The sequence below is a fragment of the Paenibacillus sp. EB106-04-04-XG159 genome, from assembly GCF_058791835.1.
Map to the genome: position 1 here is coordinate 57,672 of NZ_JBYTDY010000015.1, position 57,671 is coordinate 115,342.

The following is a 57,671-nucleotide window of genomic DNA, read 5'->3' on the forward strand; positions in this document are numbered from 1 at the left end:
CTCGAAGCAACATTAACAGAGGAAGAAGTAGAGGCAGTTGAGCATGGCGTACATAATTACAGCAGTGAGAAGGAATGGGTAAAGCCAGAAGATCCGATCTTGCTGGAGCGTCTGGAGTGGTTTCAGGATCAGAAGCTGGGCCTCATGATGCATTGGGGACCTTATTCACAGCTTGGTGTAGTGGAGTCCTGGGCACTGAGCGACCAGGATGGTGAATGGTCGCGTAACGGCATCGATTGGGATGTAGATGGCGAAGAATTAAAGCGTCAGTACTTTGACCTGAACAAGACGTTCAATCCTATTCGTTTCCAACCAGACGTATGGGCGGACTTGGCTGCAGAAGGCGGATTCAAGTATTTGGTCTTCACGACCAAGCATCATGACGGATTCTGCATGTGGGATACGCATACGACGGATTATCGTGTTACAGGCAAGGATTGTCCGTACCACACGCACAAGAACGCAGACATCTGCCGTGAGCTGTTTGACGCATTCCGTGCACGTGGCCTAGCGATCGCGGCTTATTTCTCCAAAGCAGACTGGAACACGCCGACTTATTGGGCTCCGGGTATGGAGCGTGGACGTGAAACGTCTCGCGGACCGTCATATGATCCAGAGCAATACCCTTGGCTATGGGATAACTTTGTTTCCTTCACGCACAATCAGATGGAAGAGCTGCTGACTCGTTACGGTCGGATCGATGTGCTGTGGCTGGATGCGGGCTGGGTTGGCTGCGGCAAGCAGGATATTCGCCTTGGTGAGATTGTAACGAAGATCCGCGAGAAGCAACCATGGCTGCTAACAGCAGACCGTACTATTGGCGGACTGTACGAGAACTATGTAACACCAGAGCAATCCGTTCCCAGCCGCCGACTCAGCGTGCCATGGGAAAGCTGCATCACGATGGGAACCTCATTCTCATTCCGTTACGAAGATGAGTACAAGTCAACTCGCGAGATCGTCCATCTGCTGCTTGAGGTTGTGGCGAAGGGTGGAAACTTAGCTCTTAACGTTGGACCTCAGCCTGACGGTCGCTTGCCGGAGGGTGCTATTAAGCGCATGAAAGAGCTTGGCGCTTGGATGAAGGTGTACGGAGAAGGCATCTATGGAACACGCGTATGCGAGCCATACTTTACGCCTGGATGTGCCCTGACACGTAAAGGTGATACCGTATATGCATTCCGCATGTACAGCAGCGAACAAGATATAGTGGAAGAAACGGTCCATATTCCGTATAAAGGCGACGTAAGTCATGTGGATCTGGTTGACGGACCAGAAGGCTTGGAATTCATACAGACATCCTCAGGTATCGAAGTGAAGTTACCGGTAACCTTGATTAACGAAGCTACTCCGATTGCGCATGTATTTCGTATTTACTAAACTTGTGCTGACGGAAATGTAGAAGCCGATAAAGGATATGGTGGGATAAAGAAAAGGTTGTCGAATAATTTCGAGAAAAATGGAATATTTTATCGAATATTTAGGTTATTGGAATACCCGCATTCAGGAAAGGTGTGGTATGATCAACCTCACATATAGGTGCTGCTTGCATCGAGGGGGATAATCCATATGTTCCAAAAATTTCGTAAGAAGACATCGTTCTTCACTACTATACAACCCAATGAGTGTAGAATCGATGTTGCTGATGAAATCATGCGCCAGATTCAGATGATTGGCTTGACAGTGAATGACTTGGCTACCCTGAAGCATCTAAAACCGTACGTAGAGGATTGCATCAATCAAACCGTCGATTCGTTCTATCTCACGGTGAATCAAGAAAGGATGCTCTCTGACATTATTCTCAAGCATAGCCATACGGAACGCTTGAAGGAAACTCTTCGTCCGCACATTATGCAGATGTTCGATGGCTGCATCGACCAAGCGTACATACGACGGCGTCAGATCGTGGCGCATGTTCATGTTCGAATTCACTTGCCAACCAAGTGGTATATTGCTTCATTTCAAACGCTGCGCATTTCTATTCTGGAAGTTGCCTATCAATTAGGATTGACTGTAGAAGAATTCAAGGCGATCGAGCAGGCGCTTAATCGTCTGCTTAATCTGGAGCAGCAGCTAGTTCTTGAAGCCTATGAGCAGGAGAATGACAGAATTCGCGAGGAGACAGAAGCGGAGAAGCGTATGGTGCGCGAGGTGGTATCCGTTGCAAGTGAGCGTCTGAGCCATTGTACAGCAGAAACTCAGCAATCCTTAAATGAAATGGTTGAACGCTCCAAGCGGATGTTCGAGAAGATGAAGAGCAGCACGGATACGTCGAATAAGGTAGCCGATCTGTCCAATGAAGGCGGTCATATGCTGGACAATCAACAAGCGCAGATGGACAACATCGTCTGCTCGATGGGTGAAGTAACGACCCGTATGACTGAACTCATGTCAATCTCGGAAGAAATCTATCAGATCATGGACATCGTACAGGGAATTACGCAGCAGACTCAACTGCTCGCCTTGAATGCTACTATCGAAGCCGCGCATGCGGGAGATCATGGCAGAGGCTTCGGTGTTGTCGCTACAGAGGTCCGTCGTATGGCGGAGCAAACAAGCGAATCTTCGCAGGTCATTCAGCAGCTAATCGGCAAGACGAATGAGAAGATAACGGGCATTAACAAGGTTATGCGGCAGGTAGACGATAAGATTAAAGAAAGTACGAACGGAAATCACAAGGCTTCTCAGTTCTTTAAATTTATTGTCGATCAGATTGAAGCTCATCATGCACAGAGTCAGGCAGTTCTAAACGATGTTGAATTTCTCTCTGAGATGCTGACCGACATTCGTGAGGCATCTGATGAGGTCAACCACCAAGCGGATACGCTGATGGAAATGATTCAACAGGATGCTTAAGCATAACATGATGGAGAAGGACCGTTCTTTCGTCACTTTTGTGATTGAAAGCGCGGTCTTTTTTATCTATTTGCCACAGGATGACAAATTGCAACTACTTTTCGCCCGAAATCGTATATATTGCTAGTATAGGAACATTTTTGTCGCGGATTGATAGATTCGACTCGGATACATATAAGAAAACCATTGTTTGAAAGGGGAGTGGGACATGACGGCTAACGGGTTGAAGGCGTGGCGTAAACTGGGATGGGCAGCAGCAATTGCGGGTGTTCTGTTCCTTTGCGGCCCGGTACCTCAAGCACAAGCAGGAATATGGAACTGGATTACAGGCATTTCTGAGGTTCCCAGCGAAGTGGAGCAGCTAAAGTCCAAGTATGATGAGATCGAGCAGACACTGACCCATACACAGCAGTCGCTGACCAATACGCAGAAGGAATATCAAACGCTGACTACACAGTTAAGTACGGAGAATGCAGCGCTTAAGGAGCAGAATGAACAACTATCGAAGCGCATTCTGCTGCTGGAAGAGCAGGAATTGAAGCAGAAGCTGCGGACAAAGCGTATAACGACGACAGTGTTGACTGGGGCGGGGCTGCTGCTGTTGTATTTTGCGCTGACGCGTGTCATGAGAGTCATCGTATGGCGCCGTCATGGCAGCAGTTGAAGGTGATAAGATGCGGATTGTAAATGAAGTAGAGAGCGTGCTCTCGCAAGTGATATCGGTTGAACTAGAGGAACAAGAGACGCTGAACGTGCTGCATCCGCAGCAAATTCTATCGTTTCAAGGCAAGCCGTCGCAGCGTGAAGATCGATTCACCGATCTAGTGGGCATGTATCGCAAGCGCAAGCTGATTCAATCGCGGATCACGGGCCCGGCGCGGTTCATGCTTGGACTTCCGGCGGGCTACAGCATGCACACGATTCCGATTACAGCAGGCTCCGACCTGCTGTTCGAGTGGAAGCATGTGCTGTTCTATTCGGAAGGGATGAAGGTGGAGCGGCGCGTCCAGACGTTCAAGAACGCCGTTATTACTCGTGAATTGGTGAAGATGAAGTTCAGTGCGGAAGATGGGATGCTAGGCATCGTATCCAGCGGTCCCTTGTATCGGATGGAGCTGGATCTCGTTAATCCTACGTATGTCGATGTGAGCTGTTTAGTCGCTTATCCGGAAAATGCGAAGCTGAAGCCCAGCGTATACGGAAATACACTTGCTAGTCAGCACATGAACTATCATTGGGAGCTGACGGGGAAGGGGTACGTGCTGCTGCAGACGGGTAAAGCTGACAGTCAGCTGCAAAGTCATATGGACGATACGGGAATCATCAAGCGTTTCCTGCGCGAGGTGATACCATTTGGCGGTGTCATTATCAAGTGAGATGATGTCAGGGCTGCGCTTCATGCTCTTCCATGAGCATGAAGGCAGCTGAAGCTTAATTGATCGGAGCGCCAACCTGAATAGTGGAGCCTATTTGCTGCAGGCTCTCACGAATCTGGTTGGCTTCAGCGGGGATATCCGTGATGATGCCGTCCACTCCGAGCGTATAGTAATGCTCTATAGCTTCCGGATTATTTACGGTCCAGACGAATAGAGGCTTGTTGTTGATCTTGGCTGAAGCTATGCGTCTCGCGTTGACGAGCGTCTCTTCAATGACGTAAAAGTCGGCATTGAACTTGTTGATGTCGGTAAAGGTTGCATATATGACATAACCGACAGTCAAGTCTGGCGCCTCCTCCTTGACTGCTCGAACGAGATTGTAGTCAAGACTCTGGACAACGATGTCCTGCTCCATCTGATGGCGCCGTATAGTCTCTATAAATGTAGGAACCAATTTTTGTTCTTGGCCATGTGTCTTAAGCTCGATATTGAGCTTGATTCGCCCTTTGAGCGCTGTTAACACTTCATCCAACGAAGGGATCGTACCCTCAAACTTTCCCTGACTCAATGTTAAGGCTTGCAGCTCAGGCAGTGTCAGATCATACATGTTCACATTCTGTCCTGTCAGACGCTTCAAGTTGGAGTCATGCAGGACGACAAGCTCTCCATCTGCAGCTTGCAGAATATCAAGCTCGATATATTCCGCTCCAGAACGTATCGCTCCTTCGAAGGCTTCCATCGTATTCTCAACCCCCTCGGCCACATATCCTCGATGAGCCATTATTATAAATTCTTCTCTAGCTTCCCCCCAAGGGCTGGATTCAGCAGTTAGGATCCAACCGATGGCCAGCATCAGCAGAATACCTATCGTTGCGCTGAGCTTTCGCCAACTGAAACCGCGGGCTATGAGGGATCGTGGATTCCATTGCGTCAACTGCCAGTCTCTAATCTCTAGATCAATGTCAGCTGGATCGGTGTATCGATCATACAACGATGTGATTGACGTAATGAATAAGGGGGTCACGAAGAGCGAAACGATATATATTCCAAAGCTTAATATGAAGCCAAGAGTCAGGTCTAGTGCTTGTTCTTCTCCAGCGAAATTCATGATCAGCAGTATAGTGCCAACTGCAAGAATAATGAGCACTATGAAACTAAGAACAGCGATGACAAGCCATTCCAGCAAGGCTTTCAGCAGAACCCACTTGCTGCGCCCCAACAGCTGTCTGCTCTTGCGAAACGCAGGCCAGAAGCGGTTCGTCCGTTCGAGCACCATGATCGGGAGTGCGTAGATAGCCAGCGCGTTCAATACAATGATGATAACCGAAGCGCCGATCAAGCTGAATAAGCCGATGCCGGTCTTCATCAGTTCCCCCGTTACAAAGTTCGGCAGGCTGAATCCTGGCAGCAGAGAGGCGCCGAAGCCGGCGTCAAGCAGCGGCAACAGCAGCATCATATAGACCGCGATACCGAAGGAACCGAATCTGAGCAGGCTCGGCAATTGTGAGATCACGCGCTGCAGCACGGCAAAGACTCGGGCGCGTTGGCCGTGCATGCCGTAATACGCGATATAGATGAGCAGGAAGACAATCGGAGCCAGCGTGACCATGCAGAACAGGCCATAGCGGCTGAATACGAAGCGCAGCAGCTCATGATTGGCGGCGGCTGATAATCCGCTCCAATCGAGTATTTTATTGAAGATAATGTTGATAATGGGTAAGAAAACGCCTATTGTCAGCAGCTTGTAACCAATTTCAAATGAGAGAAAGGGTCGCCAAGCATACTTCCACACGCGCAGAACTTCGCGAGTATGACTGAATCTAAGCTTTTTAGGATGATGCGAATTCATGTATGTATCGTTCCTTCAACAATATAATGCAGAGTACCAAGTGCCTGGATTTCATATTATTATATGATAAAGTGTACAGAAAACCTAGAAATCACAAAGGGCTTTCCATTAGCAGGAATGGAGCTGCCCTGGGGCGAATGGTTACATATGCTTTATTCAAAGGATTCAAAGGATTAAAAGGATTCAAAGGAGGAATAAACCATGGCGGAAATGCTGCGGACTGAGCAGATCGAGCGCGCGGTCCAGTATATGAAGACGAAGGCGAGACCGTTGGAACGAGCGCTGTATGAGTGGGAATATGAAGCTGGTTCAGCAGAGAGGGTTGTCGAGGAACTAGCTAAGTTTCAGAACCGTGATGGTGGCTTCGGTCACGGCCTCGAGCCGGATATCCGCATGGCATCTTCCTCCATTATCGCGACTACGGTCGCGCTGCAGATCATGTCTTACATGAAATTGCCCGTTGAACACAAGCTGATCAAGGACGCGATGACCTATGTGCTGGATCAGTATGAAACGGGTCGTCAGGGATGGGAGATCGTTCCTCATGCCGTGAGCAGTGCGCCGCACGCTCCGTGGTGGACTTACCGAGAGCTGGATAATGGCTGGGGCAATCCTAATCTGGAGCTTGTAGGCTATCTATATGAATTTCCATACGGACCGCTGGAGTTTCGGGAGAATATTACCGAGCATGCTGTCAGCTATATGACGGAAGAATCTCCGCTCGATGATTTTCACGAATTGCTCTGTGCGCTGCGGATGGCGGAGCGCATCCCTTCTGAAGTGCTGGAGCAGATGCGTGCACAGATCGATGACATGGTTCACCGCTGCGTGAAGACCGATCCGGCTGAGTGGCTGCAATATTCGTTGACTCCATTGCAAGTTGTTAAGGACACTAACTCTCCGTACTATGAGAAATATAAGGACAGTATCGCAGCGAACATCAAGCATCTGCTTGCTCAGCAGCAGGAAGATGGAGCTTGGCATCCTGTATGGAGCTGGGGTCAGTTCGAAGAGGCTTGGCAGCAGGCGAAGGAAGAGTGGAAGGGTATTATTACGCTTAACACGCTGCGGGATCTGAATACATTTTCCGTATCCTAATCCTATAAATTATGAAGGGACCGTCTCGGTGTGAGCGCGGTCCCTTTCGTCATCTTAGAGCAGTTCCTCAATATCCTTAGCGATCTTGGAAGGCTTGGTTTGCGGCGCATAGCGGTTGACGACCTGTCCTTTGCGATCAATGAGGAACTTCGTGAAGTTCCACTTGATGTCCTCTGAGCCGAACAAGCCCTTCTTCTCACTGGTCAAATGATGAAACAGCGGGGAAGCATGAGCCCCCTTAACATCTACTTTTGCAAACATCGGGAACGTAACCCCATAATTCGTCTGGCAAAAATCTAGCGTTTCCTGCATATCGCTAAATTCCTGATCATTAAATTGACTGCATGGAAATCCGAGCACGACGAGTCCCTGCTCCTTGTATTGTTCATAAAGCGCCTGAAGCTCCTCAAATTGCGGCGTGAAGCCGCATTTGCTGGCTGTGTTGACGATCAGCAGCACGTTACCTTCATAATCGCTCATCGGAAGTACATTTCCAGAAGGCTGCTTAACATGGAGCTCATAGAGAGTAGGCATGGGCAATCCACTCCTTTCGTGTCCTAATACAATATGTAATGCATGTGCATGACTATGCAACCTATTATGTAGCCATACGATAACTGACTGTCAAGCACGCTGATCCTGATCAGGTGAGTGATATGGTTTAACGCCATTGAAACGAAATGAGATAAAGCACCCAGATGTGCAGCGGATAAATGATGTAGAACGCGTATTTGATCCAAGGGGCGCTATGGCCTCGTTTGCCGTTATACATCAGTATGGGCACAATCGCTCCGATCATCATCCATTGATAGCTTTCGAAGAATACGGTGTGCCAGTTAAGCGGCGCGGTGGAAGCCAGTGCATCCATTCCGATCGTGAGCATCAGCATCGAGAGGATATAAGCAGCGGTCATTTTCCGTGGCGAGTGGCTCAACGAATAGAAGATCATGGTCATAACGATACCGAGTACCCCTGCTTCTGACAGCATTCCGCCCATCATGGCAACGAAGAAGAATAAGATCGACGGATAGGGATATTCCCTGCGCGTCATCCATTCCCAGGCTTGCAGCAGCAGCAGGCCGCATCCGAGCGAGATGAAGATATTGTTCGTGATGGGCACTGGACCGCCCGGAAATATACTCATGAGCGCTAAACTGCCGAGATCCATAACGACAGCGGCAATCCACATTCTTGTAATATAACGTTTCCTGTTTCTCGTCTTGCGGAAGCCTTCAACCATGAGGAAGAAAAATATTGGCGCAACGATACGCCCTGCCCAGTTCAATACGATAGGCATATCAGGAATGTACTGGTGAATATGGTCGAGCATCATTAACACGAGCGCGATTGTCTTGAGTTGAAATCCGTTCAGACGAAGTTTAGCCATTGATGATAGAGTCACAGTCTCCTCCTTTAATACCTTATTATCTCTAATCATAGAATGGACGATTCAGGAGAACAAGTAGGTGTCTGCTACGGAACGAGGCTGTATGGTTACGTGAGGAGTAAGGGAGCGATATCAAGGAGCTGGCATGGTATAATAGTTGCAGCTGCTCGATGCCCAATGCTCATTCGTCAGGGATTGATGGTTCGGCATCTTGCTAGAGAAAGCCCTATAGGATTGATGGAAGGATTGAAGCTATGAAATCGCTCGTATTAGCGGAGAAACCGTCCGTCGCGCGTGAGATCGCGCGCGTGCTCGGCTGCACCGAGAAGCATAAACAATATATTGAAGGTCCGAACTACGTGGTTACATGGGCTCTCGGGCATCTGGTCGGATTGGCGGAGCCGGATGATTATGACAAGAAATATCAGCAGTGGAAGCTGGAAGATCTGCCGATGCTGCCGGAGAAGATGAGATTGATGGTGCTGCGGGAATCGTCGCACCAGTTCAAGGCTGTACAGCAGCTTGCGAAGCGGAATGACTTCAAGGAGTTGATCGTAGCGACCGATGCGGCGCGCGAAGGTGAACTGCTCGCTCGCTGGATCATGCAGATGGTGAAGTGGAACAAGCCGTTCAAGCGTCTATGGATCTCGTCCCAGACGGATAAGGCGATCCGCGAAGGGTTCAAGGCGCTGAAGCCGGGAGCCCAGTTTGATCGGCTGTATGAGTCCGCACGCTGCCGCGCGGAGGCGGATTGGCTGATCGGGCTGAATGTGACGCGCGCTCTGACGTGCAAGTTCGAGACGCCGCTGTCGGCAGGACGCGTTCAGACGCCGACGCTTGGCATGCTGATGACGCGTGAACAGGAGATCGCTAACTTCCGATCTCAGGAATATGATCGCCTCATCGCGGACTTCGGCGGCTTTGAAGCGAGCTGGAGAGGCGCGAATGGCGATGCTCGCTTGTTTGATCTGGAAGAAGCGCAGACGAAGCTTGCGCGCTTGTCGGGTAAAGCGGCGGTTGTGAAGGAATTGAAGAAGACGAAGAAGCAGGAGCCGCATCCGCTCGCTTACGATCTGACGGAATTGCAGCGTGACGCGAACCGGAAGTACGGTTTCTCGGCGAAGCAGACTTCCAATGTGCTGCAGCGGTTGTATGAGCAGCATAAGGTCGTGACCTACCCGCGGACAGACAGCCGCTACCTGTCATCGGATATGACAGGCACGTTGAAGGAGCGTCTGGAAGCGATGGCTGTCGGACCTTACGCGCAGCTCGCGAGGACGCTTGCTAAGCGGCCGCTTCCGATCACGAAGCGGATTGTGGACGACAGCAAGGTGACAGACCACCACGCGATTATCCCTACGGATGAAGCGCTGCGTCTGGCACAGCTCTCGCCGGAGGAGCGCAAGCTGTACGATCTGATCGCGCGCCGCTTCTTGGCGCTGTTTATGCCTGCGGCTGAATATGAGCAGGTAGCGCTAACGCTCGTGATCGAAGGCGAATCGTTCAGCGCGAAGGGCCGCACGATGCTGGAGAGCGGCTGGCGTCAGGCGTACGACAACGATTGGCGGGACGAGGAAGACGAGCAGGATCATCCGTCCTCCGAGCGTGAACGCGAGCGGATTCCTCGCCTGGCTGTGAACGACAAGCTTCCGGTGAAGCGCCTCTACGTGCAGCGGGATCGCACGAAGCCGCCTGCACGCCATACGGAAGCGACGCTGCTCACGCAGATGGAGAAGCACGGTTTAGGTACACCGGCGACGCGCGCGGACATTATCGAGAAGCTCGTCTCGTCCGATACGATTGAGCGAGAGGGTGCTCACATGAAGCCGACTGGCAAGGGCAAGCAGCTGATCGAGCTTGTCGCGCCAGAGCTGCGCACGCCGGAGCTGACTGCGAAGTGGGAACGCGAGCTGGAGCGCATCGCTCGCGGAGATGGACGGTCAGCAGAGTTTATGTCCGGCATTCGCACCATGACGCAGGAGCTGGTCAGCAGCGTGAAGCGCAGTGAGGCGGAGTATAAGCCGCACAATCTCACGCACAGCCATTGCCCAACATGCGGATCGCGCATGTTGGAGCGCAAGACGAAGCGAGGCAAGATGCTGCTCTGCTCGAATAAGGAATGTGATTATAAGCGTTCAGCTGAGAAGCAGCTATCGAATAAGCGCTGTCCGCGCTGCCACAAGAAGATGGAGCTGAAGGACGGGAAGGCGGGCAAGTACTTCCAATGCCTGCCGTGCAACATTGTTGAGAAGCTGGAAGCGTCAGGCGGAAAGGTTAAGAAGCACGAGGAGCGCAAGCTCGTGCAGCAATTCAGCCGACAGGAGTCGATCGGCTCGAATCTGGGCGATCTCTTGAAGGCGGCGCTGGAGAAGCAGCAAAAAGATCAATAACGAGATCACTTTCGGTGTAACTCGCCGTTCATTAAGGTAGTCTTGCTTGTGTGTCCGCTCCCGATCTAGCAGGGAGACTTCTCTGACTCGGTGAACCGGACACAGGAGCCGTTATTTAGTGATTTTATGGCCTATATTGAGTTTAGCGGACACAGATGCCGCTATTACTTAACATTTAGCCGTTTTCGGCTAAGTCTTGGCCAAATAGCGTCTCTACGGTCCGCTAGCCTATCGAATAGGCGCTTTCAACTGCAAATAACGGCCTGTGTGTCCGCTCACGGTATAGCTGTGAGACTTAATGGACACAGGAGCCGCTATTTTGTGATTTTTTGGCCTATTTTGAGTTTAGCGGACACAGATGACGTTATTTCTTAACATTTAGCCATTATCGGCTATGTTTTGGCCAAATAGCGTCTCTACGGTCCGCCAGCCTATCGAATTAGCGGTTTCGGCTGCAAATAACGGCTTGTGTGTCCGCTCCCGATCTAGCAGGGAGACTTAGTGGACACAGGAGCCGCTATTTAGTGATAATATGGCCTATATTGAGTTTCGCGGACACAGGTGACGTTATTTCTTAACTTTTAGCGATTATCGGCTAAGTTTTGGCCAAATAGCGGCTCTACGTTCCGCCAGCATACTGAATAGGCGGTTTTGACTGCAAATAACGGCTTGTGTGTCCGCTCCCAATCTATTTCAAAGCCTAAACAAAAGGATCGTTCTGAGTCCAACCAACCTGACTCGGAACGATCCTTTTTATGTGAGCTATAGCATAATGGACAAGTACTGCGCAATACAATGGAATGCCGCTTAATATCGGCAGCACAAGTACAGCAGGTCCTATTGTTCAGACTGAGGACGAAGCTGTTGCAGCGCTCGCTCGATTCGCGTCAGCGCTTCACGAAGCGCTTCGCGCGGGCAGGCGACATTCATGCGCAAGAAGCCTTCTCCGCCTTGGCCATAGGTGTGACCGTTGCCGAGTCGGACCTTTGCTTCATGAAGGAAGTAGTGACATAGCTCCTCTGATGTCATACCCAGTTCGCGGCAATCCATCCAGAGCAGATGAGTCGCTTCCGGTTGCATACATCGGATTTCGGGCATATGCTGCTTCAGGTAGTCCAATGCGAATGACATATTATCCTCGATGTATGTGAGAGCTTCGTCGAGCCATTCTCGACCATGACGATATGCCGCTTTCGTAGCCTCAATGCCAAATGCGTTAGGGCGCATAAGTCCGATGCGGTTCAACGTGTCTTTATATGCTGCTCGCAGACTCGCGTTAGGGATAAATACGATTGAGGTCTGAAGACCAGCAATATTGAAGGTTTTGCTTGGAGCCGACAAGACGACGGAATGCTCTGCAATCTGATCGCTTAACGAAGCAAATGGGATAAGACGATGTCCAAACAACGTCAGATCACCGTGAATTTCATCCGAGAGAATCGTTACCCCGTGCTTCATGCAAATATCTGCAACTCGTGTCAGTTCTTCACGCGTCCATACGCGTCCGACAGGATTATGTGGACTGCATAGAATGATTGCTTTCGTTAACGGATGAGCCGCTTGACGCTCAAGATCATCGAAGTCCATCTCGTATCCGTTAACACCTTGACGCAATGGATTGACTGCTATTTCACAGCGGTTGTGAGTGATGACATCGAAGAAGGGCGGGTATACAGGCGTCTGCACAATTACGCGATCTCCCGGCTCAGTCAGCACTTGAAGCAGCATATGCAATCCTGGTACAACACCAGGGCTAAAGCACAGCCATTCCTTATTTACCTTCCATCTGTACTGATGATTCCACCATTCGCATATAGCGTCTTCATATTCCTCGCATGCAATGGAGTAACCGTAAATTCCGTGGGCTGCTTTAGTTGAAACAGCTTGAATGATCGGCTCTGCAATCCGAAAGTCCATATCCGCTATGCACATAGGAATAATATCTTCTTCCCCGATCTGCCATTTTACCGCATGAGTGCCTCTACGTTCCGTGTGTACATTTAACATGTTCATCTCTCACTTTTTGATGGATTCCATGACCAGTGTTTATGCTCTTGATTGTAGCAAAGGAAATTCATTAACTCAATAATAGGAAGTCTTCTCCTCAATAACCTAGTATTAGCACCATTTCTGACATTGTGAATATCTTAGAATGAACCGATTCGACAGATTCACTCTTCTATTCTAAGAAGTAACAACAATGTCTTGTTTTTCGCCTTATTCTTACAAGTATTGTAATGAATCTGTCATTTTATCGTGCTAAAATAGGTTTATAGTTAGGTAGTATTAATTATTAAAGGAAGTGAAGAGTAGAATGATAGAACGAAGTGCTGGGTCGCTGAACCAGCGGCGCCGGAGGAAGAAATGGATTGGCCGCACCGTTCTGTTTGTATTGTTACTGATGGTGGGGGCAGGAATTTATAGCCTTGGTCAAGGCTTGTTCGATAATACCGCTTCGGCTGCTTCAACGGAGAATGAATCAATAGTCGTTACGGAGGTTGCAACAATGGCATCTGCAGCGGTAGAGAAGCAAGCTCCGACACTATACAATGGTGTTAAACGCAAGATCGCATACTTAACGTTTGATGATGGTCCCAACAAACATACTACTGAACTATTAGCATTATTAGATAAGAATGATATTAAAGCAACGTTCTTCATGCTTGGCGACAATATGCGTCAATATCCAGACATGGTGAAGCAAATTTACGACAATGGCCATTATCCTGGACTGCATAGCATGAACCATGAATATAAGGATTTGTACAAGAGCGGAGGCTCTGCAAATTTTGTGAATCAATTCCTTGAGGCTCAGTCCATTGTAGAGGAATTAACAGGCTTCAAACCAACGCTCATTCGAGCGCCTTACGGCAGCGCCCCTCAAATTGGTGATGATTTCCGCAAGGATATTGCGGATGCAGGCTTTAAGATGTGGGACTGGACATTGGATACAAATGACTGGAAGTATGCCAATAATCCAAGCGGTATATTAGATGAGGTCAAATCGACTCTAACAGAAGACGTTGAAGTTATACTTATGCATGACCGCAAGCAGACAGTAGATATGCTGCAGCCTGTCATCGACTATGTTCGTTCGCAAGGCTATGAATTCGAAGTGTATGACCCGAATGCTCATTTCGTGTGCAATTTCCACCACGATGAGCGTTTGTAAGAGGAGTGAAGATAAGTGCTAACTATAAAGAAGGCGGTGGCAGCAGCAGTTGCCGTACTTTCATTGTCAGTAGTGTTGACAGGCTGCGGAACGCCTGTTGAAGAGCAATTATTCCTATCATTTGAGAAGGCTTCAGCAGTAGAGACTCAGGTGCCGGCTGCCTTTGAACATTTGAAGCAGCTGGAAGAGAAGGATCAGAAACAGTACGAAACGATTATTAATAAAGGTGAAAGCGACAGTGCTAATGTACAGACGCTTATCACGAATTCTATAGCTTCCTTGCAGGAGCGCCAGCAGACGCTGGACGCTGTTAAGCAGCAAATGGATGAAGGAAAGACTCAGCTTGGCGAGTTGACAGGACAGATCGATAAGCTGAAGGATGATCAATTGAAGCAAAAAGCGGAGCAAGTCGTTACGGCTTATACGAAACGCTATGATACTTTCTTAACCTTGCATCAGCGCTATTCCGAGTGGTTAAAGGCGGAGCAAGCCGTTTATGAAGCGCTGCAGACGCAGGAGACTAATCTGAAATCGATTCAAAGCGCTGTAGCATCGCGCAATCAAGCGTTCCTGCAGGTGGAAGAATTGAAGCAGCAGTTCAATGATTACACGACTCAATTCAATGAAGAGAAGCAAGCTTTCTATCTGGCTGCTGGAATCCAGGTTGATAAAGTCGTCACATCCGATGAACAGTCAGACGATTCGAATCAAGGATAATTAGAATATTATATAGATGCACTTGAAGTTGCAGAGAACTTCGAGTGCATCTTTTTTTTCGAAAACTAGCCCCACGTCTTTGCAACCAGGTCGGCAACAATTAAGAATATGATGTAGGAAACGACAGCTGATGCAATGTACGAAATACCGCTTTTTACTTTCTGCTGGAATAGGCGAACGATGCCTAGACTGACGAGCGGACAAACAATCATCAGAAAGAATAAAACGGTTACAAACAGCTGCGGACTAATTTCGCTAATATCAACATAGGTCATGATATCCACCTCTTAGATCAAGTTCAGAATAAGTGAAGAAATAGACAATAGATTGCAAATGTGACAAGAATCATAGTAATTATTATATCCTCTCAACAGGTTGAAGTCTTGGCAAAAATTTCATGTTTATTTGTCAATTTTATGGCGGAAGTTAGGTCTCGTCTCAGATTGCTCATTAAACTAGGTTTTAGATCAATTTTTGGCTTCGGAATGCTATAATAAGCTGTATTGTTAAATTACATAAAGTATTCAGGAGGAGAAGCCATGCGTTATATGATTGGGATGGACTTGGGAGGAACGAATCTTGTATGCGGCTTAGTAACTGAGGATTATAGATTAATTGATAAATTGAAAGCGCCTACTGAAGCTCATCTTGGCAGTGATTATGTCTTAAGCAAAATGGCAAAAATGATCGATGAGATTCTGGAGAAAGCAGATATCTCTCGTGAAGATGTAATTGGAGTTGGTGCAGGCTGCCCGGGCTTCGTTGATCCGGAACGGGGAGTGACGATATTCGCTTCAAATTTAAAGTGGAATAATGTGGAAGTATCGCGTATACTCGGTGAAAAGACCGGGCTTCCTGTATTTATAGATAATGATGTTAAAATGTACGTTTTTGGTGAAGCTATGAGCGGCGCGGGAGTCGGAGCGGGTGTCGTGCACGGCGTGACGGTCGGTACGGGGTTAGCGGCTGCAACAGTTGTGAATGGCGAGCTGTATTATGGCAGCGGATTCATGGCGGGTGAGCTTGGCCATGTCACAATTGATGGCGAGAGCACACCTTGCGGCTGCGGTCTTACAGGCTGCTTGGAGACGGTTGTTTCCGCAACGGGTATTACTAGACAAGCGCGTGAAGCATTGGAAGCAGGCAGAGAGAGCATGCTCCGTGAAGCATATGATAAAGGAGAGCTTAGCTCTGCCCATGTCTCCGCAGCGTATGATCAAGGAGATGCCTTAGCGATTGAGATTATGCATTACACCGGCAAAGTATTGGGCAAGGGCTTAGCCTATTCGATTTCCTTGTTGAGCCCTGACGTCATCGTGATCGGAGGCGGCGGTTCTCTTGCTGGCGAGCGATTGTTCGGCAGTGTGCGGGAAACGTTGAAGAATTCCGTGTATCACGGTTACTTAAAGCGGTTGACCATTAAGCAAGGTGAACTGGTAGATGACGGCGGCGTCATTGGAAGCGCGGCCTTTGCTAAGAGTCGTGTGGAGAAGCTGGCGGCCGTTAAGTAGATCAAGGTATTAACGGGGGGGCTAGGATAGCATGGATAGATCCGTTCCAATTCAGGATATGACGGCTTTGCTGCTGCAGGAGCGCATTGTTGCGATCTTCCGCGGGTATTCAGGTCAGCAGGCGGATGAAGCGGCGAGCGCGCTCGTTCGCGGCGGTATCCGGCTAGTGGAAGTGACGATGAATACGGAAGGCGCGCCTGCTATTATTGCGCGTTGGCGCGAGTTGTTCGGCTCTGAAGCCTATATAGGCGCAGGTACTGTGCTGGATGTGAGCATGGCGCAAGAGGCGATAGCGGCAGGGGCTCAATATTTGATAACTCCTAATTTAGATGAAGAAGTTATTCATTATGCTGCTGCGCAGGGGATCGACGTATGGCCGGGCGTATTCACACCGACAGAGATGGTGAAGGCCTGGAAGGCAGGAGCTAAGGCGCTGAAGCTGTTTCCGCTAGGTGCACTAGGACCGGATTATATTCGTGAAGTGCGCGGACCGCTGAATCATATTCCGATCATGGCAACTGGCGGTGTAGACTTGGCTAATGCAGAGGTGTATTGGCAAGCGGGAGCTTCGGCTTTTGGGCTTGGTTCTAAGCTGGTGCGAGCGGATCTAATTAAGGCCGGTGCATATGATAAGCTGGAGCAGCATGCGCGGCATTGGGTAAGGATTGCTCATGAACTGTCAAGACATGTGGAATAAGGAGGAAGTTCGAGCATGAATCTGCTGGCTGTTGGTATAGATGTCCTGACCATTCTCGTCGTTCTGATTATGCTGACGATTTGGATGCTTGGGGTGAAGAGCCAGTCTCCCTCAAGGAAGCCGATCGTGGGTGAGCCTAAGCATAAGTATGAAGCGATAACGTTTAAAACGTTTAAAGGCAAGGTGAATCTGCAAGGCTGGTTGATCTGGCCTGCAACGATGGACGACAAGCCAAGTCCAGCCATTGTGGTCTCACATGGCTGGAGTTCGAATCGCTCCCGAGTGCTGCGCTATGCGGATCGCCTGAATGAAGCGGGCTATGCCGTGCTCGTCTATGATGTAACGAGTCATGGAGAGAGCGAGGCGATCAAAGCGGCATCTGCGCTGATGTTTCGCGATGATCTGCAGGCCGCTGTCGCCTATCTGCGATCACGAGCAGACATCGACGCAGAGAAGATTGGTGTGCTGGGCCACTCGCTTGGCGGCTTCGGGGCACTGCTTGCGCTTGATGAGGGCATTCCGGTGCGCGCAATCGTGACGGATTCGATGCCATCGAAGCCGTTCACGATGATCTCCGCCGAATTGAAGCGGCGCAAGCTGCCGGTATTTCCGCTGGCCTGGCTCATTCCGCGAATATGGCTGCTGCGCGCTCACATTCCGAAGTCAGCATATGATGAGCTGGACTTGGCCGTTACGCTTATGCGCAACGAGCAGCGCGGCGATGCCAGGATTCCTGTGCTCATGTCACATTCACGCGGAGATACGTTTATTCCGTCCAGCGAGCTAACGAGCACGCTGGATAAGCTGAACTATTCTCAGCCGCATGTTCTTGTAGATACACCGGGTCACAGCAGCTCCGAGCAAGATGAACGCTTCTGGGAAGCGGTGCTGCCGTTCTACCAAGAGCATGTCTACAATGTGCAGTTAGATTAAGCTGACGATCATTTTTATATAGGAGCCTGCCCCCTGAGCCGTGAACAACCGCTTCGGGGGCAGGCTCCTTTTTAGTGGCTCGGACACGATAAACGGGTTAAACCCCGTTACAGATCAAAAACGTGCTGCAAAGGAATAGATAACAGGGAAAAACCATCTTAGGGAATCGCAGATAGCATAAAACATAGCTCAACGCGTGAGTTAACGGGGAAATATCCAGTTACAGTATGCGGAACGAGCAGGCGTCAGAGAGATAACAGGGAAAAACCGTCTTAGGGTAGGAGAGCCGCTAGTGTAGCTAGATCGTGACCAGGAGTTATAACATGCCGCACCAAGTGTGCAATTAAATAGGTTGCTAGATGATGCCGGTATGGTTAATATATACATGTATTATGTTGGGAAATGGGAGGCCGCTAGAATAGGAGGATTCATTTGTTTTCATATCGAATATCAGACCACAAGGCTAGGCGGATGCTGACAATACTAATAGCTTGTGTGTTCGTCGTCTCAGTTTCAATCGTTCTGTACTATGGTAATTACTTTTTGCTAGGGGATCTTCATAACCCTAATAACGATGATGTGAAATATATTCGGTCCGCTCAGGTGCTGTTAAACGAAGGAACCTTAGTATACAACAGCGGAAATGAACCATCGGCATTCATAATGCCAGGATTCCCTATTATTCTGGCGGGCTTTATGGCCATATTTGGTCAGGATGGCGGGGGAGTCATCGCATTTCGAATATTTCAATGCATGCTTCAAGCCGGTTCTCTATATCTTGTGTACATTATTGCTAGATATGCATTCAACTCTCGAATAGCGATGATTGCTTGCTTTTTGAGCGCATTGTATATTCCCGATTATTTCTCATCAGGTGTTATCCTATCAGAAACGATATTTCGAACCTTGATCCTGCTGCTCGTGTGCGTGATGATTAGTGCAGTACAAACGAAGCGATGGACATGGTATGTCTGGATTGGTGTGCTGACGGCGGCTGCAGCTTATTTTAAACCTCATGCTTCACTATATCCTGCGATATTGCTCATCCTGTGGTGGAAAGAAAGATATTCATGGAAGGACATTCTGCGATATACATGCTTGATTGGAGTCGTATATCTGATTCTGCTATCACCTTGGTGGATTCGGAATATGGTAACGTTCGACCGCTTTATCTTATTTACGAATTCGGGCGGCAGTCCGTTCTTGTTAGGAACGCGCATTAACTATGAGCTGCCCCCTGCAGGGTTCTTCGATGCTTATCCTCAGTATGATCCAGTTACTATTTTTAAAGGCTTTGATTCTAGTGCGGTGCAGAAGGGGTTTGATATATTAAAATACGGGTTTACTCACGAGCCGCTTACCTATCTATATTGGTATACGGTAGGTAAATTAGAGGGGCTCTACCTTGATGCATACTATTGGAAACCAATATGGCCTATCACGAAAGAACTAATGTATGTGATTCAAGCTATCTTAATGGGACTTGCCGTATTAGGCTTGATTCTATTCAAACGAGCCGGTAAGCTAGGCAACCAACTGCCGATCTTGCTGACCGTTGCGTATTTTACAGCGATATATATTCCTTTCGTCGCTTTCTCACGATATGGATACCCTAATGTCGTATTTCTATTGATGTATGCCGCGGTGGCGCTAGATTGGGCTGTTAGCTTATTGAAGAGAATTACCCGACATAAGACATCCAGCGCGAAAAGTCCAGTGACAGCGAAGGGTGAGACTTTTTAAGAAACTTGAAGTGCCGTTTGCATATGATAGGATGGAAGCAATTACAGAGCATAGCATTCGGAATGGCATGAAGTATAGCGTGAAGCATAGCATGCGGTACAGCATGCGGCATAGAATGAGCACTGCTTCCAGCACACAGGCCTAGGCCGAGTATAGTGAAGGGGCGTACACAGACGGATGAGTAAAATGCTTAGCTATGGTATCTTGTTCAGCAATATCATTTTGCTGGTAATAGGCCAGATTATGTTCAAGATAGGCTTACAGCAGAGCGGCGGCCTGAATTGGATGAAGCTGATTGTTTCACCTTCTATATGGGTAGGCTTTGCACTATATGGGATCGGAACGGTCCTGTGGTTCATCGTCTTATCGAGGCTGCCGCTTGGTGTGGCTTATCCGATGCAGAGTCTCGCCTATGTATTAGCGATGTTTGCTGCCGTATGGCTCTTTGGCGAAACTTTAACACCTACTAAGATCGTTGGAGTGTTGGTGATCTTGTTCGGAGTTTATCTCATCGCGAAATAATAATTTTCAGTCATGATGCGGCTCTATTCGCCAATTATCGGTTGCCGGCAACGCCTGTTCCTTCGGGAATAGGCGTTTTATATTGGAACAGAAAGAGACAGCGTGGCAGTAAGTGTCGATGCGCTTCGAACAACATAGAATGGGCTGATCTCCAGTTCTTCCATAACTAGACAGTCTTCTCTATCTCCGTATGGTACGATACGAATCACCCTACAAGAGCAGGTGCGGATCAGTACCGGAGGTGAGGCATATTGGACGAGTTGTGCAAGAGAAGGAATAGTGCAGGAAGCTGCGAAGGCGAAGAAAGATTGGAAGCTGTGAAGCAGAAGCTGGAGCAGAAAATGGAACACGCTAAGATGTGTACTTGGGTAGACGCAGATGATAGGAGTCAATACAGTCAAAGTCGGATAGAGCGAAAGAACGGAAGGTCGAACTTATTACGCTGGGTATTCAGTGCGGTGCTGTTATCTTCGATTTTGCTCCAAGGGGGAACTTGGTCGATCGTCGAAGCGGAGCCCCTGCACTCGGATACGATTATGTATGATGAAGATGGGATAAGAGAGTGGTTAACCGATAGATTGGGTATGCGTGAAGATATGTTTACATTTAGATATGATGGTGAGACGGAAACGTTAACGAAGCAATTATCACAGGCGTTGGAGCAAGCCGTTTATTCAGATCCGTTCATTCGATATAACGTGAGTCGTTATTCCTTGCACTGGAAAGGTACTGATGATTACGCGCTGGTAACGGTATATGTGAGCTATCGTGAAACGTACGAACAGTATCAATATGTCCGTCAAGAAGCGAAGCGTATTGTTAACGATCTGATGCCTGCGAAAATGAATGAGGTGGATACGGTAAAGTGGCTTCATGACTATGTGATAAAGCACGTGGCATACGATGAAAGCATGAACTCCTTCACGACCTATGAAGCGTTGGTGAAAGGGACGACGGTATGTCAAGGATATGCGCTTCTGCTGCAAATGCTGTTGGAGGAAGCAGGCATTCCCAGCATAGTTGTTGAAGGGCAGGCAGGGGGAGTGCTGCACGCATGGAATATGGTGCTGGTCGAAAACCAATGGTATCACGTGGATGCAACTTGGGATGATCCTGTGCCTAACAAGCCTAATGAGGTTCGTCATTCGTACTTTATGCTGTCTGATCTCGAGATGAAGATCGATCATGAATGGGATATGTTAAAGACGCCGCCAGCTGATCAGATCTATATCCCATAAGCTTGCAATAAGATAAAGGCTGGATTCACCGTTAGGAACTGCGGTGGATCCAGCCTTCTTCTCATTCTTGTTCAATATATTGCTTATCCTTCAGGAACAAGCGCCAGAATAAGATAAACACCGGTATGAGCAGAACCGTGCTAACGATATAGCCGATGAACAGCGAACGAAACATCGCTGAATTCGTAAAGCCCTGCTCTAACGTGAGGAACGGGTATACAATATACGGCAGATGCGCGTGGCCATAAGCGAAGATCGCGATGGCATACTGCACTGTAACACCAAAGACCGTAATCCGCGTGTAGCCTGTCCAGCCATCGGGCCGCTTCACGAACAAGAAGGAATACGCGATGACGAATACGACAGCGGAGATGAGAAACCATAATCCTTCTTGCTTCATGTTATTAACGAACCAGCTGGCTTCCGCTGGGAGAGTGAACACCACAATCACCGCTGTCAGCATGCTGAGCGGGCCAAAGATAACGGCGAGCCGACGATATACTTGGTAGGTGGATGCATCTCGAGCTTCGCGTGCGTAATCCGCCAGAAATAGAGCGGAGAAGAACAGTTCTGTCGCATAGCCGAAGGCTAGATGAGCATACAATGTCGGGCTCACCAGCAGCTTGCTGTATGCGATGGCTAATGAGCCGTCAGGGCGTGTCGTCGTGAAGCCGCCCAGCGTTACAGCAAGCACGCCTACAAGCAAGCCCGGAATTAGCAATCCGGTGATTCCGGAAATAATCCGCAGCGTCCGTCCGTATTTGGATACGGAGTAGCTGTACACCATAAAGGCGCTGCGTATGATGAGCAGCGCCAGCACGAGACAGACCGGTACCAGCAGCATGGAAGCTATAGAATAAGTAGCGCGTGGGAAGAATCCAACGAACGCTACGACGAACAACACGAGGAACGTGTTGGTTACTTTCCAGGCAGGCGACAAGAAGCGATTGGCGAGTACAGAAGCTCGGGAATCGTTATTATCTGGTTCACTGCCGTAGAACATGGCCCAGAACCCCGCGCCGAAGTCGACTGATCCGACCAGGCAATAGATAAACAGGAATACCCAGATCAAGGTTGCCGCAATCGTAGATTCGTTCATGATATCGCCTCCCTCGCTTCTGGAAGCTCCTTGGAAACAGGATGGCGCTTAAAGTAATAGCTCATGACAAGCACCGTTAGTACGAGCAGGACGACATAGATCGAAACGAACATCAGGAACATAGCCCCCATGCTGTCACTCTTCAGCGCAGCTTCAGTTGTGCGCTGAACCTTATAGATCGTCCAAGGCTGACGCGCCGAGCAGCTGAATATCCATCCGGTCTCGATGCCAATCAGAGATATCGGTCCTGTCCAAGCGAAGATATGCGTGATCCAGCGCGGGAAAGGACGCTTGGTCTTGCGATACATCATATACCATATGACAGCGAACCCGCTTAAGCCGAGCAAGCCCATGCCGATGGCCACCATCAGGTCGAATAAGGTGTGAACGAACAGCGGCGGCCATTCATCTCGCGGCACATCATTTAATCCCATCACTTCTGTCTTGAACGAGTTGCCAGCGAGAAAGCTAAGAGCCCCTGGAATTTCGATACCGTAGCGAATCGTCTGCGTTTCTGGATCGGGAATGCCGCCGAATGTGAGCGGTGCATTGGTTTGAGTTACGAACAGCCCTTCTGCGGCAGCGAGCTTCTCAGGATTGTTGTGATGCAGCTCTTGCGCTGTTGCATGACCATCGATCGCAGTCAATAATGACATCACCAATCCCATGACGAGACCAATCATAAGGCTCTTCCTATGATAAGCGAGAACCCGCTCATCATTGCGCTTGCGGAGCAGATTGTATGCTGCAGCAGTCACGATAAAGAATGCGCCTGTCATGTAAGCAGTGGACAACACATGCACTGCAGAAGTAAAGAAAGCAGGGTTAAATACGGCTGCCCACGGATCAACATCCGTGATCTGACCATTGACGATGTTGAAGCCTGCAGGCGTGTTCATCCATGCCTGTGCATCGGTTATGAGCACAGCGGATGCGCTCGCTCCTACCATAACGAAGAATACGCTAAGAATCCGCATGCCCGAAGTCAGGCGGTCGGCGCCGTACAGATAGATCGCCATGAAGAGCGCTTCGAAGAAGAAGGCCCAGAGCTCGATCTGAAATGGCAGAGCGATAACCTGTCCGACAATTTCCATGAACCCAGGCCATAGAAGGGCGAGCATAACTCCGACAATCGTGCCGGAAGGAATGGCGACACCGAGCAGAATACCGAGCGCTTTCGTCCAGCGCCGAGCCAGTATTGCATAGTCGCGGTCTTTGCGCCGCCAATACATAATCTCTGCAACGAGGATCATTAAGGGGAGACCTACGCCAAGTGTAGCAAATATAATATGGAAAGCCATTGAAGTGCCAAACAAGGCGCGAGCCATAGTTACGGAATCCATGCCAACATCAACCAACCTTTCAACATTTACCAATATCAGGTTTATTGTGTGAAAGATGGTTATTATTTATGCAATGGTTTCCAATTTTTATTGGGGAGTGGTTATTTGTGCTTCCACCACTTTACGATGGTAAGAGCGGACCATAGAACACCAAGTGCTAGAATCGCATAGTCCAATACTCCTAAATCCTTGAAATCAACCATGAAGATGATGGTTGCAAGCAGGATGATAAACGTCACAATGTCGGTTCGTTTATTGTTCATAGTTATGAAGTCCTCACAGTGTCAAAGTGTCAATCGTACTCAACTAAGTATGCCAAGTCGATGAGTTGAAGTCAATTAAAACGGAGTGCTGCTGAAACTTGTCAGAAGAATAGTGCTTGTAACGAATTCCCAAGCATGCTAAACAATTCATCCATGCTATACTTGGTTTACAATACCTAATAGAAAAAGGGAATGGAGCAGGAAATGAAAGTATTAAGGACTCTTGTGTGGTTTATTTATTTTTGGCTATATCTGATCGTTAAACTTCCTGGATTAATGAAAGTCAATAAGCTGCAGCGTGAAGGACGAATCGAAGAGTTAGATGCTTATACTAGAAATGTAGTCGGTCGGTGGGCGCGCTCTCTGCTGAAAATAGCAGGTGCAAAGGTTACTGTACGCGGTCAGGAGAATCTGCTGGATAGCGCGGCGGTATATGTATCGAATCATCAAGGCAATTTTGACGTGCCTATTATGCTCGGCCATATCGGTACTCCGAAACCGCTGCTTGCTAAGATTGAGATTGAGAAGCTGCCGCTTATTCGCGATTGGATGAAGCATCTGCGCTGCATATTTATCGATCGGAACAACGTGCGCCAGTCGATGAACAGCTTGAAGCAAGCGACCGAGCTAGTTGATAGCGGTTATTCGATTGTGGTGTTTCCGGAGGGAACGCGCAGCAAGGGAGACCAGCTTGGCGAGTTCAAGAGCGGCGCCTTTCGGATTGCAGTGAAGACGGGGGCGCCGATTGTGCCGATTCGGATCAGTGGATCCTATAAGCTGATGGAAGCGAACGGCAATTGGATAGGACCTGCCGAGGTTGAGGTCACTATTCTTCCGCCAGTTCCAACAGAAGGCTTGTCCAAGGAAGATATCGCTGCGCTGCCTGAGCGAATTCAAGCCATGATTGAACAGGCTGGATGTTAGAACAAGCCAATAAGAAGGGATAGAGATTTCAGAGCATATCTGAATCTCTATCCCTATTTTTGTGTGCAATGTTGCTGTGCTTCTAGAACGGGAGATTAAGCTGCCATGAAACGCCAAACTTGTCGGCAATCCAACCGAACTTCTTGCTGAAGGAATAATCGCCTAACGGCATTAGAATTCCCCCGCCCTCGGATAGCTTTTCATAGAGTCGATCTAGTTCTTCTTCCGTATCACAGTTGATAAATATGGAGAATGAAGGTGTAAATGTGAAGTCATGCTTGATGTTGCTATCGATGCACATAAATTCCTGTCCCTTTAATGAAAAGGTAGCTTGAATTACACTTCCTTCTGCTCCGCCCTGATTGGGGCCATAACGAGCGATGCTGGATATTTTGGAATCTTCAATCAAGGAAGTGTAATAATTCATGGCTTCCTCCGCATTGCCTTGAAACATTAAGAAGGGTGTAACTTTTGACATCGCCATAAACTCCTTTTATTCGCTTGATGATGCTGCTATTCCAAAAGTGCTGTCAGCTTATTGTCCAGCTGTTCAAGTACATACGGCCAAGCTTGCTCGTGCCGATCCTTCGATTCCTGATCTGGAAATCCGGCATGTGTGAGTCGCAATCGTGTTCCCGTGTCAGTAAACTCCATTTCGATCGTCACGACCGTTTCGGTTCCCTTGGTTCCCTCGGCCCCATTTACCCATGTAAGTTCGATAAGGCGATTCTGCTCTAATCTCAAGAACCGTCCGTAATGAGGATGACGCATGCCCTCAAAAGAAGTCTCGAAGAAGAAGGCTGTGTTGACTTCACCTTGCATGATGACGCTCCCGGGCGCCGCAAACCAGTGATCCAGTCGCATCGTCCACGCTTGGAAGATCAAGTCAGGTGACGCAGCCATCATACGTTCAACTGTTAGATTGAAAGGTCTTGCTGAAAGGTCAGGTACAGTAACAGGCTCCATGATCAGATCCTCCATTATGAAATAGGTTATAACAATTAGCTCTAGCTTAGCTATGCTCCAATTATCGTCCGTTATACGCTGCTCATGCCGATAGACTCATGCAATTGCGCTGCTGCTGATAGTTCGGCAGAGTTACCAGCGAAGTGCTGCTGGGTCGATCTTTGGAACGAGTCCTTCCTGCGCTGCTCGATCAAGCAGGGCCGTGATGGCGGCGTAGCCATCCTCACCGAGTTCACCGGTAAACTCGTTCACATAGAGGTCAATATGCGCTTTCGTGACCTGCTCGTCCATTTCTTGCGCATGGCACATGATGTAGTCACGAGACTCTTCAGGATGCGCCCACGCGTAACGAACCGAAGCGCGTGTCCAATTCGCGAGCCTTTCTAGATCGAGCTTACGCTTGGCAATGATAGCGCCGAGCGGAATAGGCAGCCCCGTATCCGCTTCCCACCAGCTTCCCATGTCGGCCAGCAAGGTGAGTCCATAGGTTGGATAGGTGAAACGCGCTTCATGGATCACGAGCCCCGCATCAACAAGACCGTCCCGTACGGCAGGCATAATCTCATGGAACGGCATGACGACAATCTCGCCTATGCCTCCAGGCACGTGCTGCGCCGCCCACAGTCGGAACAGCAGGTACGCGGTTGATCGTTCACTAGGCACGGCTACTTTGCGACCCGATAGCGCAGCAGGGTCGTTGCTGCCGTTGTTAGTCAAGACGAGCGGGCCGCAGCCTCTGCCGAGCGCTCCTCCGCATGGCAGCAGGGCGTATTCTGACAGTACCCATGGCAGCGCGGCGAACGAGATCTTCATGACATCCAGCCCCTGACCGCTTGCGGCAAGGCCATTCGTAATATCGATATCGGCATATGTAACTTCCAATTGCGGAGCATCTGGAAGTAAACCGTGTACCCATGCATGAAATACGAAAGTATCGTTCGGGCATGGAGAAAAGGCAATGTTCAGCTTATTCAATTAAAGCACCTCCCGTAATGCAGAGCATGCGGCTTCCAACGCATCAAGCGCGTCCTTTATGCGCCATGCTCCGCGATCGCGCGGTCCTACCGCATTCGAGATCGCGCGAATCTCGAGCGCGGGCACAGCTCTGTCCTGTGCGGCGAGTCCTACGCCGTAGCCTTCCATCGCTTCGGCGGCAGCGCATGGTATGCGCGTAACCAAGGCTTGAGCGGTGGCGGCGGTGCCGGTCGTCGTAGACAGCGTAAGCACGGGGCCGGCTTGCACGGGCTGGCCGGCTGCCTGCAACGCGGCGACAAGCTTCGCCGCAAGCTCCGCGTCTACGGCGACACGCGCCGAGCCGAAGCCAAGCTCGTCCACGCTGAGAAAGCCATCCGGCGTCTCAGCGCCCAGATCGGCGGCGATCATCTCGCTCGCCACCACAACAGAGCCGACGGCGGCACGTTCCGTGAAGCCGCCGGCGATGCCCGCGCACACGACCAAGCCGTACTCCGTATCGGCTTGAGTTAGCGCCTTCGCAGTGCTGATCGCCGCCGCGGCAGAGCCGACGCCGCCGATCAGCACGTCGAAGCGGGCATCGCCCCGCAGCCCGCGGAGCACGGCATCCCGCTCGGCTGCAACTGATGTCACGACGAGCACGCGGCCATTGCGCACGTGACTCGCGTGATCAGCGTCATTTCTAACTCGATTCATATTCGTTCTCTCCCATACGCAAATCGTGATTTCATTTTATCACATTCCCTATACGGCGTGAATTTGGGCTTGGGGTACCTCAAGGAGCCGCTGCCGGGAGATTTCTTCGATACGGATCGGAGTTATAACCATTTTTTCCATAGGGTGCGCGCTCCTTTGTATAACCGTTTGGATCGAACTATGATATGATTTGAATATGATGTTAGCGGTTATGACATCATGAGTTCGGAATCGTAAGGAGTGAGCAGGTATGATAGGACGTAGAGTAATCGTGACTCGCTGCCGATGCTACCGCTACTATCGCTAATGAACCGACCTCCATCTGAACCGTTAAATTAAAGGAGGTCCATATCATATGGAACAACAGCAAAGAGCGATATTAGTAGGCGTGAATCTCGGGCAGCAGCACGACTTTGAATATTCGATGGAAGAGCTCGGCAACTTGGCCGAAGCTTGTGACATTGAGGTCGTCGGCATGATGACCCAGAATTTGCAGAAAGTCATTTCGTCTCATTATATTGGAACAGGCAAGATTCAAGAATTGAGTATATTGGTCAACCAGTTGGATGCGCACATGGTCATCTTCAACGATGAGCTGTCTCCGTCCCAGATTCGTAATCTGGAAGCGGACCTGGAATGCAAGGTCATCGACCGTACGATTCTGATCTTGGACATCTTCGGCGAACGCGCCAAGACGCGTGAAGCGCAGCTTCAAGTCGAGGTGGCGGAGCTGCAGTATATGCTGCCGCGGTTGATCGGCCTTCGCGCATCTCTTGGCCGTCAGACCGGCGGTGTCGGCACCAAGAACAAAGGTGTCGGCGAGAAGAAGTTGGAGCTCGATCGCAGGAAGATCGAGGAGAAGATCTCCGCGCTTAACAAAGAGCTGGAGCAGCTCGTATTCCAGCGTCAGACGCAGCGCAAGAAGCGCAAGAAGAACGAGATTCCAGTCGTTTCACTCGTCGGTTATACGAACGCTGGCAAGTCCACGATCATGAATGCGCTGATGGAGCTTACGAATCCAACTGCAGTCAAGCAAGTATTGGAGAAGGACATGTTGTTTGCGACGCTGGAAACCTCGGTGCGCAATATTCAGCTGCAAGATAATAAGTCGTTTCTCTTGACAGACACGGTCGGCTTTGTCAGCAAGCTTCCTCATCATCTGATTAAGGCGTTTCGCTCCACATTGGAAGAGGTCGCGGAAGCGGATCTGCTTATTCATGTAGTGGATTATTCGAACCCGAATTATGAGCAGCTGATTCAGATCACCAACGATACGTTGAAGGAGATTGGAATTGAGAATATTCCGGTTATATTTGCTTATAACAAGTCGGACCTGACAGAGACCGAGCTTCCTAGAACGGAAGATCAAGCCGTATACCTGTCTGCTAAACAGCGGATAGGGCTGGAAGAGCTGATCGAGCTTACGCGAGCGCATATTTTCAAAGATTATGTTCGGTGTGAGATGTTAATCCCTTATGATAAGGGTCAGCTTATCTCGTATCTGAATGAGCATGCCACCGTATTGTCGACTGACTATGAGAATGAGGGCACGAAGCTCACCTTGGACTGCAAACGAAGCGATATGGAGAAATATCGTGAATATGTAGTTTCGAGCTAAGCGCAAATCAAGCTATCGAAGCAGTAGGAATTAGGAAACGCTATGACACACCATGGTTGCAGGAGGATAACGAAAGATGAAGGATTGTTGGAGCGAGCAGCATGTTATCCAATCTGATAATTGCGATTACAAGAAAATGTGCAGATTGTCCACATTGTTGGAATGGATGCAGCGTGCTGGAGACAGTCATTTAGCTGAAAATGGCATTCTCCTTGACGATATGATTCGACAAGGACTAGCTTGGATGCTGGTCACCGTAGACCTGGAGATGATTCGCCAACCGCGATATGGGGACGCGTTAGTCATTGAGACTTGGCACAAGGGCTGCAAAGGGGTGCAATGGTTCCGCGATTATCGGATCTATGGCGCGGAGCAGGAATTGTTGGCACAAGCTAGAACCGTTTGGGTCTTGGTTGATATTCATAAGCGGAGGATTCTGCGTTCTTCCGCATTTCCATATGAATTGCCTGAGATCGGTCATAACTCTGTCGGAGATGCGCCTAACAGGGTAGAGCTTCCAACTGATGCTATATTAGAGCACGTTTATGATATGACCGTGCGTCAAAGCAGTCTGGATATGAACGGGCATATGAACAATGCGCGCTTTGCGGACGTGTGTCTGGATGCGTTGACTCCAGAGCAGCTCGAGGGGAGCGTAGCGCGCTTTCATATCACGTATCATCAAGAAGCGATGCTGGGAGAGAAGTATAGCGTACTCCGCTCTAGCACGGGTATAGGCGATTGCTTCATCAGCGGTACGTCAGAGGAAGGCACAAGATTCTTCGAGGCCTGCGTTAGCTTGCGCTGACACATGCCTCATCCATATCATGCATACGGATTCAACAGCCGGACGCGACCTTGCGTTCGGCTTCTTGACGTTGGAACACAGTGAGCTTCAATCACCTGACTTCCTGTGTTATCATAATAGGAAATATGAGGAAGTTGTGGAGGGTGTGAACCTTGAAGCAGGCTGGCGTATATTTGGCTTTAATTGTGGTGTTTATAATCGTCACCAATCCATCTTCATCGGGTGGAATGATACTGCTGTTCGGAGCAATTGCCGGGCTCTGGTACTTCGTAAATCAAGTGGTCAAACGAGATGCACAGAGTGAAGGAGGTGGAGGATATACTCGGTATAATGCTCATACAGGCAGGACTTCCTTTGACTCGAATGCGGATAGGTATGATGCTTCAATCAAAACGGCGATCGCTGTAGTCAGCAAGGCGACATATGCTTCACCACTGCTCCTACAAGAGAAGATGTTCATCGAATATACGAGAGCGTGTACGATACTAGAGCAGCTAGAGGAGCTGGGGGTAGTTGGCCCTGAAGATTCGATTCGCCATCGGGATGTGCTGCTGACACCTGAAGAGGTGACGAGCTTGCTTAGTGAGTGGGTCATGGATGACGAGCATGAGGAAGATCACGAGGAACATGTCTCAGATGAGGAGCTGGAGCGAGAACTGAAGGATATTGTTCAAGAGCTTCAACAGGTCCCGGGCTCAGCAGTTGCCAAGAGACATATTCAACAGATGGCAGATATGATTATGCTTCAGGAGCAGCGCGAGAATGATGGGCAATCTACACATACTTTCGGAAAGCATATGGTGTTTACGGGTGAGTATACGGAGGATATGCGGAACGTTATTGAACTGACTGCCCAGATGCTCACTAATCTTCAAGTGCTCTCGGAAGGCATCGTAACGGAGGCAGTGAGTGAGGATTTCATTGATCCTTTAGGATGGAAGACAGAGGAGAAGACAGAAGCGCTGTTGGATGAGGCTTGTGGAGGAGTGCTCGTGATTCACGATCCATACCGACTGTTGGAAGGGGAGCACGCCGATCAGGGCCAAGAAGCGATATTTGTCTTGCTGAGCCTGCTGGATGATTACAGCGATGACCTTGTTGTTATCATGACAGGTAATGCAGATAAGATGAGAGTTTTCATCGATCAGAATATTCACGTTCGAGCTTATTTTCCGCATGTGATTCCGTTTGCCTCGCAGCCTGAGCGACCGTTACAACCTGTAGGACCTGTACGACAGGAAATGAACACTGTAGTTGAAGCTGTTCCAGCTGCAAGTCAGCTGTCGCGGTTTGATGCGCAACTGCTGGATCCGACACCGATGGTGAAAGAAGATATTATGCACTCATCTGATTCTATAATGCACAGTGATGCGGGTTCGGAATCGCATCCGATCGAATCGTTTGATTTAGAAGCGAAGCTGCTGCAGATTCCGATGCCGGAACAGCAGAAGGAGCAGATTCGTGAATTGTCCAAACAGTTGGAAGTCTATAAGAAGCGGAAATCTCAAGGCATGTATGCGGAGTCCGTTCCGATGTGCTTTATTGTGAAAGAAGGAGACAGCCGTACAAGATTGTCCGTTTCTATCTTATTGGGCGAGCTGTATCAGAAGTATGGGGTCTTAAGCAAAGGCGACGTTATCCAGACTGTGCCTCAGGACTATGAGTTAACTTCATCCTCGAGTCTTGGGGGTGCCACTCCTTTGCAAGCTAAGCTTGCTCAAGCGCAGGGCGAAGTGTTGCTATTCGATCTGCATGAATTAGCTGCAGGTAATGACGGGGGCATATCCGAACGTGAAGCAGCACAGCTGATCGTGCAGGCTACCGATCGTTCGGACAATGGAGTACTCATTGTTGCGGCAGGCACAGAGGCGAACATCCATGCGTTCCTTCAATATAGCTCCGTACTGCGTATGCGATTTGCCAAGCATATTACTTTGAATTGAGCATTCAAGGTCGGCACAAGGTGAGCTGCCATGCTCGAATGCGGGACGGCTCAAGCAAACGGGGTTGTTCCATAAGTCATTTTTCTTATGACTTATGAGGCAACCCCTTCTTTGCATCTCAGTCGTCCCGGCCTTATCGGCAAGCCTGAGACGTCAAAAAAATGCATCTCAGCTCCAAAATAAGCTCCCGAGAGGGCTGAGATGCAAAAAAATGACGTCTCAGCCGTCCGAACGGCCTCGACGGCCGAAAAATAAGGCTAAGACGTCAAAAAATTGCATCTCAGGTCCAAAATCAGCTTTCGCGAGGGCTGAGATGCAGAAAAATGACGTCTCAGCCATCCCGACGGCCTCGGCAGCAGAAAAAAAGGGGCTTGTCCTCGTACATGACGGACAGGCCCCTCTAATCCTCTTATCCTCTAAGCAAAGACTCCGCACCATCCACGTATATCTTCGTGCCCGTAACGTGTGATGCATCATCGGATGCGAGGAACAGCATCACATTCGCTACGTGCTCCGGTTCACCCGCGCGTCCTTCCAATGGGTGGCTTCCTTCTGGGAATTTAAGTGGAACCTCTATTTCTTTCAGGTCTGCTGTCGGATGGCTGCTCTCGCCGATATTGGTCTTGATGGCTCCAGGACAGATCGCGTTGACGCGAATCTTGTACTGCGCTAACTCGAGCGCTGCCATCTTCATGAGCGCGACTTCTCCAGCCTTCGTCGTAGAGTAAACTGAATAGCCAGCACTGGAGAATACGCGGTTGCCGTTGATGGAGCTCGTAATAATAATACTGCCGCCTTTATCTTTGAGATGGGGAATCGCATATTTGATCGTCGCAAATGTGCCTCGTAAATTCACATTCATCGTCTCATCCCAATCCGCTATCTCCATCGTTTCAATGGGCGCCAGCGTACCATTGATGCCGGCATTGGCGAATACGATATCCAATCTCCCCCATTGCTTGACGGTCTGCGCATAGCTGTTTTCAACTTGCTCCGGCTTCGCAATATCGCAGTCGAATACGAGAGCTTCTCCACCAGCTTGTTCAATCCAGCGCTTCGTTTCCTCCGTGTGCTCACGGTCCCTATCTAACAGAGCCACCCGCGCTCCATGCTTGGCGCATAGCAGAGCGGAAGCCCGCCCGATTCCAGAACCGCCGCCAGTTATGACCGCAACCTTACCCAGTAGTCGTTGATCTGACATGTGAACATCTCCTTTCTAGTACAAACCTTATCCACGATGACTAAAAAATATACAGAAGAAATGGAGATTGTGGAGGTTTAACGGATTTATTGTCGAAATTTGTATTGTTAACTCGATAATTAATATGATAGTATCTTCATATCTTCATATATTACCTATTACCTAATTAATCAGACTGTGGGGATTGCGAGATGAAGTTAAGAAGAGCGGCGGCGGTTCTTGGATGCGCCTTGATGATGTCAGGATTGCTTCAGTGTTCACCTGTTGAAGCAGCTGCAACGAAGAGCTATGGGTATATGGATACGAAGGCCAATCGGACCTTTGTACCGATCCGCTATCTAAGTGAACAGCTTAAGTATGAGGTGAAATGGGATCAGCCTAATCAACGGGTTACGGTCAGCAGCGGGGAACAAACGGCCGCGCTCACGGTCGGCAAGAACACGGCGACTGTTAACGATCGTACTATTGCGTTGGATGCGGCGCCATTTGTTCAAGGGGGAACGACGTATGTTCCCATTCGTTTCATAAGCGATGTGATGAAGCTGGACATCAAGTGGGATAATGCCGCATCGGTCATGGAGTTCCAATCTAATGGGAACACCAATAGGCTTCCGATCGTTCCGCTGAACCGTGCCGTTCAATCCAATCCGATCGAGCAGAAGCAGCAAACGTTTATGGTCGGTAAGAGACGTATACCCGCAACCATGCTGCAGGTGGATCTGCTTCACCCTAACATTAAACTAGGTGTTGCAGTCGCTAACAATCAGCCAGGAACAGTAGACTCACTTAAGGACATGGCTGTTAGCAGCAAAGCGACCGCAGCGATAAACGGTACATTCTTCAATGCTTATTCCGAGACAAGCTATAAGGCGCCATACGGATACATTGTGCAGAATGGCAAAGTCGTGCATAAAAGCTCAGGGGATCCAAGATCCGTATTATATTTTGATCAAGCGAACATAGTGGAGATTGTCCCAGGTGCTGATTTTCCACAGCTTCTTCGTGATGGGAAGGTGCAAGGGGCGCTTCAAGCTGGTCCGCGGTTAGTGACTAATGGAAAAGTAACGGTTGACCCTGTAAATGAAGGCTTTAAAGACCCGAAGATATTGACAAATAGCGGAGCGCGCAGTGCAGTCGGGATCACGAAGGATCACAAGCTAATTCTTCTTACCACATCTAGCGCAACGATTCCTGAATTAGCTCAGGTTATGAAGCAAGCGGGGGCTTATCAAGCGATGAATCTGGATGGCGGGGCATCAAGCTGCCTTTACTATAACGGAAAATATTTGACGGAACCAGGCCGTGAGATCAGCAATGCGCTTCTAATCCACAGTCAGTAATTGCGGATCATGCCGGACATAACAAAACAGCGCTGTCGTCATGCCCTTTTCTGCGGCACATCGATCGGCGCTGTTCTGCTTTCTTATTCATAACCACTTGGGTCTGAGGCTTACGGATCCATTCCTGTCTGCTGATTTCGGGATTCAGCTTATGCTCGCGTTCACGTTTGCGGCGGTCGCGCTGTGCTTTACTGCTCATCTATATGCACCTCCATGGGATTTGATCTTATCATATGCGATCATTCCGCTAGTTGCAAGCTGAATGATATATTCAATTGACCACGGAGTCGTACCGTTCCTTTTGTTAGTCCAATTATATGTAAGTCTTTTTTTAGACTAATTATAGATATGATCTTGAAACAAGTTATAATGAGGATAGGCTCGAATGTCATTTTATATCGATTATTAGGGGTTTTTCAGTATAATGTCGAAAAATGGAGTATTTTATTCTGAAAGTGGATGTGAGGTTGTGTACTTTATTAGGTACAACGATGCATGTTAATCCATCTCTTTAGGGCGAGGAATGGCTTGATTCTACAATAAGAACGCTTATTTCGATAGTATAATAATTCACATTCTAATTATGTGGTTTTTGTTTAAATTCTAGCAGGATAAGACCATATTTTGTCGAATCTAAACGAATGGAATCATTTACCTAATTTATAGATAAATAGGGGTGCTGTATGAGAACGGTTCGTACCTTTTTTTCAATAGGGGTAATTCTGCTCATGTTAGGGCTCATGCTGCCTTCGGTTAGTTATGCGGCTGATAGCGATGAGATTAAGATATCCGAGTGGCAGATGTACTGGGAAACGGAGCACCATTCCTTGTCGGATATTATGGCCACTGAAGATGAGTGGTGGAAGACCGTATCCTCAAATGATGGTATTCCCGTGAAGCCGGACGGTGTGGCGGGAGCATGGTATCGGATATCAATCCCACCTACGCAATGGGAACAAGCAGGGCTTCTGCTTCCTGTTGTGTATGCTTTAGATGTTCAGGTGTACGGAGATGATGGTCGAACACTTTTTAATTTCTCTAGAGGCTATACGAATGATGTTAATCAAATCTTCATACCTTTACAGTCTAAGCCAGATGGAGAAACCGTATTTATTCATTTGGAGTCGCCAAGTGATCGATTAGGAATTAAAGATGCGGGAATCGTTAAAGAATATCAGTCTCTGTTACCGGTCTATGTAGAGAGAGGGCTAGTAGATGTATTCATGGGCAGCGCTTTCGTGTTTATGGCGTTAGTTATGCTGGTTTGCGGATTGTTATTGCGCAGCATTTATATTCCTAGCTGGTTGTCGCTAGGTGCAGTGATATTGTCAATCGGAGTTCTGATGCTAACGTACTCGTCTTTTACATATACCTTTTTCTCCGAAGTTGGGGAAGTAGCAACCGTAGGTTTTGACGTGGCCCTATTAACTTTATTCCCTGCATTATGCCTCTACTTCGAAAAAATAATGGGGCTTAAAAAAAGATCCTTTGTCAGCATATTTAGGAACTGCTTAATCTGGTATTCTCTATTCAGCCTCGCGCTGTTGTTTATCTATTTAGCGGTAGGGACTAGCTTCTATAATATATATTACTTCTTTGGCGTAACGATCTACGGATTTATCATCATTGCGGAGCTTGTTATACTTATGTACTATTCCATTAGGTACGCGCTCAACGGCAATACGGACGCCTTGTTATTCACGTGCGGCTTTGCGATGTTCGCATTCGTATCCATTGGGGAATTGATATGGTTTTATATCCAATCTAGCGAATACGAGCTTTGGTTGTGGAAATGGGGAGTGTTAGGCTTTGTACTCTCGTTAATTGTTATTTTAGGCAGAACGATTGCGCTAAATCATGAACGGGTGATCAGATATTCAAGGGATCTAGAGATGTATAATAATGAGTTGCAGCATGCGGAGAAGATGGAGATGATTAGCGAGCTGGCAGCATCAGTTGCCCATGAAGTACGCAATCCCCTGCAGGTAACGCGAGGATTCTTGCAGATCATTGCCAGCAAGGCAGACTCTAAAGAGCGGGATTACCTAGATCTTGCGCTTAACGAGCTGGATCGTGCATCGTCCATCATTACAGACTTCCTGACGTTTGCGAAGCCGGAATTGCAGGATCATAAGGTATTAAAGATTGCTGAAGAAATGAAGCATATTGAAGGAATTCTGATGCCGCTTGCCAATATGTCAGGAGCCACTATTTCCGTCGATGTACCGAGCAGCTTAGCTATAAGAGGGAACTCGTCTAAGTTCAAGCAGGCGTTTATTAATCTGATTAAGAATAGCATTGAAGCTTTGGATGATGCCGGAGAAATACGGATCTGGGGATATGAGCAAGAGAATCAAGTATATATTCATATTCAGGACAATGGTATTGGCATGACTGAACAGGAATTGAAACGTCTCGGAGAACCTTATTATACGAATAAGATAAAGGGGACAGGACTAGGGCTGATCGTAACTTATCGAATTGTAGAAGTTATGTGCGGCAGACTTCATTTTAATAGTGAAAAAGGTGTCGGTACTGAGGCGGTCTTAGATTTTCCCAAAGCTACAGAATAGTATGTTTACTCATAAAGAAGGAGAAGCGACGTGTTCGCTCCTCCTTCTTCTTGTTCACCATTACCATCTGCCTAGCTGCTCGCCACTTTCATTCAAGCTCATCACTTGTGCAGGGTTCTGTGGAATAACAAGCCCGAAAGTCGATGAAGTCTCTTCTATGACTACGAGATTGATATCTTCAGGTACGATGATGTTGAATTCATCTTGAAGCGCTGCCTTGGGATCTGTCAGAAGCTTCTGCTTGAACGCAGGATCTTCCCAAGCTTTCTGAATAATTTGCTCTTTTAGTTGTAGTTTATTAGTCATGGTTACACCTTCCGCATTAGGTATAGATACACCTCAAGTCTACCACGATATTCCAATATGTTCTAGTTAATTTTACCTAAAATGTTACATGATCAGTCTTACCTATATTGGTTTGCGTGATAGAATAAGCCTCCATGCATCAACAATTCCTTGGCCTTTTGCAAACGATCGGCTTCAGTGCAGATGTTGTCGATCATCGACTGCTGAAACTGGATTAGCTCGGGGACCTCAATGCCAGATTCTCGTATCCTATGCTCATATATTTTCGCCTGTTCGGCATAACCGTTGAACACATCACGCACGGTAATAGCGTGCCACACCTCATCTTCAGTCATGATGTGCTCAGCTGGAAGCCCTAGCCCTGACCTCGTCCAAGCGATCAGGCAGTTATAGCTTCCTTCCGCAAGATCGTCCTTCCAGTCCGACCAATCATCCGACATCTGCAGGATCAGAAGCGCGCAATCCACTGCAGCAGACATTTTCTCGATCAGATCCGTTTTGCCGCCTAGACAGAGAGCTCCTGTACTTGCAAATTTCACAGGGCCAGCCTTATTAGCGATAGCTTGTCGGTTATGGTGGAAGTAATCCGAGCAGGGTTCATTTGAGACTGAATCTGCCCAGTCCGCGATATATTGTTGATAGCTGCTCCAGAACGGAGAATCTAGTGGAAACAGCTGCTGATAGGTGTTCAAAAATTGCAAGTAGCACATATTTGCGAGCGCAAGCTCTTCATGAGATGCGGTTGATCCTTCATCCATCAGATCATCTTGAATGAAAAAGTATAGCATTACGAATATGTTCGCTACTGCAAGCTGTCGACAATGCTGCTGAGAAATTCCGCTAATATCCTTAATCCAATAAGGGAGTAGATAGCATATATAATTGTTCGTGCTGTCTTTATGTATAGGGTTGAATTTGTGCAAATAAGCAGTTCCCCGTCGATTCAAGGGTGCCGGAAACGTATGAATGCAAGCTTCTGCTTCAGTAAAGATTGCACGTATTTCATCCATATGAGATTGATACCACTGCATATTAGTTTTCTCCTCATGCTTAAAACAGTTTGAAGTGACTAAAGGACTACAAAGTCATGCTATATAAAATATATAGGATTCCAATAAGCGAGTAAATATATGGAATTGTGATAATTTAATGTTGGACTAATCTCCTTTTCAGGTTAAGAAGATACAATCATCCTTTGTAATCTTATGACGAGAGGGGGATTGTTATGGGAACACAAGAGGGGAGGCGGCGAATCAGCAAGCCGCGCATCGATGAGATTACGATTCTGCGGGCGCTCGCCTTCTTCGCCATTGTGCTCCAGCACAGCATAGGAGAGTATATCTACCGAGAAGATATATTGGTACAGGATTCTGTTATGCTCGGCATGCTGTATCACTTTACGAGATATGGAACGTTGACCTTTGTATTCCTATCCACTGTTATCTTGTTCTACAATTATGATTCAACTGTAGCCTACAAGCCGTTCCTGAAGCGAAGAGCGAAGGCAGTACTCGTTCCTTATGTCATCTGGACGCTTATCTATGGGCTATTCTCATTGAATACTGAACTCTTGACTGCTGCAGGTTGGGCCAAACTTTTTCGTCAGTTTATTGATCCGACATATGGGTATCACATGTGGTTTATCTTAATGATATTTCAGCTGTATCTGGTGTTTCCGCTGCTGGCTCGCTGGGTGGAGAAATGCCAAGCATGGGCGAAGCGGCGTTATGGAGAAGATCTTCGCAAGCCGTTGATCGTGCTGATGCTCGGCTTAGGCGGCTTATACGCGCTGCTGATGGATTGGTCCTATCGAGTTGCGCCGCAGCTGTCTGAGCGCCTGAATCCTTTGGGAACGGAGCTCCTTTCACACCGCACGATGTTTGTCGGCATGTATTTCTTCTATATCGCGATGGGCATTATATGTTCCCTCTATCTGAAGGAGTGGCGGCAAGGTGTGAAGAAGTTCGCGGGCTGGAGCTTGGCTGTGTTCGTTGTCGGGTATATCTACATCGGATATCGTCTCCTAGAAGGCGGAGTTGAGCCGATCAACTTGAATATATCGACCTATTTTAAGCCTTCGCTCTTCGTAGTGATTACCGCGCAGATGCTCTTCATGTATGCCGCTGCCTTATATATATTGGAGCAGGGCGGCTGGCTGGCAAGAGCGCTGCAGAAGATCGGGACCTACTCATTCGGAGGATATCTGGTTCACGCGCTGGTATTGTCCTTCGTCGCGTTCTGGACTCGAGGCATGCCGCTCGAAGGATATCATCTTCTAGCGACGGTGCTGACTTGGATAGTCGTAGCGTCATTATCGATATGTATCGCTTGGGCGCTTGATAAGCTGCCGTTCGGCATATGGTTGACCGGTCCTATGGGGCGCAAGAAGACTAGGAAGTCTGATGCCGCTGTGAACGCTTCTGGGGCTGCTTCTTGAATAGGAATATCGTGATAAAGGGGCTGTCCCAAAAGTCATTTTTTTCATCTCTTTTGGGACAACCCTTCTTTGTTTCTACACCAATAAAAAACCGCTTACCTAGTCGATGAGACTGGATCAGCGGTTTTTTGTCCGATAGCACATATGGTGACAGACCTGCGCTTGAACGGACACAGGGGCCACTATTTCATGATTTCGGGGTATTTTTTGAGGGCTTGCGGACACAGACGACGCTATTTGCTTCAAAACTAGCAATAAACTACTTATTCGGGTCAAATAACGGCTCTACAGTCCGCTAGGATGGCGAATTAGTGGTGTTTGCGGCAAATAGCGGCTCGTGTGTCCGCTCCCGGCCCCTGTAGATAGCTATCGATGATATCGAATAGTCTATCTCAGCCCCATTTTATAATCAGCCTATATTAGCTGCGAATTCCCCTAATGTAGGCTGACATGATGGCGGAGAGGGATTCACTTCGGTCGATCGACATATTGAATTGCTGCTTGATCTCAAGTGCAGCAAAGCCATGTACGATGCTGCGCAAGCCTCGGACCGCGTGAATTCTGTTGTCGCCCTCGAGCTGATAGGGCTCCATCACCCTTAATATAAGATCAACAATCTTATCTCCAATGATATGGATATCCGGATCAAGCGGATCCGGAGCGCTTAATGACGCTTCATATAGACCGGGATGCTGGCGGGCGAAGTTGAAGTAAGCCAGTGCTACAGCATGAACAGCTTCATCGCCTGCACGGCCAAGCGCGGCATCCACCATCTCTGCCAACAGCTTGCCTAACGCGTATATGGCAAGCTGTTTGCGCAGCTCAGGCAAGCCATTAACATGGTTATATAGAGAAGGCGTACGGATCTGGAGCTGCTTCGCTACTGCGGCGAGCGAGACTTGCTCATAGCCTTCTTCATCTGCTAGCTGTGCCGCAATTGCAACTATGACACTTTGATCAATTTTTTGTCGCATGCTTCAACCTCTTCTCTAGATCGTGTTCGGCCTGAATAATAGCATTCTCCATTAATCTTTTCGGTTCTTCCAGCATAATACCATGTCCGACACCCAAGAGTGAAGGCTGATAGCTGATCAAGCGCTTGGCGCTGGCGATCGCTGTTTCGTAATGCCAAGTGGCGAGGGCAGGGAAGGGAAATGACCAGATCTTATAGCCTGACACTGCAATTCCTCCTCGTATCTGGAATGCATCACCTGCGATAAGCGCGCGATTGCGGGTGTCAAGGAAAGCGAATGAGCCTGGTGTATGCCCTGGAGCCTGAATAGCTTCCAATGACCCGATTCGCTCGCCATGGGTGATAAGACGGTCGGCATTCGTCTTATTATCCTTCGGAACCCCTCCTCGAATCGGAGTCTCAGGCTCTCCAGGCAGCAGCGTCATATCACCGCGAAGCAAGCGTGCATCTCGCTCGGAGATGATGACTTCCACATGCGGAAGCTCTTGCTTGAGCTTTGACAGCGCTCCAATATGATCGCTGTGCGCATGTGTAAGTACGATACGTCCGATTGGCTTGCCTATCCAGGAAGCCGCTTGGATAATGCCCTTCCAGCTATAAGGAAGGGCTGCATCTATCAAGGTTAGATCCGATTCCTCTTCGACGAGATAACAATTTACAGGGAATAGGTTAGGCATAAACGATATTTGTGTTACATATCCGGCTTTAGTCATTCGCATTGAACTGTCCCTCCGTTTAACTAATGATATTAGTATAATAACTAACACCATTAGTTTTGTAAAGGGATTATTTGCGGAATTCCGCAGACCGCAAAAAGTTTGTGGGAATTACGGTACAACATATCGGTGAAAGCTGAAGCAGACTAAGGTATGATGCAATTAAGACAAGGTTGCAGTTTACGTCAGTGAAACTTCCCTCAATAATCCGAAGCGAATAGCCTCCCCCCTTACTAGCTTCATTATTGAGTCAATATCCTCTGATTAGATCACGATGTTGTGTGCAGCCTCCTTCCCCCATGCGCGCAGCATCGTCTTTGTTATATAGAGGCGAATGTTGGTTGTGCAGGGGAATATAGCTGCTTGAAAACAAGTTGGTTATTTAGCTGGTTAGCGATAACAGTTGATGTGAGATAGATTGTTCAAATAAACACTAGAAGTAAAGAGGGGTGAGTATGATGTGGAAAGCGATCCATATCGCTTATTATGATGATGAGCATGACAGGCTGTTGCTGGACGGTATTAAACCGGTCATCAGCCAACTGCAGCATGATGGTTCCATTCTTCGAGCGTATTCCTTTCGGATATGGAATCCAGCCCCGACTATGGTCGTTCATATCGAAACAGAGCACGAGGCTTCCTTTCAAAAGGCTTTCGAATTTTTCAAACAGAAGGTTGGGAACTATCTTCGAGCGTTTCCCTCAAAGCGTCTACTTTCCAAGCAGGAACAGCAGGTGTTATCCAATCGTTGGGGAACAGCAACAGAAGATTGCTCAGAGACCATTCATCAGAATAATAGCATAACCCTCAGCAAACTCACGCTGCCTCATGGGCTGCATGAAGATCATGTACTGTTTGAATTGCTTCATAGCTTTTATGCCTATACGTACGAAATCATTATACATGAAGTCGATCGCTGTCGAGAGAATAGTCTGACTCGCTGCTATCGATTAGTACGCATGATGGCCTTGTACGGAGGATATGATCTGCAAAACTCGTTGTTATCAGGTTACACAACTCCTCGAAGAAGGATCGAAAGCTACCTGCAGAGCTTAAGAGAGCGTGAGTTTGTAAGAAAGCAATTTGAAGATGCCAATGACCAGTATGGATTGACGATAGACAGTGCAATGTACGATCTTCATGCGCATATGAATGCAGATGGACAGTATGAAGGCGATGATAAGCTGCTGCGATTGTGGAGCTCCGCGCGGTATGAATTGTTTAGAGCCATAAGCACTTTGGTCGAAAAAGGATTAATACCGAAGAAGGACTCGCAATTAGGATTATTCTGCGCCCAATCTACGGCCTATCAGATCATGAATACGAGTATGCAGGCGCTTATGCCATTGTTCCAACTAGATCTGAGACAGCAGCATATGATGGAATATTTATTGATCCGCAGCTTGGAACGAATGGACAGTGTGTTGGAACAACGCAATTATTTTCATGTTCCGCGCTTCAACATCGTTTCGGCGTTAGTGTGAGCCGCCCGGCGGTCTCATCAATATAGCTCTCTCCCTAGGCTTTCGTCGCAGCGTTCTTAGTAGGAATGCAGCTGGCGGTTGCCTTTTTTTTCTGTGATCATATACTATTAGGTTAAGACAGGATGAGGAGGATGTTATGAAGCTGACCGCGAATACGTTGGAACTGCACATGAGAGAAGCTATCGATCGATACTTTACGGTTGATGCGATGCGGCAGTATGCACATACATATGTTGACGACAAGTTGAAGGAAGCTTTTCACTTCGGCAATTTGTGTTTATTCCATTATGAGATGTTTGACGGTGAACCGAATGAAGACATCCACAGAGTGGCTGCCGCGCTGGAGCTTCTTATTCTAAGCTCAGACATATTGGACGATATTCAGGATCAAGATGCTCCTTCCAAGCCGTGGATGCAGACGCCTGCTCCGTTAGCTTTAAATGTCGCCTTTAGTCTGCTGATGCTTGGTCAGCAGCTTCTGCAGGAGGCTCAATTCGAGTCGCGCCGTCTTAATCTGGCTGTTGAGACGGTGAATCGACATGTATTGTGTTCACTCAATGGGCAGATGAGCGACTTGATGAATGATGCTTCCAGTACCGATGATTATATGGACATGGTAAATCATAAGTCAGCATCGCTAATCGTGATGTCATGCATGGTTGGCGTTATTCTAGCTGACGGCAAGTGGAATGAGAATGTGGAGAACTATGCTCGCGACATGGGCATGATGGCGCAGTTAACGAATGATTTGCGTGACTGCTTGAGAACGGACGAGAAGTCGGATGTTATGGCGGACAAGCACACATTGCCTATGCTCTATAACAAGGACGAGCAGTCAAGCTTGTCGGATCTGGACCCGGCTGAACGGCTGCAGCTATTTCAAGAGAATGGAACTATACTTTATATGCAAGTGTTGATTAAGACCCACTATTACGGATGTATGGAACATTTTAACAATCTTCTGCAAGCTCGTGAATGGAAAGCTCGATTTGAGACATTTTTTGAGAGTATAAGCATATAAAATGTGTGACTAGAATAGGCATTTCGACCGTTTTCTCCATAGACCGCAAAATAATTGTGGAATTCCGCAATGGTCATTGCGTTTGATGTAATATACTATCTTGATAGAGTTATAGGTACAACATGTACTATACTCTAGGTTGAACAATAATACGCAGAAGCGGAGGAGATTTCAATGTTGAAAGAAGCAATTCAATCATTGTTGAAAGACCGTAATATGATGGAGTCTTTTATGCAAGGTCGTTTGCAGCTTGAGGGAGTACCGCAAATGCAACAACTCGCTTTGAAGAACACACTGGTGAATAAGGAAGCGAAGGACAACTATTCTTTCGTACCTTGGTTCTAAGGAAAAGCTAGTAATGAAGAGGGAGGATTAACATACAAAATGGGATATAGGTCACGGATTAAGTCCTCCCTCTTAATTGCTATCATGTGCTGCCTAATCATTTATTTTTTTTACATAACAGTAGCGATTCCGCATCTAGGCATTATTGTAGCTCCGGACGAAGACGGCAACTATGTTGTTCAGGTTGCTGATCCGGCAGGTCGAGCGGATAACGCAGGAATAACGAAGGGCGATATCGTTCTCTTAATTGACGGCAAGCCTGTGAAGGATAATTATTCTGTACGTAATTTTGGAGCGGTAGAACAAGCGAAGGAGATCACCATTAGGCAAGAAGATGGTACTATCAGTACAGTCACCTTTGATTGGAATTGGACGAGGAATATTTCGAGTGATGAGTTAGTATTTCAGTTTATTGTTCCGGCGATGTTCCTGCTCGTGTTTGTGTCGATGTCTATCTTCTTGTATCGCAAGGGGAAGAGAGACCGTGAAACGTTAACACTCATCCTGTTTTTTCTAACAGTAGGACTTACCTACTATAGCTCTACTGCTTCTTATCGAAGCGATCCGTTGGGGAAGGTTACGTTATTCGTATTGCTTCCGATGATTCCTTACATATTCATGCATTTTATGAACATCTATTTGAAACGATTCAATGTTCAATTTATTAACATTAAATTTTTCTATACAATGATGGGTTTGAATTTACTGATAGGGGCCATTTACCCTATCCTTATTTTAATAGATTATACTATTCCAGACTCTTTTTATAAGTACAGGGTCCTATTGTCGTCCTTAATCTTCGTAGGATATTCAATGTGCCTAATAAGTCTGATTAAGGTGTATATGAATTACCGTAAGACACGGCTTAAAGCTTTATTTAAGATTATGCTGGCAGCGCATATTGCAGCGTTCACACCGTTTGTAACGATGAATCTGCTGCCGCTCATGATACTGAAGGTTGAATTGCTCCCTTCAACCTTCACGACATTATTTATATTTGCGCTGCCTTTTAGCTATATGTACTTATTTACATCGAACACATTGTTCGATATTGATTTTATATTTACGAGATTCAAGTACTATACCTTGCTTGCCCTAGTGCCTGCTGTTGGGGTTATGTTCTTTATTACGATTATTGAAACTGTAAACTATGAGAAAACCTGGGTAAAGTGGTTTCAGGTGTTTTTTGTAATTTACGTTGGGATGGCTGTGTTTCTATACTTCAAGGAGACGATCGATCATCGCTTTAGACCGAGGTTGCTGAAGCAGATGTACAGCTTTCAGGACAGCATTGATCGTTTATCTTCTCGGATGACGCGAGTGATGAAGCGAAGCGATCTTGAAGAAGTGCTTAAGCAAGAGGTTGGCACGATGATACCGCTTAGCACATTGGGCTTCCTGCGCGTAGACATAGGAACAGGAACGATAGATTCTAATGACGGCTTCTCCTTGCGTCCGGAGACTGCCCAAGCTTTGCTGCAAATCGCGGACACTTTCCAGGTGTCGTGTATGTATTCGCTGGAAGATGGGCTGGTATCGGTAGTCGGCAAGCACAAAGAGGGCTTCCATGTGATGTGGATAAGCGCGAAGAGTAACCAAACGCATTTTAACGTGGATGAGCTTCGATGGTTAAAGACGATTACCCATTACACAAGCATCGTTCAAGAGAATCTATACTTGATTGAGAACCTGCTGGTTGATCTGGAATCTGAGATGAGCAAGGAAAAGACGACTACGCCGTGGGTATTGCGTCTATTGTTCTGTCTATCTGAGAATGAACGCCGCAGACTGGCGTCAGATCTGCATGATTCTGCGCTGCAGGATCAGTTGCTTTGGTTCCGCAGACTTGAATCTGCAATGTTAGACTATAAGATGTCGAGTGAGCTGCACGATGAGCTGGGACATGTAAGAGAAGGACTGCTGGATGTCATATACCAGATTCGTGAAACGTGCAATGAACTCAGGCCGCCTCTGCTTAAAGAGCTAGGCTTAATCGAAGCGCTTGAATCGCTTATAGAGCATATCCAATTGCAGGTCAACTTTGCAGTTCGCTTTCAGTCAGAACCGTTGAAAGCTGTGCTGAATGAGGAACAGCTTACTTCCATCTATCGGATCATTCAGGAGCTGCTGCGCAATACGGCCAAACACGCTCGAGCTAATCTGGTATACATTGACTTGCAGCAGGAAGGCAACCACATCTATGTGAGCTACAAGGATAATGGAATCGGGATGGATCTCGTGAAGCTGACATCATCGTTCAGCCATATGGGCTTGTCTGGTGTCAAGGAACGAGTCTCCAGCTTGGAAGGCGAGATCGAATTCTACTCGGAAGTCGGGAGCGGCTTCGAAGTGAAGATGGTCATCCCAGTAGTATGGACGCAGGGCCGAGGAGAAAGGGACGATAACGTTGATTCGTATCTTATTAGTTGATGATCACCCATCTGTTGGTGAAGGTACTAAGACCATGATCGAGCAAGATCCTAACATGAACGTCAAGGTTGTGCTTTCAGCTGTAGATGCGCTGGAAATCGTAAATGAAGAGAGCTTCGATATTATTATGTGCGACTTGAATATGCCGGGTATTAGCGGGTTGGAGTTGACGAAACGGCTCATTCAAGAGAATCCGGAGCGGCGTGTCATTATTTATACAGGTTATGAGATAAGCTCACACTTCAACCTGCTCATGGAATCTGGAGCCTCGGGCTTTATATCCAAGACGGTATCGCGGGAGCAGCTGCACAATGCTATTCATTGCGCGATGAGGGGTGAAGCGACGATTCCAATCTCTTTATTGAAGCAGCTTCGTCGAAGTGAAGTGAAGATAAAGCGTGGTCCTAACGCAATCGAAGAAGCATCGATTAATGAACGAGAGCAGGAGATTCTGCAGGAAGTGGCGGACGGCAAGAGCAATCGAGATATCGCGACTAAGATGCATATGAGCCAACGAACTGTCGAATACAACCTGACTCGAATCTTTGAGAAATTAGGTGTGCGATCTCGTTCGGAAGCCATTGTGGAAGCGAAGCAGCTTGGACTAGTACGAATGGAATCATTTTAGGAGTTAGATCATGGGACATAAAACCGTCAAGCAACCAGCTTGACGGTTTTATTCGTATAGTCGACCAATGTCGCAATAGATAATTATTCCTGGATTTGCTGTAAAATATTGTTGTAAAAAGGAAATATTAAACTTATAATAGGGTTTAAGAACTAGTTAATAATATCCAGCTAGTTTATTGATGAAAGGAGAGCGTCTATGGCAAGATTGAATGAAATGAGCCTGACTAGACAACTGAGCCTTGTATTTGAGAAATTGGAGCCTGAATTGGTAGGTTTAACAGGAGGAACACTGGTTGTCTGTATCCGCAACGATGAGATTGGCAAGTTTGGTGTCAAGCATGACGCGATGGAGAGCCGCGATGGTGTATTAGTTCCACTACGCTGCGGTTTGCAGAAACGACATGTGACCTCTTTTCGGTTAATGGCAATGGAAGCACTTAAGCGGAAGAAGCACTGGACTCACGGCGAGATTGTATTTGACTTTACGCTGAAGCAGGACACGCTGCTCGTCAGCACATGGTTTGAAACTAACTACAACATGGCCAACCTTTTAGGTAAACCTTCGATGCACGACGTGCACACATCTTCACGAATATTACCTTCGTACTAACCTCATTTTACACTCCGCACATATATCAATATTACAGCTAAGCGTAGTACTTCATGTACCTGTCCCAATAGTCCCTTCGATCCCTTATTCCAGATCATATTGAATTGATAAGAAATTGTGAGCATCTTCCAATCCATTCCCAACAAGCATATACTGCATATTAACTTTGGTTAATTATATCTGGGTTCGGAGATCGCAAATAGGGATTGGACACTTGTATATGGCGGTTCGAGGATCGGTCTCTTATACATATGATTCGGCAAGCTGCAGATGCGGGATGTGCGCAAGAGCATCACCAACAGTCCTATCTTCGAGAACAGATGGAATGACCTCCACCCATAATGAACGTGCGAGAAGACCATGTGTCGGTTAGCAATGCCGATCATGGTTTTCTTTTTGTATTCTCATGTTATAGAAATACAAGTTTTAGGTCTATAACTGTAACATGAGTTTCATCATGATGTGCCATAATTCAGACGAAAGAGGAGTTAGAGATGCTTCATCGCGATCATTCAGACAGCACTAGATCTCATGTCTCACGTGATATTCAGCCGATTCTGTATATTACGGTTCCTTGCTATAACGAACAAGAAGTCATTACGCTTACCGTTAGAACGTTAGGTGAAATGCTGCAATCTATGATTGAGGAAGGACTGATATCAGGACGAAGCAAGCTGCTCTTTGTAGATGACGGAAGCCGTGACTCGACATGGCTCCTTATCGCTCTTGAGAGCGCTCGAAATCCATTGGTTTCAGGCATTAAGCTGACACGCAATGCAGGACATCAAAAAGCGCTGCTAGCGGGGCTGATGTATGCCCGCAGCTTCTGCGATTGTGTCATTTCAATGGATGCCGACCTCCAGGACGATGTAGATGCAGTACGACAATTTGTACTGCGTTACCTCGAGGGAGATGACATCGTTTATGGTGTGCGACAAGATCGCTCACGAGACACCTGGTTTAAACGCAAGAGCGCGGAGCAGTTCTATAAGCTGATGCAGAGGATGGGAGTGCCGCTTGTATATAATCATGCGGATTATCGCTTGATGAGCAAGCGTGCGCTGGATCAGCTGGCTGAGTATCGTGAAGTGAATATGTTTCTGCGGGGAGTCGTGCCTCTTCTGGGCTTGAGAACGAGTGAAGTCAACTATGACCGCAAAGAGCGAGCGGCGGGTCACACCAAGTACCCGCTGCGGAAGATGCTGTCATTTGCATGGGAAGGTGTTACTTCGTTCAGTATCAAGCCGATGAGGATCGTGACCGTATGCGGAGTATTCGGGCTTGGGGCAAGCTTGATAGCCACTTTGTACGCGATTCTATCCAAGTGGTCGGGTCACACGGTATCCGGGTGGACATCGATCATGATGTCCCTATGGTTTATTAGCAGTGTGCAATTACTGGCTGTGGGTGTCATCGGTGAGTATGTCGGCAAGGTGTATAACGAAGTCAAGCGGAGACCGTTGTACCAGATCGATGAGATCCTTCACGAACAAACATCGTTGGAGTGGTATGGGAAGGAAGCCGGAGGAGAAAGATGATGTGGCTGCGTTATGGGCTGGTTGGGGTATGCAATTCCCTTGTCGGCCTGGGACTTGTGGTTGTATTGATGCATTGGCTTCATTGGACTCACGGTGTTGCTGCCTTCAGCGGCAATGCCGTGGGCATCCTGTTCAGCTATGCTATGAATCGATCCTTTACCTTTAAAGCACAGGGGAAGCTGGGTACTGGCCTTCTGCGGTTCATAGGAGTGAGCCTGCTCTGTTATGCGCTCGCCTATGTCGTCTTGCACCAGCCCATCAGCAGCGTAATCTATACATGGCTTCCTGCTGAGAAGCGAGTATGGCTGGAGGATGTCATCGTGCTGGCTGAGGCTATGATCTATACGATTACTTCATTTCTGCTGCATCGTATGTATACCTTCAATAAGCGAGACGAGCCATCAAGCGAACCAACGGCTGTAGAAGGACATTCTGAGTTAAAATAAAGGAGGGGCGGCATATGCTTCGAGAACGTATCGTGCCTGCTGTGTCGATACTGACAGGTGTGATGATCCTGTCCATCATATTGCTGCTGCCGCCATACATCGGCATGGCTGACAATGGAGACTTCGCGCGAATTCTTTCAAGCGGCGGCATCTCGGTCTTGAATGATTCATTTACATATGAGGAGAAGTACTTTGGGTATGCATACAGCCAGTATGAATATGCTCCATTTGGAGTGGACTATGCTTCCTCGCAAGCGATCGTGGTATTTGCCGCAGGATTATTGGCTCGGCTCTGGAACCGCAATATGTTCGATATGCATGTGTTGGGTACGATCTACGGCTTCCTTCTGCTGCTTGTGCTCTACCTATTCGTTGGAGCAATTGGACGCAAGCGGTTGTGGCTGCAAATCACACTTGCGGCTTCCATTCTATTTGTATTCTTCGATATTGGTTATACGGCATACTTTCAATCCTTTTATGGAGAGCCTGTGTCGCTGCTTTCTCTGCTGATGGCAGCAGCTTGCGCCATTCTGTTGGCGATTCGGAAGAAGCCGTCTCTATGGCTGCTAGGCGCGTTCCTGATCAGCTCATGGATGCTCACCACCTCTAAGCTGCAAAATGCGGTAATAGGTCTAGCATTTGCAGTTTACCTAGTGCGATTGTATACCAAGTACAATCATGATATACGATGGAAACGAATGATTATCGGCGGCGTGACAGGCTTGCTGTTATCCTCCGCGCTCATGTATGGCTTCGCGCCGAAAGAACTTAAGAGTATCAATCTGTATCAGACGATATTTTATGGCATATTGAAAGATTCTCCTCATCCCGAGCATGACCTGCAGGAGCTAGGCATCCCCACTAAATACAAGGTGCTGGCGGGTACACATTACTTTATGAAGGATGTGCCGATCAAGCAGGATTCACCGGAGCTGACTCGAGATCTATATTCCCAGCTGGGTCACGGCGATGTCGTGAAATATTATGCGACTCATCCTGCTCGCATCGTGGACAAGCTGCAGGCTGCGGCCAGGAATGCCGCGATGATACGACCCTACTACTTAGGAAACTATGAGAAAAGTGAAGGTAAGCCTAGGGGGGCGATGTCGTTTACTTACAGCACTTGGAGTGAGGCCAAGAAGAAGTGGCTGCCAGATACGCTTCTATTCTATGTGATGGCTTACGCGGTATTTGGATTGCTGATCGGGTATGAATGGCGAAGAGGGCGCGTTAATCGTCATATTCTTGAGATCGTCCTTCTTCTACTTATCATTAGCTTATTGGCAATCGCTATTCCGCTAGTCGGCGATGGTGAAGCGGATCTGGGAAAGCATCTGTTTCTGTTTAATGCGACGTTTGATATGCTGCTGATCTCATTTGCAGTATGGATCGTGTTCGCAATGAGGACTAAGCTTTTCTCGAAGGTGTGAACAGGCTCCTAGTAGCTGCAAATTAATTAGTTGTAAGATAAGAGTATTAAATTGCAGTTTTTTTCAAAGGAGTTGTACCAAGATGAGTTCTTGTCAGACAGCTGTGCTAAACGCACCAACCGGAATTATGTGGAAGACCGTATCGGAGGATTGCAACCTCGCTTGTGATTATTGCTATTACAGCACATGCCAAGGCAAGCCTGATTCCGCAATCAGGCGAATTGATGACGAACTGCTGCAGAAGGTTATTGGAGAAATGATGAGCACCTCTCAAGGCTCGGTATCCTTCGCGTGGCAGGGAGGAGAGCCCCTGTTGGCCGGACTTCCATTCTTTGAACGGGTAGTGCAGCTGCAAGCACAGCTGGCTCCGCGCAACACCGTGATCAGCAATGCACTGCAAACGAACGGTACGTTAATGAATGAGCAGTGGGCTGCGTTCTTCCGACAGTACTCCTTCTTGGTCGGAGTCAGTGTTGACGGCCCGCAGCATATTCACGATAAACGCCGTAAGACAGGCTCTGGAGCGGGGTCATACACTCGCGTCATGAAAGGAATTGATCTGCTGCGGCAGGCAGGTGTTGACTTTAATATCCTAACCGTTATACACGAGGATAATGTCGGCGAAGCCGCAGCGCTGCTGGAGTGGCTGGAGCAGCATCGCTTTGATCACGTACAGTTTATCCCATGCATGGATTTCCGCTCGCAGGATATTGCAGCAGAGGGCCGATATCTCATTACGCCAGAGCAATATGGCCGCTTCTTATGTGAGCTGTTTGATGGCTGGTATCGGAATGGCAAGCCCCGCATCTCCGTACGGATCTTTGATAATTGGCTGCAGAAGCTGATTGGCCAAGAACCGGAGCTATGTATTTATCGAGAAGCTTGTCCAGCTACACTCATTCTAGAACAGAACGGCGATGCCTACCCGTGTGATTTCTATATACATGAACAATATCGATTAGGAAATGTGCGGGAACGTAACCTGAACGAGCTTATGAACGATGCCAAGTGGGAAATGTTCCGCAAGCAGAAGGGCAATCTATCGGAGCACTGCCTGTCCTGTGAATATCTTCATTACTGCCATGGAGGCTGTCCGCGCAATCGAGGCACTCAAGGGATGGATGGTCAGCCAGCGTTAGATTATTTCTGTGCAAGTTACCGAAGATTATATGCCTATGGTGAGGAACGAATGCGCGATTTAGCGCGAGAGATCATTCATCGCCAAGGCGGGAAGATGCCTGGCCGCAACGAACGCTGCATATGCGGGAGCGGAAGAAAAGCGAAGCAGTGCTGTTTGGTCTAATCTATCAATTAAGAAGGAGGCCTACTTATGACGTCAGATTGGCGGGTATTTATCGCTTTACCACTCCCAGATGAAGTTAAGGAGTGGATTAGGCGCCAGGTCGAGGAGCATTTTCCATATGCAGACCGCGCTTTTAAACGCTTGTCTGATCATCGGGACTATCATATCACGGTTCAGTTTCTAGGTGATGTGAAGCAGGAACAAATCCCGGCTATTATGGAACAATTGAATGCGGCGATGACGCATCAGACGACATTCTCTCTCCGGCTCGGGACATGGGACATATTCGGACGCGGTTCTGCACCGCGTGTGCTGTGGATGGGAGTAGAGGGAGAGCTTGCTCGACTCCATGAAATGCAACAGCATGTGCTGAAGCAGATGAGTACGATCGGGTTCACTCCGGAAGACAGGCCCTATCATCCGCACATTACAACTGCCCGTCAGTATATAGGCAGCGCCGCCTTTGATCTGCAGGCTGTCCGGCGAGCATTGATAGAGGCACCTCCGAGCTGGTCAGCGGATCATGTTGTTCTGTATCGCACCCGCTTAGGGGAGAAGCCAATATATGAAGCTGTTGGAAAGGTGATCTTCCAATAAATCAAAATTTAGCTGATATTTGGTTGTGTGAGGAAAAAGGTATAATTTTCAATCTTGTTCAACCTGCTGTGCAGTTATACAATAGAACAGGTTTAAAATGCATACCACACCACAATAGATGCAATTCCCAAGTAAATTACCTTAAATGATATGTAATCAGCCAGCATCATGATGAATACTTACATAAGCAAGGCTGAATCGGACATGTAAAGGAGGAAACTGCATGGACCGAAAAAAGCGTCATAGATTGACCCTTTCTGTTTTCGTTATCGTTGTACTCGTGCTCATGTTGGCGGTTGGACTTTATGTGTATGTACGGCCGAGTGAGCCAATTGGATTTGCAGAGCCTGTTCAAGTGCCGCTTCATGAGCGGATCGAAGAAATAATTGAGCATCATGCTGTCGAATTCACCATCTCTGAAGCAGAGATGAATGGATATGCTGCTGAAAAGGTTCGATCGCTGCTTGTTACGAGTCCGAAAGTAAGTCGCTGGAATATAACCGGCATGCACATAGAATTAGAACCCAATCAGGTTAAGACACGTTTGCAGGTAGAGCCAGGATTGGGGATACGCGCTGAGGTAAACATGGATGCGAGCCTGACATGGGATGCGGCCGCCCAGCAGATTCAAGTTGTGCCGACAGCCTTTCGCCTTAAGGATATACCGCTGCCTATCAGTTGGCTGCCTATTCCCGAAGGCGTTCTGACGATACCCTTGAGACCGGTGCTGCCCGATTGGGTGTACGTGAAGGATTTACAGATGCAGGACGAGAGATGGATTGTGAGGCTGGGATTAAGAGTACTTCAATAAATAAAGAGGAGAGAACGTATTGCCTAACAAACAAGAACTTCACCAATTACAAATGATATTTCGCACCATCATGCGACGCATGCGCAAGGTATGGGGCGAGCAAACTGAGCTCGGTCTGAATCCGACTCAGTTCAGCGTGCTGGAGAAGCTCCACATCGAAGGATCGCTGAAGGTTACTGAAGTTGCGAAGCTGCTCTGCTTAACAGCAGGAGCGGTGACAGGTATAACGGACAAGCTGATCGAATTAGGATATGTCGAGCGCCGCAGAGACGAGGTTGACCGTAGAACGGTATATTTGGAAATGACGGAGCTTGGCAAGCAAGCTTACAATGAAACGATAGAGCAGCGTGCAGAACTATTTGAGCGCTTCTTCGACCATGTTGAAGATGAGCAGGTTCGACAGTTTCTGCTTGTATGTAATCAAGTAAATGATAATTTAGATGGCATGGTATCGGATTGCGCGGATGCGTAATTGGTCGATGCAGATCACAAGCGCGCCCAGTTTAGGGTGCGCTTATTTTATTTGTTTAGAAGGCTGGCAAGCGCGGCTGAGTAAATTCAATGACTTTTATGTGAAAAAAGATACGATGTGTCATATTATTGCAAGATCATCTTTTGCTATAGTGAACATATACGAAAGTAAACACCTGACAAAGGGAGGTATTACCGTTGAACATTCTTGTGGTCGATGATAACCCGACTAATGTCATGCTCATCCGCGAAATATTGCAAAAAGCGGAATATCCTAACGTCTTGACTGCTTCGACAGCAAAAGAGATGTTTAGGATGCTGGGAATAACCAACACGAGAGAGTGCGCTGTTAAGGCGAATGAGCTTGATGTTGATTTAATCTTGCTTGATATGATGATGCCTGGGATTGACGGTCTAGACGCGTGCCGTGATCTGCAGCGTTACTCTCAATTGCGGGATATTCCGATTATTATAGTAACGGCAATCAGCGATTCGAATACTTTAGCGAAAGCATTGGATGCAGGTGCGGTCGATTATGTGACGAAGCCGATCAATCGTATTGAATTGTTGGCCCGCATACGGCTGGCGCTTCGCTTCAAGCAGGAGAGAGACTGGCACAAAGCGCGTGATCGCCATATAAGTGAGGAATTGCGGTTAGCGGCGAGTGTACAGGCATCCGTACTGACGGAGCCTTATGAAGATGAACATATTAAGATTCGTGCCGTGTATCAGCCCTCTGAAGAACTAGCCGGAGATTTATACGCTTGGTTTCCCTTAGAAGATCATAAGTATGGCATTTTTATAATGGACATGATGGGCCATGGTGTTTCATCAGCGTTGTTAAGTATGTTTATTGCTTCGGCTCTGCGCGATTCGGTGTTCAATGAGAGAAGTCCAGATCGTGTATTGCAGGATCTTAACAGTAAGTTTCAGTATATTCATCTGAATGATACGTTCATGACGTATTATATGACGGCCATATATGCGGTTGTGGATACGGAGAATAACACGATATGCTACGCCAATGCAGGTCATCCTCCTGGGATTGTGATGATGGATGACGGAGAAGTTGTCCGTTTAGATTCTACGGGATATCCTGTAGGGATGTTTTCGCAATTAGTGATTGAAGCACGCACCATCACCTGTTCAACGAATTATCGATTAGGGTTGTATACAGACGGGTTATTAGAAGCTGCTGCAGGAGAGCTGGAGCAAGCGGTAGCGCTGCTGTCAGAATACATTAAGCGAGAAACCTCGGTTGATTCTCAAGCTTGGCAGGAGCTGTTCCGCAGACCGAGCGCGCGTGAAGACGACATCTGCTTAGTATGGGCGCAAGTTAAATGTTATAAATACTAAAATTACGGTTAATAGGGGAGAGGGACTCTATGGATACGAATAAATTCTCGGTTGTAACAGTAAAGGAAGGAACTCAGGTTAATGTACACCTGCAAGGTGAATTGGACTTGGCTGCGGCAAGCGATTTTCGTGAGTTAATAGAGCCGATTGCTAGAGATGTAAGTATCCATTTAACCTTGAATCTAGAGAAGCTATCTTACATCGATAGTACGGGGATAGGAATTCTAATCTCGATATTGAAAGTAAGAAATTCGGCAAATGCGCAGCTTCATGTTGAGAATGTCCCCGCACATATTCAGAGACTGCTGGATATGACCGGAATATCCAAATTTTTTCGAAGCTGAATGAAGTAAATATGAACATTGAAAGGAATTGACCCATGAAAGGACTACATTCTGACCGAGTGGTAACGTTGACGATACCTGCTCAAGCTGAATATGTTGATCTTGTCAGACTTACTCTATATGGAATTGCAGTTAAGATCGGATTCAACTATGAAGATATTGAAGATATGAAGGTGGCGATATCTGAGGCTTGCAATAATGCAGTGCTATATGCGTACGGCAACGATGGCGGAACAGTAGAGATCGTATTTGAAATAGGAGAACGGGAGCTGGGAATGGTTATTCGTGATCATGGAGTGAGCTTTAATGCTGAGATGAAGGCGAGGGAGCCGGAAGCATGGCATGATAAGGCGCTGGAAGATGTACAGGCAGGAGGACTTGGATTCTATCTGATGCAGGCTCTAATGGATGAGGTGGAGGTTGTCAGCCCTGAAGGCCGTGGCACAGAGGTTCGCATGAGAAAAAGTGTCTCCTTATGCGAGGAAACGCGATGAGTCAACTGCCACATCAAGCATCTGGTAATGTGAACGATACCATTCGACAATATCAAATGACGAATGATAATGAAATAGCTGCCGAGCTAATCGTAAAGTATGAGCCTATGGTGAGGGTGGCTGCAGGAAAAATATCACGAAACCGTCCAGATCTCTATGAAGATTTAATACAAGTTGGCAACATGGCGTTAATCCGCCTGCTTCAACAGTTTGACCATACGCTCGGAGTACCGTTTGAAGCCTATGCGATGAAGAGCATGATTGGCCATATGAAAAATTATTTGCGCGATAAGTCGTGGTACATACAGGTTCCCAGGCGAATTAAAGAAAAGGGAGCTTTAGTGCAGCAAACGATAGATGAATTGACTGTGCGATTGGAACGCTCGCCCGCGATCGAAGAAATCGCAGCCGATCTCGATCTCTCGTTTGAAGAAACGTTGGAAGTGCTCGCAGGCAGAGAATGTTATCATTATGTTTCCTTGGATACTCCATTATCACAAGGAGAAAGTGCGGCTACATTGGGTGAATTGGTTAGCACGGATGCTGATGAATATGACACAATAGAGCGCAAGATGGATCTGATGGAAGCAATGAAGCAGCTGAAGCCGGAAGAAAGACAAGTGCTGCTGTTAGTCTTCGAACAAGGGTTGTCTCAGCGCGCTGCTGCGGAGAAGCTGGGAGTGTCTCAGATGAG

The 57,671-nt window shown here is 47.8% G+C and carries 56 protein-coding genes (2 of these 56 cut by a window edge); 38 read left to right on the top strand and 18 right to left on the bottom strand.

The window, feature by feature from the left end:
• From AC3WTP_RS17585 to AC3WTP_RS17600, 4 genes are all read left to right on the top strand, one after another.
• Window positions 1-1,380, top strand: the 3' portion of a protein-coding gene (locus AC3WTP_RS17585; RefSeq protein WP_492395938.1) for an alpha-L-fucosidase. The gene continues 30 nt to the left of window position 1, outside the view; only the last 1,380 of its 1,410 coding nucleotides appear in the window; the start codon falls outside the window, past its left edge; its stop codon occupies window positions 1,378-1,380.
• 189 nt (window positions 1,381-1,569) lie between these two features.
• A complete protein-coding gene (locus AC3WTP_RS17590) occupies window positions 1,570-2,856 on the top strand; it encodes a protoglobin domain-containing protein (RefSeq protein ID WP_492395939.1) in 1,287 nt (428 codons plus the stop codon).
• Between the two features lie 208 nt (window positions 2,857-3,064).
• A complete protein-coding gene (locus AC3WTP_RS17595; protein ID WP_492395940.1) occupies window positions 3,065-3,520 on the top strand; it encodes an SH3 domain-containing protein in 456 nt (151 codons plus the stop codon).
• Entirely contained in the window at window positions 3,507-4,232 is a 726-nt protein-coding gene (locus AC3WTP_RS17600) for an AIM24 family protein (RefSeq protein ID WP_492395941.1), read from the top strand. Before AC3WTP_RS17595 ends, AC3WTP_RS17600 begins: the two co-directional genes overlap by 14 nt.
• A 55-nt stretch (window positions 4,233-4,287) precedes the next feature.
• Here the strand turns inward: AC3WTP_RS17600 and AC3WTP_RS17605 are convergent, their stop codons facing one another.
• Complete coding sequence (locus AC3WTP_RS17605; protein ID WP_492395942.1) at window positions 4,288-6,081, bottom strand: glycerophosphoryl diester phosphodiesterase membrane domain-containing protein; 1,794 nt, start codon at window positions 6,079-6,081, stop codon at window positions 4,288-4,290.
• Between the two features lie 201 nt (window positions 6,082-6,282).
• On the opposite strand from AC3WTP_RS17605, the gene AC3WTP_RS17610 reads away from it, so the two are divergent.
• A complete protein-coding gene (locus AC3WTP_RS17610; RefSeq protein WP_492395943.1) occupies window positions 6,283-7,179 on the top strand; it encodes a hypothetical protein in 897 nt (298 codons plus the stop codon).
• A gap of 54 nt (window positions 7,180-7,233) precedes the next feature.
• On the opposite strand, the gene AC3WTP_RS17615 is transcribed toward AC3WTP_RS17610, so the two are convergent.
• Together AC3WTP_RS17615 and AC3WTP_RS17620 are read right to left on the bottom strand one after the other, a co-directional pair.
• Window positions 7,234-7,713, bottom strand: coding sequence for a glutathione peroxidase (locus AC3WTP_RS17615; protein ID WP_492395944.1), 480 nt, complete (start codon window positions 7,711-7,713; stop codon window positions 7,234-7,236).
• A gap of 127 nt (window positions 7,714-7,840) precedes the next feature.
• Window positions 7,841-8,581, bottom strand: coding sequence for a TraX family protein (locus AC3WTP_RS17620; RefSeq protein ID WP_492395945.1), 741 nt, complete (start codon window positions 8,579-8,581; stop codon window positions 7,841-7,843).
• Window positions 8,582-8,820: 239 nt separating this feature from the next.
• On the opposite strand from AC3WTP_RS17620, the gene AC3WTP_RS17625 reads away from it, so the two are divergent.
• Window positions 8,821-10,956, top strand: a complete 2,136-nt coding sequence (locus tag AC3WTP_RS17625; RefSeq protein ID WP_492395946.1) for a DNA topoisomerase III — start codon at window positions 8,821-8,823, stop codon at window positions 10,954-10,956.
• 837 nt (window positions 10,957-11,793) lie between these two features.
• On the opposite strand, the gene AC3WTP_RS17630 is transcribed toward AC3WTP_RS17625, so the two are convergent.
• Entirely contained in the window at window positions 11,794-12,963 is a 1,170-nt protein-coding gene (locus AC3WTP_RS17630) for a MalY/PatB family protein (protein WP_492395947.1), read from the bottom strand.
• Window positions 12,964-13,270: 307 nt separating this feature from the next.
• On the opposite strand from AC3WTP_RS17630, the gene AC3WTP_RS17635 reads away from it, so the two are divergent.
• The gene (locus tag AC3WTP_RS17635) at window positions 13,271-14,128 is read left to right on the top strand and encodes a polysaccharide deacetylase family protein (protein WP_492395948.1); all 858 of its coding nucleotides are present in this window, start codon (window positions 13,271-13,273) and stop codon (window positions 14,126-14,128) included.
• Between the two features lie 15 nt (window positions 14,129-14,143).
• Window positions 14,144-14,845, top strand: a complete 702-nt coding sequence (locus AC3WTP_RS17640) for a YkyA family protein (protein ID WP_492395949.1) — start codon at window positions 14,144-14,146, stop codon at window positions 14,843-14,845.
• A 65-nt stretch (window positions 14,846-14,910) separates the two neighbouring features.
• Here AC3WTP_RS17640 and AC3WTP_RS17645 read toward each other — a convergent pair whose 3' ends face one another.
• Window positions 14,911-15,120 carry a hypothetical protein gene (locus tag AC3WTP_RS17645; RefSeq protein ID WP_492395950.1) on the bottom strand — a complete coding sequence of 70 codons (210 nt, stop codon included), beginning with the start codon at window positions 15,118-15,120 and terminating at the stop codon, window positions 14,911-14,913.
• Window positions 15,121-15,384: 264 nt separating this feature from the next.
• Here AC3WTP_RS17645 and AC3WTP_RS17650 point away from each other — a divergent pair, with 264 nt between their 5' ends.
• From AC3WTP_RS17650 to AC3WTP_RS17675, 6 genes are all read left to right on the top strand, one after another.
• Window positions 15,385-16,356, top strand: a complete 972-nt coding sequence (locus tag AC3WTP_RS17650) for an ROK family protein (RefSeq protein ID WP_492395951.1) — start codon at window positions 15,385-15,387, stop codon at window positions 16,354-16,356.
• Between the two features lie 31 nt (window positions 16,357-16,387).
• Window positions 16,388-17,053: a bifunctional 4-hydroxy-2-oxoglutarate aldolase/2-dehydro-3-deoxy-phosphogluconate aldolase gene (locus AC3WTP_RS17655; protein WP_492395952.1), complete on the top strand. Its 666-nt coding sequence runs from the start codon at window positions 16,388-16,390 to the stop codon at window positions 17,051-17,053.
• Window positions 17,054-17,068: 15 nt separating this feature from the next.
• Window positions 17,069-17,986, top strand: coding sequence for an alpha/beta hydrolase (locus AC3WTP_RS17660; protein ID WP_492395953.1), 918 nt, complete (start codon window positions 17,069-17,071; stop codon window positions 17,984-17,986).
• Between the two features lie 432 nt (window positions 17,987-18,418).
• Window positions 18,419-19,729, top strand: a complete 1,311-nt coding sequence (locus AC3WTP_RS17665) for an ArnT family glycosyltransferase (RefSeq protein ID WP_492395954.1) — start codon at window positions 18,419-18,421, stop codon at window positions 19,727-19,729.
• Between the two features lie 177 nt (window positions 19,730-19,906).
• Entirely contained in the window at window positions 19,907-20,251 is a 345-nt protein-coding gene (locus AC3WTP_RS17670; protein WP_492395955.1) for an EamA family transporter, read from the top strand.
• A 251-nt stretch (window positions 20,252-20,502) separates the two neighbouring features.
• Entirely contained in the window at window positions 20,503-21,489 is a 987-nt protein-coding gene (locus AC3WTP_RS17675) for a transglutaminase domain-containing protein (protein WP_492395956.1), read from the top strand.
• Between the two features lie 61 nt (window positions 21,490-21,550).
• On the opposite strand, the gene AC3WTP_RS17680 is transcribed toward AC3WTP_RS17675, so the two are convergent.
• The 3 genes from AC3WTP_RS17680 to AC3WTP_RS17690 form a co-directional block, all read right to left on the bottom strand.
• Window positions 21,551-22,588, bottom strand: coding sequence for a cytochrome d ubiquinol oxidase subunit II (locus tag AC3WTP_RS17680; RefSeq protein ID WP_492395957.1), 1,038 nt, complete (start codon window positions 22,586-22,588; stop codon window positions 21,551-21,553).
• Window positions 22,585-23,931 carry a cytochrome ubiquinol oxidase subunit I gene (locus AC3WTP_RS17685; protein ID WP_492395958.1) on the bottom strand — a complete coding sequence of 449 codons (1,347 nt, stop codon included), beginning with the start codon at window positions 23,929-23,931 and terminating at the stop codon, window positions 22,585-22,587. The genes AC3WTP_RS17680 and AC3WTP_RS17685 overlap by 4 nt, the downstream gene beginning before the upstream one ends.
• A gap of 101 nt (window positions 23,932-24,032) precedes the next feature.
• Window positions 24,033-24,194 carry a hypothetical protein gene (locus AC3WTP_RS17690; protein ID WP_492395959.1) on the bottom strand — a complete coding sequence of 54 codons (162 nt, stop codon included), beginning with the start codon at window positions 24,192-24,194 and terminating at the stop codon, window positions 24,033-24,035.
• A 204-nt stretch (window positions 24,195-24,398) separates the two neighbouring features.
• Here AC3WTP_RS17690 and AC3WTP_RS17695 point away from each other — a divergent pair, with 204 nt between their 5' ends.
• Entirely contained in the window at window positions 24,399-25,118 is a 720-nt protein-coding gene (locus AC3WTP_RS17695) for a lysophospholipid acyltransferase family protein (RefSeq protein ID WP_492395960.1), read from the top strand.
• 82 nt (window positions 25,119-25,200) lie between these two features.
• Here AC3WTP_RS17695 and AC3WTP_RS17700 read toward each other — a convergent pair whose 3' ends face one another.
• The 4 genes from AC3WTP_RS17700 to AC3WTP_RS17715 form a co-directional block, all read right to left on the bottom strand.
• The gene (locus AC3WTP_RS17700; protein WP_492395961.1) at window positions 25,201-25,596 is read right to left on the bottom strand and encodes a VOC family protein; all 396 of its coding nucleotides are present in this window, start codon (window positions 25,594-25,596) and stop codon (window positions 25,201-25,203) included.
• Window positions 25,597-25,631: 35 nt separating this feature from the next.
• A complete protein-coding gene (locus tag AC3WTP_RS17705; RefSeq protein ID WP_492395962.1) occupies window positions 25,632-26,084 on the bottom strand; it encodes an SRPBCC family protein in 453 nt (150 codons plus the stop codon).
• A 132-nt stretch (window positions 26,085-26,216) separates the two neighbouring features.
• On the bottom strand, window positions 26,217-27,050 hold the full coding sequence (locus AC3WTP_RS17710; RefSeq protein ID WP_492395998.1) for a 1,4-dihydroxy-6-naphtoate synthase: 834 nt from the start codon (window positions 27,048-27,050) through the stop codon (window positions 26,217-26,219).
• 9 nt (window positions 27,051-27,059) lie between these two features.
• Window positions 27,060-27,752 carry a futalosine hydrolase gene (locus AC3WTP_RS17715; RefSeq protein WP_492395963.1) on the bottom strand — a complete coding sequence of 231 codons (693 nt, stop codon included), beginning with the start codon at window positions 27,750-27,752 and terminating at the stop codon, window positions 27,060-27,062.
• Window positions 27,753-28,107: 355 nt separating this feature from the next.
• Between AC3WTP_RS17715 and hflX the strand changes: the two genes are divergently transcribed.
• The 3 genes from hflX to AC3WTP_RS17730 all read left to right on the top strand — a co-directional run bounded on the left by hflX (window position 28,108) and on the right by AC3WTP_RS17730 (window position 32,121).
• Window positions 28,108-29,370 (top strand): GTPase HflX, encoded by a 1,263-nt coding sequence (gene hflX / locus AC3WTP_RS17720; RefSeq protein WP_492395964.1) that lies wholly within the window; start codon window positions 28,108-28,110, stop codon window positions 29,368-29,370.
• 76 nt (window positions 29,371-29,446) lie between these two features.
• A complete protein-coding gene (locus tag AC3WTP_RS17725) occupies window positions 29,447-30,178 on the top strand; it encodes an acyl-[acyl-carrier-protein] thioesterase (protein ID WP_492395965.1) in 732 nt (243 codons plus the stop codon).
• Window positions 30,179-30,330: 152 nt separating this feature from the next.
• Complete coding sequence (locus AC3WTP_RS17730) at window positions 30,331-32,121, top strand: DNA translocase FtsK (protein WP_492395966.1); 1,791 nt, start codon at window positions 30,331-30,333, stop codon at window positions 32,119-32,121.
• A 409-nt stretch (window positions 32,122-32,530) separates the two neighbouring features.
• Here the strand turns inward: AC3WTP_RS17730 and AC3WTP_RS17735 are convergent, their stop codons facing one another.
• Entirely contained in the window at window positions 32,531-33,322 is a 792-nt protein-coding gene (locus tag AC3WTP_RS17735; protein ID WP_492395967.1) for an SDR family oxidoreductase, read from the bottom strand.
• Window positions 33,323-33,513: 191 nt separating this feature from the next.
• Between AC3WTP_RS17735 and AC3WTP_RS17740 the strand changes: the two genes are divergently transcribed.
• A complete protein-coding gene (locus AC3WTP_RS17740) occupies window positions 33,514-34,662 on the top strand; it encodes a phosphodiester glycosidase family protein (RefSeq protein WP_492395968.1) in 1,149 nt (382 codons plus the stop codon).
• Window positions 34,663-34,669: 7 nt separating this feature from the next.
• Here the strand turns inward: AC3WTP_RS17740 and brfA are convergent, their stop codons facing one another.
• Entirely contained in the window at window positions 34,670-34,861 is a 192-nt protein-coding gene (brfA, locus tag AC3WTP_RS17745; RefSeq protein WP_492395969.1) for a ribosome rescue factor BrfA, read from the bottom strand.
• A gap of 484 nt (window positions 34,862-35,345) precedes the next feature.
• Here brfA and AC3WTP_RS17750 point away from each other — a divergent pair, with 484 nt between their 5' ends.
• A complete protein-coding gene (locus AC3WTP_RS17750) occupies window positions 35,346-37,235 on the top strand; it encodes an ATP-binding protein (RefSeq protein ID WP_492395970.1) in 1,890 nt (629 codons plus the stop codon).
• Between the two features lie 60 nt (window positions 37,236-37,295).
• Here AC3WTP_RS17750 and AC3WTP_RS17755 read toward each other — a convergent pair whose 3' ends face one another.
• Both AC3WTP_RS17755 and AC3WTP_RS17760 read right to left on the bottom strand, forming a co-directional pair.
• On the bottom strand, window positions 37,296-37,541 hold the full coding sequence (locus AC3WTP_RS17755; protein WP_492395971.1) for an NHLP leader peptide family RiPP precursor: 246 nt from the start codon (window positions 37,539-37,541) through the stop codon (window positions 37,296-37,298).
• Between the two features lie 98 nt (window positions 37,542-37,639).
• A complete protein-coding gene (locus AC3WTP_RS17760) occupies window positions 37,640-38,572 on the bottom strand; it encodes a hypothetical protein (RefSeq protein ID WP_492395972.1) in 933 nt (310 codons plus the stop codon).
• 194 nt (window positions 38,573-38,766) lie between these two features.
• Here AC3WTP_RS17760 and AC3WTP_RS17765 point away from each other — a divergent pair, with 194 nt between their 5' ends.
• Complete coding sequence (locus tag AC3WTP_RS17765) at window positions 38,767-39,978, top strand: acyltransferase (protein ID WP_492395973.1); 1,212 nt, start codon at window positions 38,767-38,769, stop codon at window positions 39,976-39,978.
• Window positions 39,979-40,397: 419 nt separating this feature from the next.
• On the opposite strand, the gene AC3WTP_RS17770 is transcribed toward AC3WTP_RS17765, so the two are convergent.
• Together AC3WTP_RS17770 and AC3WTP_RS17775 are read right to left on the bottom strand one after the other, a co-directional pair.
• Window positions 40,398-40,952, bottom strand: coding sequence for a TetR-like C-terminal domain-containing protein (locus AC3WTP_RS17770; RefSeq protein WP_492395974.1), 555 nt, complete (start codon window positions 40,950-40,952; stop codon window positions 40,398-40,400).
• Entirely contained in the window at window positions 40,936-41,670 is a 735-nt protein-coding gene (locus tag AC3WTP_RS17775; protein WP_492395975.1) for an MBL fold metallo-hydrolase, read from the bottom strand. The genes AC3WTP_RS17770 and AC3WTP_RS17775 overlap by 17 nt, the downstream gene beginning before the upstream one ends.
• A gap of 452 nt (window positions 41,671-42,122) precedes the next feature.
• On the opposite strand from AC3WTP_RS17775, the gene AC3WTP_RS17780 reads away from it, so the two are divergent.
• From AC3WTP_RS17780 to AC3WTP_RS17860, 17 genes are all read left to right on the top strand, one after another.
• Window positions 42,123-43,151 carry a lantibiotic dehydratase C-terminal domain-containing protein gene (locus tag AC3WTP_RS17780; RefSeq protein ID WP_492395976.1) on the top strand — a complete coding sequence of 343 codons (1,029 nt, stop codon included), beginning with the start codon at window positions 42,123-42,125 and terminating at the stop codon, window positions 43,149-43,151.
• 136 nt (window positions 43,152-43,287) lie between these two features.
• On the top strand, window positions 43,288-44,172 hold the full coding sequence (locus AC3WTP_RS17785; RefSeq protein WP_492395977.1) for a polyprenyl synthetase family protein: 885 nt from the start codon (window positions 43,288-43,290) through the stop codon (window positions 44,170-44,172).
• A gap of 174 nt (window positions 44,173-44,346) precedes the next feature.
• A complete protein-coding gene (gene comX / locus AC3WTP_RS17790) occupies window positions 44,347-44,517 on the top strand; it encodes a competence pheromone ComX (RefSeq protein WP_492395978.1) in 171 nt (56 codons plus the stop codon).
• Between the two features lie 39 nt (window positions 44,518-44,556).
• The gene (locus tag AC3WTP_RS17795; protein ID WP_492395979.1) at window positions 44,557-46,947 is read left to right on the top strand and encodes an ATP-binding protein; all 2,391 of its coding nucleotides are present in this window, start codon (window positions 44,557-44,559) and stop codon (window positions 46,945-46,947) included.
• Entirely contained in the window at window positions 46,925-47,575 is a 651-nt protein-coding gene (locus AC3WTP_RS17800) for a response regulator transcription factor (protein WP_492395980.1), read from the top strand. Before AC3WTP_RS17795 ends, AC3WTP_RS17800 begins: the two co-directional genes overlap by 23 nt.
• 198 nt (window positions 47,576-47,773) lie before the next feature.
• Entirely contained in the window at window positions 47,774-48,187 is a 414-nt protein-coding gene (locus AC3WTP_RS17805; protein WP_492395981.1) for an O-methyltransferase, read from the top strand.
• Between the two features lie 494 nt (window positions 48,188-48,681).
• Window positions 48,682-49,725 (top strand): glycosyltransferase family 2 protein, encoded by a 1,044-nt coding sequence (locus AC3WTP_RS17810; RefSeq protein ID WP_492395982.1) that lies wholly within the window; start codon window positions 48,682-48,684, stop codon window positions 49,723-49,725.
• The gene (locus tag AC3WTP_RS17815; RefSeq protein ID WP_492395983.1) at window positions 49,722-50,171 is read left to right on the top strand and encodes a GtrA family protein; all 450 of its coding nucleotides are present in this window, start codon (window positions 49,722-49,724) and stop codon (window positions 50,169-50,171) included. Before AC3WTP_RS17810 ends, AC3WTP_RS17815 begins: the two co-directional genes overlap by 4 nt.
• 14 nt (window positions 50,172-50,185) lie before the next feature.
• Complete coding sequence (gene wsfD, locus AC3WTP_RS17820) at window positions 50,186-51,601, top strand: glycan biosynthesis hexose transferase WsfD (RefSeq protein WP_492395984.1); 1,416 nt, start codon at window positions 50,186-50,188, stop codon at window positions 51,599-51,601.
• Window positions 51,602-51,683: 82 nt separating this feature from the next.
• A complete protein-coding gene (locus AC3WTP_RS17825; protein WP_492395985.1) occupies window positions 51,684-52,904 on the top strand; it encodes an anaerobic sulfatase maturase in 1,221 nt (406 codons plus the stop codon).
• A gap of 27 nt (window positions 52,905-52,931) precedes the next feature.
• Entirely contained in the window at window positions 52,932-53,501 is a 570-nt protein-coding gene (gene thpR, locus AC3WTP_RS17830) for an RNA 2',3'-cyclic phosphodiesterase (RefSeq protein WP_492395986.1), read from the top strand.
• A 223-nt stretch (window positions 53,502-53,724) separates the two neighbouring features.
• Entirely contained in the window at window positions 53,725-54,312 is a 588-nt protein-coding gene (locus AC3WTP_RS17835; RefSeq protein ID WP_492395987.1) for a hypothetical protein, read from the top strand.
• 19 nt (window positions 54,313-54,331) lie between these two features.
• Entirely contained in the window at window positions 54,332-54,784 is a 453-nt protein-coding gene (locus AC3WTP_RS17840) for a MarR family winged helix-turn-helix transcriptional regulator (RefSeq protein WP_492395988.1), read from the top strand.
• A gap of 197 nt (window positions 54,785-54,981) precedes the next feature.
• Window positions 54,982-56,139 (top strand): SpoIIE family protein phosphatase, encoded by a 1,158-nt coding sequence (locus tag AC3WTP_RS17845; protein ID WP_492395989.1) that lies wholly within the window; start codon window positions 54,982-54,984, stop codon window positions 56,137-56,139.
• Between the two features lie 29 nt (window positions 56,140-56,168).
• A complete protein-coding gene (locus tag AC3WTP_RS17850) occupies window positions 56,169-56,483 on the top strand; it encodes an STAS domain-containing protein (protein WP_492395990.1) in 315 nt (104 codons plus the stop codon).
• A 35-nt stretch (window positions 56,484-56,518) separates the two neighbouring features.
• The gene (rsbW, locus tag AC3WTP_RS17855; RefSeq protein WP_492395991.1) at window positions 56,519-56,977 is read left to right on the top strand and encodes an anti-sigma B factor RsbW; all 459 of its coding nucleotides are present in this window, start codon (window positions 56,519-56,521) and stop codon (window positions 56,975-56,977) included.
• Window positions 56,974-57,671, top strand: partial view of a sigma-70 family RNA polymerase sigma factor gene (locus tag AC3WTP_RS17860; RefSeq protein WP_492395992.1) — the 5' portion only. It continues 67 nt past the right edge of the window; 698 of the gene's 765 nt are visible here — the first part of the coding sequence; its start codon is at window positions 56,974-56,976; the stop codon falls past the right edge of the window. Before rsbW ends, AC3WTP_RS17860 begins: the two co-directional genes overlap by 4 nt.

Excerpts from the sequence above, each read along its gene's own strand:
- AC3WTP_RS17590 (WP_492395939.1), top strand. The coding sequence starts at position 1,570 with ATGTTCCAAAAATTTCGTAAGAAGACATCGTTCTTCACTACTATACAA.
- AC3WTP_RS17595 (WP_492395940.1), top strand. The coding sequence starts at position 3,065 with ATGACGGCTAACGGGTTGAAGGCGTGGCGTAAACTGGGATGGGCAGCA.
- AC3WTP_RS17600 (WP_492395941.1), top strand. The coding sequence starts at position 3,507 with ATGGCAGCAGTTGAAGGTGATAAGATGCGGATTGTAAATGAAGTAGAG.
- AC3WTP_RS17605 (WP_492395942.1), bottom strand. The coding sequence starts at position 6,081 with ATGAATTCGCATCATCCTAAAAAGCTTAGATTCAGTCATACTCGCGAA.
- AC3WTP_RS17610 (WP_492395943.1), top strand. The coding sequence starts at position 6,283 with ATGGCGGAAATGCTGCGGACTGAGCAGATCGAGCGCGCGGTCCAGTAT.
- AC3WTP_RS17615 (WP_492395944.1), bottom strand. The coding sequence starts at position 7,713 with ATGCCTACTCTCTATGAGCTCCATGTTAAGCAGCCTTCTGGAAATGTA.
- AC3WTP_RS17625 (WP_492395946.1), top strand. The coding sequence starts at position 8,821 with ATGAAATCGCTCGTATTAGCGGAGAAACCGTCCGTCGCGCGTGAGATC.
- AC3WTP_RS17630 (WP_492395947.1), bottom strand. The coding sequence starts at position 12,963 with ATGTTAAATGTACACACGGAACGTAGAGGCACTCATGCGGTAAAATGG.
- AC3WTP_RS17635 (WP_492395948.1), top strand. The coding sequence starts at position 13,271 with ATGATAGAACGAAGTGCTGGGTCGCTGAACCAGCGGCGCCGGAGGAAG.
- AC3WTP_RS17645 (WP_492395950.1), bottom strand. The coding sequence starts at position 15,120 with ATGACCTATGTTGATATTAGCGAAATTAGTCCGCAGCTGTTTGTAACC.
- AC3WTP_RS17650 (WP_492395951.1), top strand. The coding sequence starts at position 15,385 with ATGCGTTATATGATTGGGATGGACTTGGGAGGAACGAATCTTGTATGC.
- AC3WTP_RS17655 (WP_492395952.1), top strand. The coding sequence starts at position 16,388 with ATGGATAGATCCGTTCCAATTCAGGATATGACGGCTTTGCTGCTGCAG.
- AC3WTP_RS17660 (WP_492395953.1), top strand. The coding sequence starts at position 17,069 with ATGAATCTGCTGGCTGTTGGTATAGATGTCCTGACCATTCTCGTCGTT.
- AC3WTP_RS17670 (WP_492395955.1), top strand. The coding sequence starts at position 19,907 with ATGAGTAAAATGCTTAGCTATGGTATCTTGTTCAGCAATATCATTTTG.
- AC3WTP_RS17680 (WP_492395957.1), bottom strand. The coding sequence starts at position 22,588 with ATGAACGAATCTACGATTGCGGCAACCTTGATCTGGGTATTCCTGTTT.
- AC3WTP_RS17685 (WP_492395958.1), bottom strand. The coding sequence starts at position 23,931 with ATGGATTCCGTAACTATGGCTCGCGCCTTGTTTGGCACTTCAATGGCT.
- AC3WTP_RS17690 (WP_492395959.1), bottom strand. The coding sequence starts at position 24,194 with ATGAACAATAAACGAACCGACATTGTGACGTTTATCATCCTGCTTGCA.
- AC3WTP_RS17695 (WP_492395960.1), top strand. The coding sequence starts at position 24,399 with ATGAAAGTATTAAGGACTCTTGTGTGGTTTATTTATTTTTGGCTATAT.
- AC3WTP_RS17700 (WP_492395961.1), bottom strand. The coding sequence starts at position 25,596 with ATGTCAAAAGTTACACCCTTCTTAATGTTTCAAGGCAATGCGGAGGAA.
- AC3WTP_RS17705 (WP_492395962.1), bottom strand. The coding sequence starts at position 26,084 with ATGGAGCCTGTTACTGTACCTGACCTTTCAGCAAGACCTTTCAATCTA.
- AC3WTP_RS17715 (WP_492395963.1), bottom strand. The coding sequence starts at position 27,752 with ATGAATCGAGTTAGAAATGACGCTGATCACGCGAGTCACGTGCGCAAT.
- hflX (WP_492395964.1), top strand. The coding sequence starts at position 28,108 with ATGGAACAACAGCAAAGAGCGATATTAGTAGGCGTGAATCTCGGGCAG.
- AC3WTP_RS17725 (WP_492395965.1), top strand. The coding sequence starts at position 29,447 with ATGAAGGATTGTTGGAGCGAGCAGCATGTTATCCAATCTGATAATTGC.
- AC3WTP_RS17735 (WP_492395967.1), bottom strand. The coding sequence starts at position 33,322 with ATGTCAGATCAACGACTACTGGGTAAGGTTGCGGTCATAACTGGCGGC.
- AC3WTP_RS17740 (WP_492395968.1), top strand. The coding sequence starts at position 33,514 with ATGAAGTTAAGAAGAGCGGCGGCGGTTCTTGGATGCGCCTTGATGATG.
- brfA (WP_492395969.1), bottom strand. The coding sequence starts at position 34,861 with ATGAGCAGTAAAGCACAGCGCGACCGCCGCAAACGTGAACGCGAGCAT.
- AC3WTP_RS17750 (WP_492395970.1), top strand. The coding sequence starts at position 35,346 with ATGAGAACGGTTCGTACCTTTTTTTCAATAGGGGTAATTCTGCTCATG.
- AC3WTP_RS17755 (WP_492395971.1), bottom strand. The coding sequence starts at position 37,541 with ATGACTAATAAACTACAACTAAAAGAGCAAATTATTCAGAAAGCTTGG.
- AC3WTP_RS17760 (WP_492395972.1), bottom strand. The coding sequence starts at position 38,572 with ATGCAGTGGTATCAATCTCATATGGATGAAATACGTGCAATCTTTACT.
- AC3WTP_RS17765 (WP_492395973.1), top strand. The coding sequence starts at position 38,767 with ATGGGAACACAAGAGGGGAGGCGGCGAATCAGCAAGCCGCGCATCGAT.
- AC3WTP_RS17770 (WP_492395974.1), bottom strand. The coding sequence starts at position 40,952 with ATGCGACAAAAAATTGATCAAAGTGTCATAGTTGCAATTGCGGCACAG.
- AC3WTP_RS17775 (WP_492395975.1), bottom strand. The coding sequence starts at position 41,670 with ATGCGAATGACTAAAGCCGGATATGTAACACAAATATCGTTTATGCCT.
- AC3WTP_RS17780 (WP_492395976.1), top strand. The coding sequence starts at position 42,123 with ATGATGTGGAAAGCGATCCATATCGCTTATTATGATGATGAGCATGAC.
- AC3WTP_RS17785 (WP_492395977.1), top strand. The coding sequence starts at position 43,288 with ATGAAGCTGACCGCGAATACGTTGGAACTGCACATGAGAGAAGCTATC.
- comX (WP_492395978.1), top strand. The coding sequence starts at position 44,347 with ATGTTGAAAGAAGCAATTCAATCATTGTTGAAAGACCGTAATATGATG.
- AC3WTP_RS17795 (WP_492395979.1), top strand. The coding sequence starts at position 44,557 with ATGGGATATAGGTCACGGATTAAGTCCTCCCTCTTAATTGCTATCATG.
- AC3WTP_RS17805 (WP_492395981.1), top strand. The coding sequence starts at position 47,774 with ATGGCAAGATTGAATGAAATGAGCCTGACTAGACAACTGAGCCTTGTA.
- AC3WTP_RS17810 (WP_492395982.1), top strand. The coding sequence starts at position 48,682 with ATGCTTCATCGCGATCATTCAGACAGCACTAGATCTCATGTCTCACGT.
- AC3WTP_RS17815 (WP_492395983.1), top strand. The coding sequence starts at position 49,722 with ATGATGTGGCTGCGTTATGGGCTGGTTGGGGTATGCAATTCCCTTGTC.
- wsfD (WP_492395984.1), top strand. The coding sequence starts at position 50,186 with ATGCTTCGAGAACGTATCGTGCCTGCTGTGTCGATACTGACAGGTGTG.
- AC3WTP_RS17825 (WP_492395985.1), top strand. The coding sequence starts at position 51,684 with ATGAGTTCTTGTCAGACAGCTGTGCTAAACGCACCAACCGGAATTATG.
- thpR (WP_492395986.1), top strand. The coding sequence starts at position 52,932 with ATGACGTCAGATTGGCGGGTATTTATCGCTTTACCACTCCCAGATGAA.
- AC3WTP_RS17835 (WP_492395987.1), top strand. The coding sequence starts at position 53,725 with ATGGACCGAAAAAAGCGTCATAGATTGACCCTTTCTGTTTTCGTTATC.
- AC3WTP_RS17850 (WP_492395990.1), top strand. The coding sequence starts at position 56,169 with ATGGATACGAATAAATTCTCGGTTGTAACAGTAAAGGAAGGAACTCAG.
- rsbW (WP_492395991.1), top strand. The coding sequence starts at position 56,519 with ATGAAAGGACTACATTCTGACCGAGTGGTAACGTTGACGATACCTGCT.